Source organism: Herbaspirillum sp. 1173, from assembly GCF_031455335.1.
GTDB lineage: Bacteria > Pseudomonadota > Gammaproteobacteria > Burkholderiales > Burkholderiaceae_D > Herbaspirillum > Herbaspirillum huttiense.
The window spans coordinates 1-56,991 of the sequence record NZ_JAVDSP010000009.1; the positions used below are offsets into that span (position 1 = coordinate 1).

At 63.1% G+C, this 56,991-nt stretch carries 52 protein-coding genes and 1 riboswitch (1 of these 53 only partly in view); of the genes, 30 read left to right on the forward strand and 22 right to left on the reverse strand.

Features of this window, described 5'->3' with window-relative positions:
* Nucleotides 1–194 precede the first annotated feature (194 nt).
* Nucleotides 195–1,439, reverse strand: coding sequence for a urate hydroxylase PuuD (locus tag J2X56_RS22225; RefSeq protein WP_121040603.1), 1,245 nt, complete (start codon nt 1,437–1,439; stop codon nt 195–197).
* A gap of 719 nt (nt 1,440–2,158) precedes the next feature.
* Between J2X56_RS22225 and J2X56_RS22230 the strand changes: the two genes are divergently transcribed.
* From J2X56_RS22230 to prmC, 16 genes are all read left to right on the forward strand, one after another.
* The gene (locus J2X56_RS22230) at nt 2,159–3,241 is read left to right on the forward strand and encodes a porin (RefSeq protein ID WP_121040605.1); all 1,083 of its coding nucleotides are present in this window, start codon (nt 2,159–2,161) and stop codon (nt 3,239–3,241) included.
* Between the two features lie 300 nt (nt 3,242–3,541).
* Nucleotides 3,542–4,576 (forward strand): ABC transporter substrate-binding protein, encoded by a 1,035-nt coding sequence (locus tag J2X56_RS22235; RefSeq protein WP_121040606.1) that lies wholly within the window; start codon nt 3,542–3,544, stop codon nt 4,574–4,576.
* 44 nt (nt 4,577–4,620) lie between these two features.
* The gene (locus J2X56_RS22240; protein WP_088755050.1) at nt 4,621–5,406 is read left to right on the forward strand and encodes an ABC transporter ATP-binding protein; all 786 of its coding nucleotides are present in this window, start codon (nt 4,621–4,623) and stop codon (nt 5,404–5,406) included.
* Between the two features lie 28 nt (nt 5,407–5,434).
* On the forward strand, nt 5,435–6,214 hold the full coding sequence (locus tag J2X56_RS22245; protein ID WP_051057499.1) for an ABC transporter permease: 780 nt from the start codon (nt 5,435–5,437) through the stop codon (nt 6,212–6,214).
* A gap of 179 nt (nt 6,215–6,393) precedes the next feature.
* On the forward strand, nt 6,394–7,944 hold the full coding sequence (locus J2X56_RS22250; RefSeq protein WP_310162756.1) for an ABC transporter ATP-binding protein: 1,551 nt from the start codon (nt 6,394–6,396) through the stop codon (nt 7,942–7,944).
* A complete protein-coding gene (locus J2X56_RS22255) occupies nt 7,937–9,031 on the forward strand; it encodes an ABC transporter permease (protein ID WP_034332725.1) in 1,095 nt (364 codons plus the stop codon). The genes J2X56_RS22250 and J2X56_RS22255 overlap by 8 nt, the downstream gene beginning before the upstream one ends.
* A gap of 16 nt (nt 9,032–9,047) precedes the next feature.
* Complete coding sequence (locus tag J2X56_RS22260; RefSeq protein ID WP_034332726.1) at nt 9,048–9,968, forward strand: ABC transporter permease; 921 nt, start codon at nt 9,048–9,050, stop codon at nt 9,966–9,968.
* Nucleotides 9,969–10,057: 89 nt separating this feature from the next.
* Nucleotides 10,058–11,197, forward strand: a complete 1,140-nt coding sequence (locus J2X56_RS22265) for a BMP family ABC transporter substrate-binding protein (protein WP_034332727.1) — start codon at nt 10,058–10,060, stop codon at nt 11,195–11,197.
* A 310-nt stretch (nt 11,198–11,507) separates the two neighbouring features.
* On the forward strand, nt 11,508–12,305 hold the full coding sequence (gene minC, locus J2X56_RS22270) for a septum site-determining protein MinC (RefSeq protein ID WP_310162761.1): 798 nt from the start codon (nt 11,508–11,510) through the stop codon (nt 12,303–12,305).
* Nucleotides 12,306–12,377: 72 nt separating this feature from the next.
* Nucleotides 12,378–13,193 carry a septum site-determining protein MinD gene (gene minD / locus J2X56_RS22275; protein WP_039783678.1) on the forward strand — a complete coding sequence of 272 codons (816 nt, stop codon included), beginning with the start codon at nt 12,378–12,380 and terminating at the stop codon, nt 13,191–13,193.
* Nucleotide 13,194: 1 nt separating this feature from the next.
* Entirely contained in the window at nt 13,195–13,464 is a 270-nt protein-coding gene (minE, locus tag J2X56_RS22280) for a cell division topological specificity factor MinE (protein WP_006465131.1), read from the forward strand.
* Nucleotides 13,465–13,585: 121 nt separating this feature from the next.
* Nucleotides 13,586–14,287, forward strand: coding sequence for a response regulator transcription factor (locus J2X56_RS22285; protein ID WP_034340459.1), 702 nt, complete (start codon nt 13,586–13,588; stop codon nt 14,285–14,287).
* A 276-nt stretch (nt 14,288–14,563) separates the two neighbouring features.
* The gene (gene hemA / locus J2X56_RS22290) at nt 14,564–15,856 is read left to right on the forward strand and encodes a glutamyl-tRNA reductase (protein ID WP_252696523.1); all 1,293 of its coding nucleotides are present in this window, start codon (nt 14,564–14,566) and stop codon (nt 15,854–15,856) included.
* A 107-nt stretch (nt 15,857–15,963) separates the two neighbouring features.
* Nucleotides 15,964–17,043, forward strand: a complete 1,080-nt coding sequence (prfA, locus tag J2X56_RS22295) for a peptide chain release factor 1 (protein WP_034331945.1) — start codon at nt 15,964–15,966, stop codon at nt 17,041–17,043.
* Between the two features lie 185 nt (nt 17,044–17,228).
* Nucleotides 17,229–17,723: a disulfide bond formation protein B gene (locus J2X56_RS22300; RefSeq protein WP_034331943.1), complete on the forward strand. Its 495-nt coding sequence runs from the start codon at nt 17,229–17,231 to the stop codon at nt 17,721–17,723.
* Nucleotides 17,723–18,556, forward strand: a complete 834-nt coding sequence (gene prmC / locus J2X56_RS22305) for a peptide chain release factor N(5)-glutamine methyltransferase (RefSeq protein ID WP_209584406.1) — start codon at nt 17,723–17,725, stop codon at nt 18,554–18,556. The genes J2X56_RS22300 and prmC overlap by 1 nt, the downstream gene beginning before the upstream one ends.
* 34 nt (nt 18,557–18,590) lie before the next feature.
* Here prmC and J2X56_RS22310 read toward each other — a convergent pair whose 3' ends face one another.
* The 7 genes from J2X56_RS22310 to J2X56_RS22340 all read right to left on the reverse strand — a co-directional run bounded on the left by J2X56_RS22310 (nt 18,591) and on the right by J2X56_RS22340 (nt 29,531).
* Nucleotides 18,591–22,187 (reverse strand): indolepyruvate ferredoxin oxidoreductase family protein, encoded by a 3,597-nt coding sequence (locus tag J2X56_RS22310; protein WP_310162769.1) that lies wholly within the window; start codon nt 22,185–22,187, stop codon nt 18,591–18,593.
* Nucleotides 22,188–22,787: 600 nt separating this feature from the next.
* Nucleotides 22,788–23,669: a phenylalanine 4-monooxygenase gene (gene phhA, locus J2X56_RS22315; RefSeq protein ID WP_121040618.1), complete on the reverse strand. Its 882-nt coding sequence runs from the start codon at nt 23,667–23,669 to the stop codon at nt 22,788–22,790.
* Nucleotides 23,670–23,749: 80 nt separating this feature from the next.
* Complete coding sequence (locus tag J2X56_RS22320) at nt 23,750–24,487, reverse strand: GNAT family N-acetyltransferase (RefSeq protein ID WP_310162772.1); 738 nt, start codon at nt 24,485–24,487, stop codon at nt 23,750–23,752.
* A 12-nt stretch (nt 24,488–24,499) separates the two neighbouring features.
* Entirely contained in the window at nt 24,500–25,732 is a 1,233-nt protein-coding gene (locus J2X56_RS22325) for a multifunctional CCA addition/repair protein (RefSeq protein WP_310162775.1), read from the reverse strand.
* A 10-nt stretch (nt 25,733–25,742) separates the two neighbouring features.
* Nucleotides 25,743–26,444 (reverse strand): glutathione S-transferase family protein, encoded by a 702-nt coding sequence (locus tag J2X56_RS22330; protein ID WP_034331932.1) that lies wholly within the window; start codon nt 26,442–26,444, stop codon nt 25,743–25,745.
* 44 nt (nt 26,445–26,488) lie between these two features.
* Nucleotides 26,489–27,457 carry a complex I NDUFA9 subunit family protein gene (locus J2X56_RS22335; RefSeq protein ID WP_310162779.1) on the reverse strand — a complete coding sequence of 323 codons (969 nt, stop codon included), beginning with the start codon at nt 27,455–27,457 and terminating at the stop codon, nt 26,489–26,491.
* 73 nt (nt 27,458–27,530) lie between these two features.
* Nucleotides 27,531–29,531, reverse strand: coding sequence for a lytic transglycosylase domain-containing protein (locus J2X56_RS22340; RefSeq protein WP_121040622.1), 2,001 nt, complete (start codon nt 29,529–29,531; stop codon nt 27,531–27,533).
* 34 nt (nt 29,532–29,565) lie between these two features.
* Here J2X56_RS22340 and J2X56_RS22345 point away from each other — a divergent pair, with 34 nt between their 5' ends.
* Nucleotides 29,566–30,162 (forward strand): 5-formyltetrahydrofolate cyclo-ligase, encoded by a 597-nt coding sequence (locus J2X56_RS22345; RefSeq protein WP_310162785.1) that lies wholly within the window; start codon nt 29,566–29,568, stop codon nt 30,160–30,162.
* A 45-nt stretch (nt 30,163–30,207) separates the two neighbouring features.
* Here J2X56_RS22345 and metF read toward each other — a convergent pair whose 3' ends face one another.
* From metF to metK, 4 genes are all read right to left on the reverse strand, one after another.
* Nucleotides 30,208–31,050, reverse strand: coding sequence for a methylenetetrahydrofolate reductase [NAD(P)H] (gene metF / locus J2X56_RS22350; protein ID WP_310162787.1), 843 nt, complete (start codon nt 31,048–31,050; stop codon nt 30,208–30,210).
* The gene (locus J2X56_RS22355) at nt 31,047–31,400 is read right to left on the reverse strand and encodes a phage holin family protein (protein WP_008332818.1); all 354 of its coding nucleotides are present in this window, start codon (nt 31,398–31,400) and stop codon (nt 31,047–31,049) included. The genes metF and J2X56_RS22355 overlap by 4 nt, the downstream gene beginning before the upstream one ends.
* Before the next feature lie 153 nt (nt 31,401–31,553).
* Nucleotides 31,554–32,960: an adenosylhomocysteinase gene (ahcY, locus tag J2X56_RS22360; protein ID WP_121041348.1), complete on the reverse strand. Its 1,407-nt coding sequence runs from the start codon at nt 32,958–32,960 to the stop codon at nt 31,554–31,556.
* 49 nt (nt 32,961–33,009) lie between these two features.
* Nucleotides 33,010–33,099, reverse strand: a riboswitch (S-adenosyl-L-homocysteine riboswitch).
* A gap of 219 nt (nt 33,100–33,318) precedes the next feature.
* Complete coding sequence (metK, locus tag J2X56_RS22365; RefSeq protein WP_259433421.1) at nt 33,319–34,482, reverse strand: methionine adenosyltransferase; 1,164 nt, start codon at nt 34,480–34,482, stop codon at nt 33,319–33,321.
* A 189-nt stretch (nt 34,483–34,671) separates the two neighbouring features.
* Between metK and J2X56_RS22370 the strand changes: the two genes are divergently transcribed.
* Genes J2X56_RS22370 through dapF form a run of 3 tightly spaced genes read left to right on the forward strand, consistent with a single transcriptional unit; the run spans nt 34,672 to nt 37,320 of the window.
* Nucleotides 34,672–35,517: a lysophospholipid acyltransferase family protein gene (locus J2X56_RS22370; protein ID WP_121040627.1), complete on the forward strand. Its 846-nt coding sequence runs from the start codon at nt 34,672–34,674 to the stop codon at nt 35,515–35,517.
* Entirely contained in the window at nt 35,514–36,398 is an 885-nt protein-coding gene (locus tag J2X56_RS22375) for a lipid A biosynthesis acyltransferase (protein WP_034331920.1), read from the forward strand. The genes J2X56_RS22370 and J2X56_RS22375 overlap by 4 nt, the downstream gene beginning before the upstream one ends.
* Before the next feature lie 58 nt (nt 36,399–36,456).
* Nucleotides 36,457–37,320 (forward strand): diaminopimelate epimerase, encoded by an 864-nt coding sequence (gene dapF, locus J2X56_RS22380; protein ID WP_121040629.1) that lies wholly within the window; start codon nt 36,457–36,459, stop codon nt 37,318–37,320.
* Between the two features lie 104 nt (nt 37,321–37,424).
* On the opposite strand, the gene J2X56_RS22385 is transcribed toward dapF, so the two are convergent.
* Nucleotides 37,425–39,041, reverse strand: a complete 1,617-nt coding sequence (locus tag J2X56_RS22385) for a tetratricopeptide repeat protein (RefSeq protein WP_121040631.1) — start codon at nt 39,039–39,041, stop codon at nt 37,425–37,427.
* Between the two features lie 367 nt (nt 39,042–39,408).
* On the opposite strand from J2X56_RS22385, the gene J2X56_RS22390 reads away from it, so the two are divergent.
* The 4 genes from J2X56_RS22390 to J2X56_RS22405 all read left to right on the forward strand — a co-directional run bounded on the left by J2X56_RS22390 (nt 39,409) and on the right by J2X56_RS22405 (nt 43,215).
* Nucleotides 39,409–40,560, forward strand: a complete 1,152-nt coding sequence (locus tag J2X56_RS22390) for a porin (RefSeq protein WP_121040633.1) — start codon at nt 39,409–39,411, stop codon at nt 40,558–40,560.
* 251 nt (nt 40,561–40,811) lie between these two features.
* Nucleotides 40,812–41,480, forward strand: a complete 669-nt coding sequence (locus tag J2X56_RS22395; RefSeq protein ID WP_039783642.1) for a DUF484 family protein — start codon at nt 40,812–40,814, stop codon at nt 41,478–41,480.
* A gap of 34 nt (nt 41,481–41,514) precedes the next feature.
* On the forward strand, nt 41,515–42,507 hold the full coding sequence (xerC, locus tag J2X56_RS22400; protein WP_121040635.1) for a tyrosine recombinase XerC: 993 nt from the start codon (nt 41,515–41,517) through the stop codon (nt 42,505–42,507).
* 135 nt (nt 42,508–42,642) lie between these two features.
* Nucleotides 42,643–43,215 (forward strand): Fur family transcriptional regulator, encoded by a 573-nt coding sequence (locus J2X56_RS22405; RefSeq protein ID WP_121040637.1) that lies wholly within the window; start codon nt 42,643–42,645, stop codon nt 43,213–43,215.
* A 22-nt stretch (nt 43,216–43,237) separates the two neighbouring features.
* Here J2X56_RS22405 and J2X56_RS22410 read toward each other — a convergent pair whose 3' ends face one another.
* Nucleotides 43,238–43,975, reverse strand: a complete 738-nt coding sequence (locus J2X56_RS22410) for an HAD-IA family hydrolase (protein WP_121040639.1) — start codon at nt 43,973–43,975, stop codon at nt 43,238–43,240.
* Between the two features lie 95 nt (nt 43,976–44,070).
* On the opposite strand from J2X56_RS22410, the gene J2X56_RS22415 reads away from it, so the two are divergent.
* Nucleotides 44,071–44,973 carry a TraB/GumN family protein gene (locus tag J2X56_RS22415; protein WP_310162808.1) on the forward strand — a complete coding sequence of 301 codons (903 nt, stop codon included), beginning with the start codon at nt 44,071–44,073 and terminating at the stop codon, nt 44,971–44,973.
* 82 nt (nt 44,974–45,055) lie between these two features.
* Here J2X56_RS22415 and J2X56_RS22420 read toward each other — a convergent pair whose 3' ends face one another.
* The 5 genes from J2X56_RS22420 to J2X56_RS22440 form a co-directional block, all read right to left on the reverse strand.
* Nucleotides 45,056–45,580: a DUF2059 domain-containing protein gene (locus tag J2X56_RS22420; RefSeq protein ID WP_121040643.1), complete on the reverse strand. Its 525-nt coding sequence runs from the start codon at nt 45,578–45,580 to the stop codon at nt 45,056–45,058.
* A 110-nt stretch (nt 45,581–45,690) separates the two neighbouring features.
* Nucleotides 45,691–46,584: an acetylglutamate kinase gene (gene argB, locus J2X56_RS22425; RefSeq protein ID WP_121040645.1), complete on the reverse strand. Its 894-nt coding sequence runs from the start codon at nt 46,582–46,584 to the stop codon at nt 45,691–45,693.
* Between the two features lie 131 nt (nt 46,585–46,715).
* Nucleotides 46,716–47,498, reverse strand: coding sequence for a hypothetical protein (locus J2X56_RS22430; protein ID WP_034331769.1), 783 nt, complete (start codon nt 47,496–47,498; stop codon nt 46,716–46,718).
* 68 nt (nt 47,499–47,566) lie between these two features.
* Nucleotides 47,567–48,367 (reverse strand): type III pantothenate kinase, encoded by an 801-nt coding sequence (locus tag J2X56_RS22435; protein ID WP_204726975.1) that lies wholly within the window; start codon nt 48,365–48,367, stop codon nt 47,567–47,569.
* Nucleotides 48,364–49,206, reverse strand: coding sequence for a biotin--[acetyl-CoA-carboxylase] ligase (locus J2X56_RS22440; protein ID WP_121040651.1), 843 nt, complete (start codon nt 49,204–49,206; stop codon nt 48,364–48,366). The genes J2X56_RS22435 and J2X56_RS22440 overlap by 4 nt, the downstream gene beginning before the upstream one ends.
* A 112-nt stretch (nt 49,207–49,318) precedes the next feature.
* On the opposite strand from J2X56_RS22440, the gene J2X56_RS22445 reads away from it, so the two are divergent.
* The 4 genes from J2X56_RS22445 (at nt 49,319) to J2X56_RS22460 (ending at nt 53,072) form a co-directional block, all read left to right on the forward strand.
* Nucleotides 49,319–50,470, forward strand: a complete 1,152-nt coding sequence (locus J2X56_RS22445) for a VanZ family protein (RefSeq protein WP_310162814.1) — start codon at nt 49,319–49,321, stop codon at nt 50,468–50,470.
* A gap of 67 nt (nt 50,471–50,537) precedes the next feature.
* Nucleotides 50,538–50,888 carry a ferredoxin gene (locus J2X56_RS22450; protein WP_039783618.1) on the forward strand — a complete coding sequence of 117 codons (351 nt, stop codon included), beginning with the start codon at nt 50,538–50,540 and terminating at the stop codon, nt 50,886–50,888.
* Nucleotides 50,889–50,966: 78 nt separating this feature from the next.
* Nucleotides 50,967–51,629 (forward strand): alpha/beta hydrolase, encoded by a 663-nt coding sequence (locus J2X56_RS22455; RefSeq protein WP_121040655.1) that lies wholly within the window; start codon nt 50,967–50,969, stop codon nt 51,627–51,629.
* 288 nt (nt 51,630–51,917) lie between these two features.
* Nucleotides 51,918–53,072, forward strand: a complete 1,155-nt coding sequence (locus J2X56_RS22460; RefSeq protein ID WP_034331763.1) for a D-alanyl-D-alanine carboxypeptidase family protein — start codon at nt 51,918–51,920, stop codon at nt 53,070–53,072.
* A gap of 243 nt (nt 53,073–53,315) precedes the next feature.
* Here J2X56_RS22460 and ahpF read toward each other — a convergent pair whose 3' ends face one another.
* Together ahpF and ahpC are read right to left on the reverse strand one after the other, a co-directional pair.
* Nucleotides 53,316–54,917, reverse strand: coding sequence for an alkyl hydroperoxide reductase subunit F (gene ahpF, locus J2X56_RS22465; RefSeq protein WP_121040657.1), 1,602 nt, complete (start codon nt 54,915–54,917; stop codon nt 53,316–53,318).
* Nucleotides 54,918–55,089: 172 nt separating this feature from the next.
* Entirely contained in the window at nt 55,090–55,653 is a 564-nt protein-coding gene (gene ahpC / locus J2X56_RS22470) for an alkyl hydroperoxide reductase subunit C (protein ID WP_008332872.1), read from the reverse strand.
* A 358-nt stretch (nt 55,654–56,011) separates the two neighbouring features.
* On the opposite strand from ahpC, the gene J2X56_RS22475 reads away from it, so the two are divergent.
* Complete coding sequence (locus J2X56_RS22475) at nt 56,012–56,464, forward strand: thioesterase family protein (RefSeq protein ID WP_121041349.1); 453 nt, start codon at nt 56,012–56,014, stop codon at nt 56,462–56,464.
* 92 nt (nt 56,465–56,556) lie between these two features.
* On the opposite strand, the gene J2X56_RS22480 is transcribed toward J2X56_RS22475, so the two are convergent.
* Nucleotides 56,557–56,991, reverse strand: the 3' portion of a protein-coding gene (locus tag J2X56_RS22480; RefSeq protein ID WP_121040659.1) for a phosphoenolpyruvate carboxykinase (GTP). It continues 1,434 nt past the right edge of the window; 435 of the gene's 1,869 nt are visible here — the last part of the coding sequence; its start codon lies off the right edge, out of view; the stop codon is at nt 56,557–56,559.

A 56,991-nucleotide genomic window follows, 5' to 3' on the forward strand; every position in this document is an offset into this window, starting at 1 on the left:
TGGGGTCGCCTTCTTTTGCTTACTTTTCTTGGCGAGACAAGAAAAGTGAGCGGCTGCCGGGCCGCTCCCGGCGCGTTCTTCCGACCGGAGAGAGATAATAATTAAGCTAGAGCGCAGGAAAGCAATCCGTGCAGACTGCCCCAAACCTAACAACCAGAAAAGCCCGAAGCCAAGGCAACACCACACTCAAAACATCACTTAACGGGAGCGCCGCTTTCGAACCACTTCCCGATGATGGCACGTTCATCGTCGGTGATCTGAGTCATGTTCCCTAAGGGCATGGCTTTCTGCACGACAGCCTGTTGATAGATCTGCTGAGCGTGCTGGGAGATATGTTCAGGCGAATCGAGCAGCACGCCTTTGCCGGGCACAGGCATGAGGGTAGGTTTGGCGGCATGGCACTGGATGCATCGTGCCTGGATGACTTGCTGGACTTGGGCAAACGACCCTGCAGCCACAGCTTCGCCAGCAGGAGCAGGAGCAGCAGAGGAAGAAGGAGCAACAGCAGCCACCGGCTTGGACTGCATGGCAGGGCTCATCCACAAGATCACCGCCAGCAGCAGTGCAACAGCAATCCCCGGATACCACCAGTTGTAAACCCCCTTGTGCCGCAACACGAAGAACTGCCGGATCAAGGCACCAGCGGCCATGATGCACAACAAGACAATCCAGTTATGCGGCGCGCTGTAAGTCATGCTGTAGTGATTGGACAGCATGGCAAACAGCACCGGCAAGGTGAAGTAAGTATTGTGGACGCTACGCTGCTTGCCGCGCTTGCCATGAATCGGATCGGGTGCTTGCCCGGCGCGCATGGAGGCCACCATCTTGCGCTGCCCCGGAATGATCCACACCAGCACGTTCGCGCTCATGATGGTGGCAAGGGAAGCCCCGCTGATGAGGAACGCCGCCCGCCCCGAAAACAGATGGCAGGCTGCCCAAACCGAAACGATCACCTGCAACCCGACCAGAATATTGACCAGCCGATCCGCCCCCGGCCGATCCCCGATGGTGCTGCAGATCGCGTCATAGATCAGCCAGTTGAAGACCAGGAAGGCAATCGCCGTCCCGCCCGCCATCGACGCCGACATGTCGAACACATTGCGATCCACCAAAAAGACGTTCGCATTGAAGAGATACAACAGCGAAAACAAGGCAAAGCCCGACAGCCAGGTACTGTAGGACTCCCAATAAAACCAGTGCAGATGCTCCGGCAACACCTTGGGTGCAAGAAGATACTTTTGCGGATTGTAGAAACCGCCGCCATGCACCGCCCACAGCTCCCCGCCGACGCCCTTCTCCTTGAGCTCAGGATCGGTCGGTGCCACCAGACTGTTGTCCAGCCAGACGAAATAGAACGAAGACCCGATCCAGGCAATCGCCGTGATCACGTGCAGCCAGCGCAGCAGAAGATTGAGCCAATCGAGAAGGTAGGCTTCCATGTCAGAAATGCGTCCTCATGTAGTAGTAAGGCTGGAGGGCGAAAATGCCCCAGCCAAAGGTTCAAGCATAAATGGTGCCGGGATGAGAAAAACACCGACGTCCGCTTGCGAACAAGTCTGCATCCCGATTGCCAACAGGCTTAATCCCACCGAGCAACCCAAACCAACAGCAGCCCAGCTGACGCTTGGAGAATCCAAGCGCAGATTGTGCACAATAGCAATATTTTTTGTTCACAATATGTGGCGATCTTTATAGCCCAAAGTGCTTTTTGCAGATAAGCGTCAACCCGCTCCCAGGCGATACCTCCACGATCAGATCAAGGCCATCGCCAGCCTGCCTGGCAAGCATGTTTTTTTAGTGCATGCCGTCAAAATCAGTGCAGCGAAGGCACCAACTTGTTGCAATTGATCAGAAAACATTGTCAACAAAATGTAAGCCAACTGCCGACGCATACGACAATTGATTGTCGCACCTCACAATAACCTCAGTCAGAACCACCTCTCCCCTTGTGCAGGGGGCCGGGCTGATGAGTCCCGCCCGCCCTCCAATATCAGCGCCCGGCCCGCAATACCCGGTTGGCACGATATCTGCTAATTGGCGTTGCTGAACCCGCACGGCAGGTGGATCGGGAGAGCGGCATTACCTCCTGTCATGCGCAACACGGTGAAATCGTCGGATCAGCTTTCCGACACCCATTTTTTATCAACAGGGGAGATCAATGAAGAAAACTCGTTTGGCACTGGCTTTATCAGCCTGCCTGATGGCCGGCAGTGCAATGGCGCAATCATCCGTCACTGTCAGCGGCCTCGTCGACGCTTACGTCGGCAGCATGAAAAACAGTGGCGATACCGGAAGCAAGTCCTCGGTCGGTTCTGGCGGCATGACCACCTCCTGGATCGGCTTCAAGGGTGTTGAAGATCTGGGCGGCGGTCTCAGGGCAGAATTTGCCCTGACCTCGTTCTTCCAGACAGATACCGGTGCCTATGGCCGCTTCTCCGGAGACAACCTGTTCTCGCGCGATGCCAACATCGGCCTGTCAGGTGAGTTCGGCAAAGTCTCCCTGGGACGCGGTCTCGCACCAAGCTTCCTGCCAACCGTGCTGTTCAACCCGTTTGGCGACTCCTTTACCTTCTCACCGCTGGTACTGCACGTCTACACCCCGTCGGGAAGTTTCGGTGCGCGCACCTGGCCCCAAGCAAACGCAGCTGACAGCGGTTGGAGCAACGAAGTCATCTATACCACTCCGAAGTTCGGTGGCCTGCAAGCCAACCTGCACTATCAGTTCGGTGAAGTGGCTGGCGATAACGGCAAAAAGAACATCGGTGTCAACGCGCTCTACTTCAACGGTGGTCTGGCACTGACCGCCTTGTACTTCGATGCGCAGGTCAGCAACCCCAATTCCGGTGCGGCTGTCGTTGACGCCACCACCCCCTTCGCTTCCATCAATCGCCAGAAAACCTGGATGCTCGGCGCGACCTATGACTTCCAGGTGATCAAGCTGTACGGCACCTACCAGACCAGCAAGGACACCACCGCTGGCGCGTCGCAAGCCAAGGACAAGGTAATGAGCGCAGGCCTGTCGATCCCGGTAGGCAATGGCTCCATCCTGGCCGCCATCGCTCGCACCAAACGCACCGGCGATCTGCTGACCACCGGCGACGTGTCGCGCAATACCACCTCAGTCGGCTACGACTACTTCCTGTCCAAGCGCACCGACGTGTACGCGATCGTCATGAACGACAAGATCTCCAGCCAAAGCAATGCAGCATCGTTCGGCCTGGGAATCCGCCATCGCTTCTAACGGCATGTCCGCATATTGAACACACCGCAATTGCGGCAAGTTCAAACTGGAGTACGCGCCACCCGTTTCCGATGGCGTGGACTCCGGTCATGCGGTGATCGTGCAGCAGGTTTTACAAGCGTCGTAGCCGTCGCGGCGACTCCTTCTAGCCGTGGCGTGATCTTGAGGCAGTACTTCGGTGGGAACCGCATTACCGGAACGCGCCGCCGGCACTCTGAACGCTATCGTTTCCACGACCAAATAGCGCGCGCGTTGCGGTTTCCATCTTCTTTTTTCAATCGCTTTTCGGGAGATTTCCCCATGCGTCATTTCCGCTTCCTCGGTTGCCTGGCGGCGCTGCTGCTCGGCCTGCTGTCGACCTCGCCCAGCTTTGCCCAGGACACCAAAATCAAATTCCAGCTGGACTGGCGCTTTGAAGGACCGGCCGCCCTGTTCCTGGTGGCCAAGTCCAAGGGCTACTTCGCGCAGGAAAAACTGGATGTCACCATCGACGCCGGCAACGGCTCCGGCAATGCGGTCAACCGCGTGGCCTCCGGCACCTATGACATGGGCTTTGCCGACATGGCCGCCCTGATGGAATTCACCGCCAACAATCCCGATGCCCCGGGCAAACCGGTGGCCGTGATGATGGTCTACAACGACACCCCGGCCGCGGTGTTCTCGCTCAAGAAATCCGGCATCAAGAAGCCCGCCGACCTGGCCGGCAAGAAGCTGGGCGCACCGGTGTTCGACGCCGGCCGCCGCGCCTATCCTATCTTCGCCAAGGCCAATGGCCTCGATGCCAGCAAGGCGCAATGGACCAGCATGGACCCGCCGCTGCGCGAAACCATGCTGGCACGCGGCGACGTGGATGCCATCACCGGTTTCTATTTCACCTCGCTCCTGAACCTGAATGCGCGCGGCATCAAGGATGAAGACATCAACGTGATGATGTACCCGGACTACGGCGTGCGCCTGTACGGCAATACCATCATCGCCTCCGAAACCATGGTCAAGCAGAAGCCGGAAGCCATCAAAGGCTTCCTGCGCGCCTTCGCCAAGGCCAGCCGCGATGTGATGGCCAATCCGGAAGCCGCCATCAAGGTCCTGAAGGAACGCGATGGCCTCATCGATGAAAAGCTGGAACTGCGCCGCCTGAAACTGGCCATCGCCAGCGCGATCGCCACGCCGCACGCCAAGGCGGAAGGCTACGGACAGGTCTACAGCCCGCGCCTGACGCTCATGGCCTCGCAAGTCTCGGACGCCTACGGCACCAAGACCCGCGTCAACGCCGACAAGATCTGGAATGGCAGCTTCCTGCCGAGCAAGGCCGAGCTGGACGTGTTCCCCAAGTAAATCATTTATATCGTTTACCAAATTCATCCTTGACTGAAGCATTCATGAGCGAACCCTTCGTCGATTTCCGCCACGTCTACCTGGCCTATGATGGCGCCGCCGAATTTGCGGTGGAAGACATCGACCTGCAGACCCGCGCCGGCGAATTCATCGCCATCGTCGGGCCGTCCGGCTGCGGCAAGTCCACCTTCATGAAGCTGGCCACCGGCTTGAAGCAGCCCAATCGCGGCAGCGTCGTCATCAATGGCCAGACGGTCACGGGGCCGCTCAAATTCGTGGGCATGGCCTTCCAGGCCCCGACCCTGTTGCCCTGGCGCACCACGCTGGAAAACGTGCTGCTGCCGCTGGAGATCGTCGAGCCCTACCGGCGCGACTTCAAGCAGAAGAAGGCCGAGTACACAGAGCGTGCGCTCAAGCTGCTCAAGACCGTGGGCCTGGATGGCTATGCCGACAAATTCCCGTGGCAACTCTCGGGCGGCATGCAGCAGCGCGCCTCGATCTGCCGCGCGCTGATTCATGAGCCCAAGATGCTGCTGCTGGATGAACCCTTCGGCGCGCTCGACGCATTCACCCGCGAAGAACTGTGGTGCGTACTGCGCGACCTGTGGGCCGAGCGCCGCTTCAACGTCATCCTGGTCACGCACGACCTGCGCGAGGCGGCCTTCCTGGCCGACACCATCTATGTGATGAGCAAGCGTCCGGGCCGCATCGTGGTGCGGCGGGAAAACCCGCTGCCGCGTCCCTGCCCGCTGGAAACCACCTATACCGACGGCTTCAACGCGCTGGTGCATGAACTGCGCGAGCACATCGGCCACGTGCGCAATACCTGACCCTCACACGGCCCGGCCAAGGAAACTCATGAAAACTCCGTTCAACGGCAAACTCAACCGCGCCGCCACCACGCTGGCGCCCTGGATCCTGCTGCTCGCCATCCTGGGCGTGTGGCAATTCATCTGCAGCGTGTGGCAGGTCTCCGACTTCATCTTTCCGAGTCCCGCTTCCATCCTGCAGGCCATGGTGGATTACGCCGGCCCGATCACCGAACATGCCCTCTCGACCTTTTGGGTCACCATGGTGGGCTTCGCCATCGCCGTGGCGGTCGGTGTGACGCTGGGCTTCGTGATCGGATCTTCACCCGTGCTGTATGCCGCCGCCTACCCGCTCATGACGGCCTTCAATGCCCTGCCCAAGGCGGCCTTCGTGCCGGTGCTGGTGGTCTGGTTCGGCATCGGCGCGGGGCCGGCCATCCTCACGGCATTCCTGATCTCCTTCTTCCCCATCATGGTCAACATCGCCACCGGCCTGGCCACGCTGGAACCGGAGCTGGAAGACGTCTTGCGCGTGCTGGGCGCGCGCCGCATGGACATCCTGCTCAAGGTCGGCCTGCCGCGTTCGATGCCGTATTTCTTTGCCTCCCTGAAGGTGGCCATCACGCTGGCCTTCGTGGGCTCGACCGTGTCGGAAATGAATGCCTCCAACCAGGGCATCGGCTACCTGCTGGTCTCGGCCGGATCGTCGATGAAGATGCCGCTGGCCTTTGCCGGACTGGTGGTGATCGGGGCCATGGCCATGGCCATGTACGAGCTGTTTGCCATCATCGAGAAACGCACCACCGGCTGGGCGCATCGGGGAAAATGAGGTAAATCGGGCCGTAACGCCGCAACAGGGGCGCAAAACCCGGCAAAAGCGGTATGCGGCGCGGCGCAATTTGTCTATGATGTCGCGCGTGCGAGCCGCAGGGGCGCTCGCGGCGGCCGCAGGCACGCGGACCGCGTTGCATTTCGACATGACCACATTCATCACCACAGGGAAATCACGTGAGCGCAGTTCCACTCCGTCTTGAAATCAGCCATGTGCGCAAGGCCTACCCGGGCGTGCTGGCCAATGACGATGTCAGCCTGGCGGTGGCGCCCGGCGAGATCCACGCCGTGCTCGGGGAGAACGGCGCGGGCAAGTCCACCCTGATGAAAATCATTTTCGGCGCGGTCAAGCCGGATGCCGGCGAACTGCGCTGGAACGGCGAGACCGTGCAGATCGCCAATCCGCAGGTGGCGCGCAAGCTGGGCATTGCGATGGTGTTCCAGCATTTCTCGCTGTTCGATACGCTGACCGTGACCGAGAACATCGCTCTGGGCCTGGATGCCAAGACCGACCTCAAGGAACTGGCCGAACGCATCACCCGCACCGGCGAAAAATACGGACTGGAACTGGAACCGCAGCGCCACGTGCATACGCTGTCGGTCGGTGAACGCCAGCGCGTGGAAATCGTGCGCGCGCTGCTGACCGAACCGCAATTGCTGATCCTGGATGAGCCGACCTCGGTGCTCACGCCCCAGGCGGTGGAAAAACTGTTCGTCACCCTGCGCCGCCTGGCCGACGAGGGTTGCAGCATCCTCTACATCAGCCACAAGCTCGACGAAATCCGCGCGCTGTGCCACAGCGCCACCGTCATGCGCGGTGGCCGCGTGACCGGCAACTGCGATCCGCGCAATGAGAGCAGCGCCAGCCTTTCACGCATGATGATCGGCGACGAACTGGTGCGCCTGCAGCGCGAACGCAATCCCGATTCGCTGCGCAATGAACGCAAGCTGCACGTCAATCGTCTCTCGCTGCCCAAGGCGCATCTGTTTGCCACCGAACTGAAAGACATCGAATGCGAAGTGCGCGCAGGTGAAATCGTCGGTATCGCCGGGGTCTCCGGCAATGGCCAGCAGGAATTGCTGGCGGCGCTCTCGGGCGAAGACCAGCGCGCTGCGCCCAACATGATCATGCTGGCCGGCAAGGCCGTCGGCGACCTCTCGCCCAATCCGCGCCGCGCGGCGGGCCTGGGCCTGGTGCCGGAAGAACGCCTGGGGCGCGGTGCCGTGCCTGGGCTTTCGCTTACGGCCAACATGCTGCTGTCGCACCAGAAAGCGCCCTACGTGAAGCGCGGCATGATCGACTTCGGTTTTACGCGCCGTGCTGCGGCCTCCATCATCGAACGCTTCAAGGTCAAGGCAGCCGGACCGGATGCCCCGGCCAAGAGCCTCTCGGGCGGCAACCTGCAGAAATTCATCGTCGGCCGCGAAATGGAACGCAAACCCGCCGTCTTCGTGGTGGCCCAGCCGACCTGGGGGGTGGACGTCGGTGCCGCCGCCCAGATCCACGGCGAAATCTTGAAACTGAAACAGGAAGGTTGTGCAGTGCTGGTGATCTCGGAAGAACTTGACGAATTGTTCGCATTATGTGATCGCCTGCACGTCATCGCCAAGGGGCGTCTGTCGCCCTCCATCCCCATCGAACAGGCTACGCGCGAACAAGTGGGCGTGTGGATGAGCGGCCTGTGGGACGAACCGGCAGCCGCTGCGGCGGAGGTGAGCCATGGCTGAACGCATGAGCTTCCCGCTGCGGCTTGAACTGCGCGGTGCGCCGTCCAAGACCATGACCTATCTGTCGCCGGTGATCGCCATCGTCGCCACCCTCTTCCTGGGGGCGCTGCTGTTCCTGGCACTGGGCAAGGATCCGCTGGCCGGCCTGAAGGTGTTCCTGGTTGACCCGTTCAATGGCAAGCGCGCCATCAGCGAGCTGCTGCTCAAATCCGTGCCGCTGATCCTGTGCGCGCTGGGGCTGGCAGTGTGCTTCCGCGCCAGCATCTGGAACATCGGTGCCGAAGGCCAGTTCACGGTCGGCGCGCTCTGCTCGGGCGCCATGCTGGTGTGGCTGGATGTGCCGGGGCACGGCATTTCCGGCGGCATGGGGCTGGTGCTCATGATCGTGGCCGGCGTCATCGGCGGTGCCTTGTGGGCGGCCATCACGGCTTACCTGCGCGACCAGTTCAATGCCAATGAAATCCTGGTCTCGCTGATGCTGACCTATGTGGCGCAGCTGCTGCTGATGTGGGCCGTCAATGGTCCGCTGAAGGATCCCAATGGCATGAACTTCCCGCAGTCGAAGGTGTTCTCCGGCGAATTCATGCTGCCCATGCTGATGTCGGGCACGCGCCTGCATATCGGCTTTGCGGTGGCCATCGTCGCGGCCATCCTGATGGCCATCTTCATGATGCGCAGCCTGCGCGGTTTCTCGCTCATGGTCGGTGGCGTGGCACCGCATGCGGCGCGCTATGCGGGCTTCTCGGCACGGTCGGCCTTGTGGGTCTCGCTGCTGATCTCGGGAGCCTTCGCCGGACTGGCCGGGGCCTTCGAGATCGCCGGTCCGATCGGGCAGCTGTTGCCGTCGGTGTCGCCGGGCTATGGTTTCGCCGCCATCATCGTGGCCTTCATCGGCCGCCTGCATCCGGTGGGTGCCATCCTGGGCGGGCTGATCATGTCGCTGCTGTACCTGGGCGGCGAGCTGGCGCAGTCGCGCCTGGGCCTGCCTTCGGCCATCACGGGCGTATTCCAGGGCATGCTGCTGTTCCTGCTGCTGGCCTGCGATACGCTCATCGATTACCGCCTGGCGTGGAAAAAGAAAGTCTAAGGAATCAGGACAGGACATGGAACAACTCGCTCCTCTCATCGCAGCCTCCATCAATGCCGGCACGCCCCTGCTGCTGGCGGCCATCGGGCTGTTGATCAATGAACGATCCGGCGTGCTCAACCTGGGTGCCGAAGGCATGATGCTGGTGGCGGCCATCGCCGGCTTTGCGGTCGGCTATGCCACCAAGAGCCCGCTGCTCGGCTTTGTTGCCGGCGCCGTCTGCGGCATGCTCATGGCCACGCTCTTCGCCTGGCTGGCGCTGCGCCTGGCCACCAACCAGGTCGCGACCGGCCTGGCGCTGTCGATCTTCGGCGCGGGCCTGTCGGCCTTCGTCGGCCAGCGTTTCGTCGGCCTGGCGCTGCCGGCGCAACCGAATTCGATTCCGCTGCTGGGTGATATTCCCTTCCTCGGCAAGGCGCTGTTCCACCAGCACTGGATGAGCTATGTGGCCTTCGCGCTGTGCCTGGCCAGCATCTGGTTCCTGTATCGCACACGGGCCGGGCTGGTCTTGCGTGCCGTGGGCGAGTCGCCGGAATCGGCGCATGCGCTGGGCTATTCGGTGCGTGGCATCCGCTATCTGGCGCTGCTGTTCGGCGGTGCTTGCTGCGGCCTGGCGGGTGCCTACATGTCGCTGGTCTATACCCCGATGTGGGTCGAAGGCCTGGTGGCCGGACGCGGCTGGATCGCGCTGGCCCTGACCGCCTTCGCCACCTGGCGTCCGGCACGGGTCTTGCTGGGTTCGCTGCTGTTCGGCGGCGTTACAATCGCGCAGTTCTACCTGCAGGGCATGGGCGTGACGGTGCCCTCGCAGATCCTGTCGATGGCCCCGTACCTGGCCACCATCGTGGTGCTGGCGCTGATCTCGCGCAACCCAGACTGGATCCGCCTGAACATGCCGGCCTCGCTGGGCAAGCCGTTCCGTCCGGGCGCCTCCTGAACTATTTATACCGTTTATATCGTTTAAATCGTTTATTCCGTTTTTGTAGCAGCACCTGCATTTATCCACTGACCTTGAGGGAGAACACAATGAAGATTTCGCGCAGGGCATCCTTGACGATGCTCGCCACCCTGGCGGCAGCAACCCTGATCGGTTGCGGCAAGAAGGAAGAACCCGCTGCCGCCGCGCCCGCTGCTGCGCCGGCTGCTGCGGCACCGGCGGCTGATCCGCTGAAGGTGGCCTTCGTCTACATCGGCCCAGTGGGCGACGCCGGCTGGACCTTTGCGCATGACAAGGGCCGCAAGGCGGTCGAAGAAAAATTCGGCGACAAGGTCAAGACCACCTTCGTGGAAAACATTCCTGAATCCGCAGCGGATGCCGAGCGCGTCTTCCGCCAGCTGGCCACCGATGGCAACAAGCTGATCTTCGGCACCACCTTCGGCTACATGGAAGCGATGCTCAAGGTCGCCAAGGAATTCCCGGATGTGAAGTTCGAACACGCCACCGGCTTCAAGACCGCCGACAACCTGGCGCAATACGACGTGCGCACCTATGAAGGCGCTTACCTGGCCGGCGTGGTCGCGGGCAAGATGAGCAAGTCCGGCAAGCTGGGCGTGGTGGCCTCGGTGCCGATTCCTGAAGTGATCCGCAACATCGACTCCTTCACCCTGGGTGCGCGTTCGGTCAATCCGAAGGCCACCACCGCCGTGGTGTGGGTCAACAAGTGGTTCGATCCGGGCAAGGAACGTGAAGCCGCCACCACCCTGATCGGCCAGGGCGTGGATGTGCTGATGCAGAACACCGACTCCGCGGCCGTGGTGCAGACCGCGCAGGAAAAGGGTGTGTATGCCTTCGGCTGGGACAGCGACATGACCAGCTTCGGCCCCAAGGCCCACCTGGCTGCTTCCATCATCAACTGGGGCGTGTATTACACGGCGCGCGTGCAAGCCGTGCTGGATGGCTCGTGGAAGAGCAGCACCAGCTGGATCGGCCTGAAGGAAAACGGCATCGACCTGGCCGCCTTCAATCCTGAACTGCCGGCCGACGTGAAGTCGCTGGTGGAAGAGCGCAAGAAGGGCATCGTCGACGGCTCGGCGCCGATCTGGAAGGGTCCGATCAAGGACAACGCCGGCAAGGAAGTGCTGGGCAAGGACGCCGTGGCCGATGACGGCTTCCTGCATGGCATCAAGTTCTACGTCGAGGGCGTGGACGGCAAGGTACCGGGCTGATTGCCGGTTTCCTCACCCGGCGCTGCTGTCAGGCGCCGGGACAAGCTTGATGAAGACCGCTGACATCGCGAGGTGCCGGCGGCTTTTTTTTGGCAAAGTGCGCTTTCGCCGGGTTACTTTTCTCTCAGAAATCTTCACGGCTGCAACTTTTGCCGAATCTCCGAACAGTCTTGGCCGCCTTACTATCGGCTCGCCGAAAACCCCCGCTCCACCGCTATCGCAGCCGCATCCAGCCTGTATAATGCACAGCCAAACCGGGTGGAAAGCCTGCATTTTCCTTCACTTTCCGCCGCATTGAACTACAGGATTTATGCAAAAAACGCGCAAACCGATCGAAATCAAAATTTCCACTGTAGTTGCCATTTCGGCAATCCTGCATGAAACCGATCCGACTTCGCTGGAAAAAGCCCTGAAGGAAATGACTGGCGGCGTCGCCGATTTCTTCGAAGACGAATTCGCGGTGCTGGACATCGGCACCCTGGATGCGGCGGCCGCTGCGGCCATCGACTGGAGCGCCGTGGTGGCCCTGTTCAAGCGCTTCCGCTTGAATACCGTGGCCGTGCGCAATGCGCCGGAAGAGTTGCACGGCGGCATCGTCGCCCAGGGCCTGGCCATCGACAACTCGGCCGTGGCCGGTGCCGGCACCGCCAATGCACGTGCGCATGAGGCGGCAGCCCAGCAAGCCGAGCCGGCACCGACACCGGCAGCCGCCCCCGCAGCACCGGCGGCTCCTGCCGCACCTGCTCCCCAGCCCGCCCCGGCCCCGGTGGCCAACACCGTGGTCATCGATACCCCGGTGCGCGCCGGCCAGCGCATCTATGCGCGCGGTGCCGACCTGGTGGTGCTGGCCGTGGTCAACAACGGTGCCGAGCTGATCGCCGATGGCTGCATCCACGTCTATGCACCGCTGCGCGGCCGTGCCCTGGCCGGTGCGTCGGGCAATACGACCGCGCGCATCTTCGCCGCTTCACTGGAAGCGGAACTGGTTTCCATTGCGGGGGTCTATCGGACCTTCGAGAACGGTCATGCGCCCGAACTCGCCGGCAAGCAGGTGCAGGTGCGCCTGCAGGGCGAACGCATCGACGTGCTGCCAATGGCGGCATCGTAAGGCTGCGGCGTAAATCATTTAAACGAATCCAGCCGGAACCGCCGGCGTACTGTTCTTCTTAAGGAGTTTTTCGTGGCAAAAATCATCGTTGTGACTTCGGGTAAGGGCGGCGTCGGCAAAACGACGTCCAGCGCCAGTTTCGCATCGGGCCTGGCCATGCGCGGCCACAAGACGGCCGTGATCGACTTCGACGTCGGTCTGCGCAACCTGGACCTGATCATGGGCTGCGAGCGCCGCGTGGTCTACGACCTGATCAACGTGATCAACAAGGAAGCCACCCTGAACCAGGCCCTGATCAAGGACAAGCACTGCGACAACCTGTTCATCCTGCCGGCCTCGCAAACCCGCGACAAGGACGCCCTGACCGAAGAAGGCGTGGAGCGTGTCCTCAACGACCTCTCCAAGATGGACTTCGAATACATCATCTGCGACTCCCCGGCCGGCATCGAGCACGGTGCGGTGATGGCACTGACCTTTGCCGACGAAGCCGTGGTGGTCTCCAACCCGGAAGTGTCGTCGGTGCGTGACTCGGACCGCATCCTCGGCATCATCCAGGCCAAGTCGCGCCGCGCCTCCTCGGGCGGCGAGCCGGTCAAGGAGCACCTGCTCATCACCCGCTACTCGCCCAAGCGCGTGGAAGACGGCGAGATGCTGTCCTATACGGATGTGCAGGAAATCCTGCGCATTCCACTGATCGGCATCATCCCCGAATCGGAAACCGTGCTGCAGGCCTCCAACCAGGGCTCCCCCGCCATCCACATGAAGGACAGCGACGTGGCCCAGGCCTACCAGGACGTGGTGTCGCGCTTCCTCGGCGAGACCGTCGAGCTGCGTTTCACCACCTACGAAAAGCCGGGCTTCCTGCAGCGCATCTTCGGAGGTAAGTGACATGTCCCTGCTTTCTTTCCTGTTCCCCAGCAAGCCCAAAAGTGCGGTGGCGGCGAAGGAGCGGCTGCAGATCATCATCGCCCGCGAGCGTTCCAACGGCCGCCAGGGCCCGGACTTCCTGCCGGCCCTGCACAAGGAACTCATCGAGGTCATCTCCAAGTACACCAAGGTCAACGCCGACGACATCAAGATCTCGCTGGACCGCCAGGGCAACCTGGAAGTGCTGGATGTGAACGTGGTGCTGCCTGACAGCGACGTACCGGCTGCCTGAGCGCACATACCGCACTCTGCATGAAAAAAGGGCAGCTTCGGCTGCCCTTTTTGCCAATACGGTCCACCACACCCGGGCCCTGCGCGTTGACTGCCTTTTACTGCTGCCCTGAACTGATGCAATGAAAATCGGGATCCTTTCCAAAGACGCCGATACCGTGACCCTGGTCACGCAGCTGGCCGATCGCCATGACTGCCAGGTCTACAGCGGCGTCGAAGGCTTTGCTGCCGCCTGTGCCGACCGCGCCAACCTGGTCGTGCTGGATCTGGACGACCTGCAGCGGCACCAGCATGCGGTCACCATGCTGGTCCAGCAGCACCGTCCGCCGGCGGCCTCCAAGGCGCGGCCGGTGGTGTTGCTGCTGTGCACGCCGGCTCATCAGCACTGGCTGCGCAACCTGCGCATGGCGGGGGCCGATGATTTCCTGGTCAAGCCGGTGGACCGCCAGGAACTGGCCCTGCGGCTGGACTTGCTGCTGCTGGCCGCGCAGCCCTACGAAGCCCCGCCCAGCGTGGTGGAAGCCGGCGGCTTCATGGTCGACCTGGCGCGCCTGCGCATCACCCATCCCGAGCGGCCCGGCCTGGATGCCACGCTCACCCGCAAGGAAGTCGAACTGGCGCTGCTGTTCATGCAGCACCTGGGACGCCCGCTGTCGCGCGCCTTCCTGCAGGAACGCATCTGGGGGGCCGAGCCGGAAACCCCGACCCGCACCATCGATACCCACGTCTCGCGCATCCGCACCAAGCTCAAGCTGCATCCCGGCAATGGCTACCAGCTGGCCACCGTCTACGGCTACGGCTACCAGCTGGAGCGGCTGGAATAACACGCCGGGAGCCTTCGCGCAGGCCAGCCGGAGAGTGTTGCATCGGCACCCCGGCCATCTGCGCCAAGCCTGATCCATGTCAGGGACATATACCGATTATCAGCGGGCGCCCCAACCCGAAAGTGGGCAAAGAGTATAATTATTCCCAAAACCGGGGCCGAATCTGTCTGATTTTGTACGAATTGCATTGTTTCGTACGCTTTTCATTCAGTTTCACAGCCATAGAAGTGCAATTTCCCAGCTCATCGGCACTGCTGCCTTATAGTCGATTCCTCCATGCATTTGCTCGCCGTCGGACTCAACCACACTACCGCGCCGGTCTCGCTGCGCGAGAAAGTGGCATTCCCCGCTGACCAGATCGGTCAGGCGGTGGCGTCCGCGCGTGCGTGGTTTGGCGGCAATGACAAGATCGTGGCCGCGGGCGAAGCCGCCATCCTTTCCACCTGCAATCGCACCGAGCTGTATGCGGCTGCGGCCGCCGGGCAAGACGGGGTGGAATTCGCCATCGACCGTACCGCGCAGTTCCTGGCCGAGTATCACCACATTCCCTACGCCGACCTGCGTCCCTACCTCTATTCGCTGCCGCAGGATAATGCCGTGCGCCATGCCTTCCGCGTCGCCTCCGGGCTGGACTCGATGGTACTGGGCGAACCGCAGATCCTGGGCCAGATGAAGGATGCAGTGCGCCAGGCCGATGCCGCCGGTGGCCTGGGCACCTATCTGCACCAGCTCTTCCAGCGCACCTTCGCGGTGGCCAAGGAAGTGCGCAGCACCACCGAAATCGGCGCGCACAGCGTCTCGATGGCCGCCGCTGCCGTGCGCCTGTCGCAGCGCATCTTCGATTCGATCTCCGGCCAGAACGTGCTCTTCATCGGCGCGGGCGAGATGATCGAACTGTGCGCCACGCACTTCGCGGCCCAGAATCCCAAGACCCTGACGGTGGCCAACCGCACCATGGAGCGCGGCGAAACCCTGGCCCATCGCTTCAGCGGCCGTGCCATCCGCCTGGCCGACCTGCCGGCGCAGCTGGCCAGCTTCGACATCGTGGTCTCCTGTACCGCCTCGCAGCTGCCCATCATCGGCCTGGGGCTGGTGGAACGGGCCGTCAAGGCACGCCGCCACAAACCCATCTTCATGGTCGACCTGGCCGTGCCGCGCGATATCGAGGCCGAAGTCGGCCGCCTGGATGACGTTTTCCTCTACACCGTGGACGACCTGGCCTCGGTGGTGCAAAGCGGCGTCGAAAACCGCCAGGCTGCGGTCGCGCAGGCCGAAGCCATCATCGAAACCCGGGTGCAATCCTTCATGCACTGGATCGACAGCCGCGCCATGGTGCCGCTGATCCAGGACCTGCACGAAACCGGCGAGGCCCTGCGCCTGGCCGAACTGGAGCGCGCACGCCGCATGCTGGCCAAGGGCGAGGATGTGGAAGCGGTGCTGGACGCCCTCTCCAAGGGCCTGACCGCCAAGTTCCTGCACGGCCCGCAACAGGCCCTGCACCACGCCCAGGGTGAACAGCGCAGCCAGTTGGTCTCGCTGCTGCCGCAACTGTTCCGCGCCAAGCGTTAGCGCCTCTCCCGCCGCGCTGGCCGCTGCCTGCGGCTGGCAACCTCGCGTCGTCGCCGACGGCTGCCGTCGTCCCCCTCATTGCTGACCGATACTGACTTCCCGACCTCATGAAACCCTCAATGCTCGCCAAACTCGACCAGCTCGCCGAACGGCTGGAAGAGCTCAACAGCCTGCTGGCCCAGGAAGATGCCACGTCCAGCATGGACAACTTCCGCAAGATGACCCGCGAACACGCCGAACTGGGCCCGCTGGTAGCGCTGTACCACGACTATGTGCAGGCCAGTGAAGATATCCGCACCGCCGGCGAGCTGCTGTCAGACCCCGACATGAAGGCTTTCGCCCAGGAAGAAATCGATGGCGCCAAGGCCCGCATGGAGGCGCTGGAGCTGGATCTGCAGAAGATGCTGCTGCCCAAGGATCCCAATGATGAACGAAACATCTTCCTGGAAATCCGCGCCGGAACCGGAGGTGACGAATCAGCCCTGTTCGCCGGCGACCTGCTGCGCATGTACACCCGCTATGCAGAACGCCAGCGCTGGCAGGTGGAGATCGTCTCGGCCTCGGAATCGGAACTGGGCGGCTACAAGGAAGTGATCGCACGCATCGCCGGCTTCGGCGCCTACTCGCGCCTGAAGTTCGAATCCGGCGGCCACCGCGTGCAACGCGTGCCGGCCACCGAGACCCAGGGCCGCATCCACACCTCCGCCTGCACGGTGGCCGTGATGCCTGAAGCCGATGAAGTCGAGGATGTGGACATCAACCCGGCCGACCTGCGCATCGACACCTATCGCGCCTCCGGGGCTGGTGGGCAGCACATCAACAAGACCGATTCGGCGGTGCGCATCACGCACTTGCCGACCGGCATCGTGGTGGAATGCCAGGACGACCGCAGCCAGCACAAGAACAAGGCGCAGGCCATGAAAGTGCTGGCAGCACGGATCAAGGACGTGCAATTGCGCGAGCAGCAATCCAAGGAAGCCGCCACCCGCAAGTCCTTGATCGGCTCGGGCGATCGCAGCGAGCGCATCCGCACCTACAACTTCCCGCAGGGGCGCATGACCGACCACCGCATCAACCTGACGCTCTACAAGCTCGATTTCATCATGGATGGCGACCTGGACGAACTGACCAATGCCCTCATCACCGAGCACCAGGCTGAACTGCTGGCCCAGCTGGGCGACGACTGAGGCCAACGGAACCAAGCCGGGGGGATCCGTTCAGAGTGCCTTTGCCTGCGCGGGCAGCATGCACGCAGGCCCGGACTTCTCTACAATCGCGTCATGGCAAAAAAACCGCCGGATCATCCGCGTGGTCCCGCCCATCGAACTGCCCCGACGCATTCCCCCATTAATGAATCTCTGAATCCTCAACCATGAAATCATCCAAAGCGGTTTTCCTGCTGGTGGCGCTGGTGTGCGCTGCCCTGCTGGGCGTTGCCATGTACCTGCAGATCGTCGAAGAAATGCAGCCCTGCCCGCTGTGCGTCATCCAGCGCTACATGTTCGTGCTGGTCGGCGCCTTCGCCCTGATCGGTGCCCTGATGCCCGAAGCCGCCCGCCGCGGCAGCGCCGGCCTGGGCCTGCTGGCCGCGCTGGCTGGCGCCGGCACCGCGATCTGGCATCTGTACGTAAAGGCGCATCCGGGTGTCTCCTGCACCACCGATCCGCTGGAAACGGCGCTCAACCAGCTGCCCACGGCCAAGCTGTGGCCGCAGATGTTCACCGCCGACGGCTTCTGCTCGGCCCCCTGGCCCCCGGTGTTCGGCCTGCAGATCCCGACCTGGTCGCTGATCTGGTTCGGCGTGCTGGCCCTGGTGCTGGCCGTGCAACTGTTCAAGCGCGCCCCGCGCACCACCATCTGGAAGTGATGGAGCCGCTCTCCAGCTATGCCGGCTGTACGCTGGCCACCGTATTGAAGACGGCGCCGCTGGAGCCGCTGGAGAACCGCATCCTGCTGTGCCACGCGCTGCGCATGACGCGCGTGCAACTGATCACGCAATCCGAACGGCGCCTCGATGCCGCTGAATCGGAGGCGCTCACGGCCCTCTACACCCGTCGTCTGCGTGGCGAGCCGATTGCCTACATCATCGGCCAGCGCGAATTCTATGGACTGGACTTGCGCGTCACGCCGGATGTGTTGATCCCCCGGCCCGATACCGAGCTGCTGGTGGAACTGGCCATGGAAAGATTGCCGCAAGGCGCGGCGCTGCTGGACATGGGGACCGGTTCGGGGGCGATTGCCATCGCCATTGCCCATACGCGGCCCGATGCGGTAGTGACGGCACTGGATGCCAGCGCTGCTGCACTGGCCATCGCACGTGAAAACGCCACCGCCAACCAGGTCCGCCTGACGCTGCTGGAAAGCGACTGGTACGCCGCCCTGCCCCAGGATCAGCGCTTTGCAGTGATCGCCTCCAACCCGCCTTATATCGTCGCAGGGGATGTGCATCTCTCCCAGGGTGACCTGCGCTTCGAACCGGTCGATGCGCTCACCGATCACGCTGATGGCCTGACCGACCTGCGCAGCATCATCGACGGCGCACCGGCGCATCTGCTGCCCGGCGGCTGGCTGCTGATGGAGCATGGTTACGACCAGGCCGCTGCGGTGCGCGGACTGCTCTCCGGCACCGGCTTCAAGGAAGTCCGGAGCTGGCGCGACCTGGCCGGTATCGAACGGGTCAGCGGCGGCCGCCTGGCCTGATCCGCTGACCGTTTCTGGCTTTCCTCCTGCTCTCTCAGGCCGCCCGCTTGCCGCCTCCTTGCGGCGAGTGCGGCTGACCGGTTGAGACGCCCTGTTCCAGTTGCGCCAGCAAGGTAGCCTGCTTTTGCATGGCCGCTTTCAGATGGCGTTCCTTCACGTGGCCATAGCCGCGAATCTCTTCCGGAATGCGGGCCACGGCGACGACCTGTTCCAGGTTCTCGGGCGTGAGCTTTGCCAGCAGGCGTGACAGGGTGGCACGGTACTCGCTGATCAGCGCCCGCTCCTGTCTGCGCTCATCGGTGTAGCCAAAAGGATCGAAGGCCGTACCCCGCAGGAAGCGCAGCTTGGCCAGCACGCCGAAGGCTGGCATCATCCAGCTGCCGAAGGCCTGCTTGCGCAGGTGTCCCTTGTCGTCGCGCTTGGCCAGCAGCGGCGGGGCCAGGTGGAAGCGCAGCTTGTAATCCCCCTCGAACATGCCGGCGATCTTGGCGCGGAAGGCCGGCTCGGTATAGAGGCGCGCGACTTCGTACTCATCCTTGTAGGCCATGAGCTTGAAGAGACTGGTCGCTACCGCACGGCTCAATTTGAAGCCGCGTGCCGCCTCACCCAGCGTGCTCTCGCGCGCACGCACTTCTTCCACGGCATCGCGATAGCTGCGCGCATAGGCGGCGTTCTGGTAATCGATGAGGAAGGCCACGCGGCGCTCCACCAGTTCATCCAGGGTCGGCGTGCGCTTGAATTCGATCACCTGCGCCGTCATGCCGTTGCGGCTCGCGGCGGCCAGCACGAAGTCCACATCATGCGCGGCTACGCGGCCCCAGGCGAAGGCCTGCTTGTTGAAATCCACCTGCAGCGCGTTGAGTTCGATGGCGCGCAACAGGGCCGCTTCCGACAACGGTACCCAGCCCTTTTGCCAGGCATAGCCGAGCATGAACATGTTGGTCGCGATCGCATCGCCCATGAGCGCCGTAGCGATACGGCCGGCATCAATGAGTGAAAGATTGTCGCGGCCGCAGGCCTTGGCGATCTCGCCTTCGCTGGAGGCAGTGGGGAATTGCCAGTCCGGATTGCGGACGAACGCGGCAGTGGGCATCTGCGTCGAATTGACCGCTGCATGGGTACGCCCCTCGCCCATGCGCGAGAGGGCATCGCGGCCTGCAGTGACGATGACGTCGCAGCCGATCACAAGGTCAGCCATGCCGGTGCCCACGCGGGTGGACTGGATGTGCGCCGGGTCCTCGGCCACGCGCACGTGCGACATCACCGGCCCGCCCTTTTGTGCCAGCCCGCTCATGTCGAGCACCGAGCAGGCGCGGCCTTCGACGTGCGCCGCCATGGCGATGATCTGGCCGATGGTGATCACGCCCGTGCCGCCTACGCCGGTGACCACGATGCCATAAGGCTGGGCCAGCCCCGGCAGGACCGGTTCCGGCAGTGTCGGCAAGGCCGGACCCGATGGCGTCTTGGCGCGTACCGGCTTCTTCAGCTGGCCACCTTCCACCGTCACGAAGCTGGGGCAGAAGCCGTTCACGCAGGAATAGTCCTTGTTGCAGGAAGACTGGTTGATCTGGCGCTTGCGGCCGAACTCGGTTTCCAGCGGCTCCACCGACAGGCAATTGGACTGCACGCTGCAATCGCCGCAGCCTTCGCACACCGCCTCGTTGATGACGGCGCGCTTGGCCGGGTCGGGATAGGCATTGCGTTTCCGACGACGGCGCTTCTCCGACGCGCAGGTCTGGTCATAGATCATGGCCGACACCCCCGGCTGTTCGCGCAGTTCGCGCTGCACGGCATCGAGTTCGCTGCGATGCCGGATGGTCACGCCCTCGGCCCATTGGGTGCCGGCCGGATACTTGTCCGGCTCATCGGTGACCACGATGATGGGACGCACGTTCTCAGCGGCCAGCTGGCGCGAGATCATGGCCGGATCGAGCGGGCCATCGAACTCCTGGCCACCGGTCATGGCCACCGCATCGTTGTACAGGATCTTGTACGTGATATTGACCTTTGCCGCGACCGAGGCGCGCACTGCCAGCAGGCCGGAATGGAAGTAGGTGCCATCACCGAGGTTGGCGAAGACATGCTTTTCCGTCGTGAACGGTGCCTGTCCCACCCAGGTCACGCCCTCGCCGCCCATGTGGGTGAAGAGGCTGGTCTCGCGGTCCATCCAGGTGACCATGTAATGGCAACCGATACCGGCCAGGCCACGGCTGCCATCGGGCAATTTGGTGGAGGTGTTGTGCGGGCAGCCCGAGCAGAAATGCGGCACGCGATCCTTGTCGGGATCGGGCTTGCTGCTGATGTTGAGGGCCGCTTCCTTGGCTTCGAGATAGGCCACGCGGGTGCGCACACGCTGCTCCACCGGATGGCCGGCGAAGTAGCGCGAGATGCGCGTGGCAATCGCGCGTGCGATCTGCGCCGGATTGAGTTCATAGGTGGCCGGCAGCAGCCAGTTGCCATGGCCTTCGCGCTGCGAACCGCTCCATTCTCCGGTGTCATCGAATTTGCCGACCACGCGGGGTCGAACATCGTCGCGCCAGTTGTAGAGTTCTTCCTTTAACTGGTATTCAAGAATCTGCCGCTTCTCCTCGACCACCAGAATCTCATCCAGACCCTGCGCGAATTCACGCACGCCTTCGGCTTCCAGCGGCCAGGTCATGCCGACCTTGTAGAGACGGATGCCGATGTCGGCGGCGACCTGTTCATCGATGCCCAGGTCTTCCAGCGCCTGGCGCGTATCGAGGTAGGACTTGCCGGCAGTGATGATGCCGATGCGCGCACGCGGACTGTCCCAGATAATGCGGTTCAACTTGTTCGCACGTGCGTAAGCGAGGGCGGCATACCATTTGTAGTTGATCATGCGCGCTTCCTGGCCCAGCACCGTATCCGGCATACGGATGTTGAGACCATCGGGCGGCAGTTCGAAGTCCGGGAACTCTATCTTCACGCGCTCCGGATCGATCATCACCGACATGCCCGATTCGACCAGGTCGGTCACGCATTTCATTGCCACCCACAAGCCGGTGTAGCGGCTCATGGCCCAGCCATGCAGGCCGTAGTCGAGATACTCCTGCACCGACGACGGATAGAGCACCGGAATGCCGCAGGCCTTGAGGATGTGCTCGCTCTGGTGTGCGGCGGTAGAGGACTTGGCGGCGTGGTCATCGCCCGCGATCACCAGCACGCCGCCGTGTTTGGAGGTGCCTGCCATGTTGGCGTGCTTGAAGACATCGCCGCAACGATCGACCCCCGGGCCCTTGCCGTACCACAGCGAGAACACGCCGTCGTATTGCGCGCCCTTGAAGAGATTGACCTGCTGCGTGCCCCACACACTGGTGGCGGCCAGGTCTTCATTCATGCCGGGATGGAATTTGACCTGTTTGGCTTCCAGGTATTTGCGCGCCTTCTCGGCGGTCTGGTCGACCGAGCCCAAGGGGGAGCCGCGATAGCCCGTGATGAAGCCGGCGGTGTTCAGGCCCGCGCGTTCATCGTACTGCCGCTGCAGCATCGGCAGGCGGATCAGCGCCTGAATGCCGGTCATGAAGACGCGGCCGCGCTCCAGTGCATATTTGTCGTCCAGGGATACATCGTCCAGCAGCAGGCGTTGCCCGGCGGGTAGGGGTGCGTTCATGTGGTCTCCGTGCCAAAAATCTTGTTTTTGCCTTGCACATGCTCCCGCCAGTCACGCCCCGCACCCTGTCGCTGTGCAGTTACGCTGATCTGTCGGGAATCGGGAACACCTCAGTCTTGTGAACCGGGTGTCTTCAAGTTGTGGGGTCAAGTTAGCACAAGGGTGACCGGCCCGCTACGCGCGCCGCAGCAGGGTTTCCGGGCTTTTTTGTCTTGCGGGAAACTGTTTCCGCAAGTCCTGCGGCATTCACTGCATTGCGGAGAAGAAAATGCCGGAAAGCGAAAAACAACAACATTTCCGGCTGAAAAAAAAGGGCTGCGGACGCCCCAAGTGTTACAAGCAAGACGTGAATGTAACAGCCCGTAAAAGCCGTTGGACCAGCTCGGCCGCTGACGTTTAATAGACCTCACTTGAACAGCGATTGATTGGTATCCGTTACTGTGCAAGGTTCCTCCCCTCTAGTGTTGAAAGCACCACTAGCTCGCGGATCCGGCCTCCCCTGTCGGATCCGCTTTTTTTATGTGCGCTTCTGCCGGGCACAAAAAAAAAGCCGGACGCATGTCCGGCTTTCCTGAGCGCTTGCTTGCAGCGATGTCATCTTCAGCGATTGGGCGGGAAATTGGTCTCGCCCGGCAGCAAGGTATTGGCCGGCAGGGCCTCCTGCTGCTTGAGCCGCTCGTAGAGCGGCGTGAAGTCCGGCGCGGTATCGTTGAAGAGCTGTTCGAAATCCTTGATCACGAAATAGGTCTCCTGATAGGTGTCGATCTTGTAGAGCGTGCGCATGATGCGCTCCACTTCAAACGGCACGCGGCGCGGCTGGTCGCTGGAGAGGCAGTACTCGACCTCGCCGCCCGAGGAGAGGATGCCGGCACCATAGATGCGCAAACCCTCCTTGCTCTGGATCAGCCCGAACTCGATGGTGTACCAGTACAGGCGCGCCAGATAGGCCAGCCCGTCGAGCTTGAGCGCCTTGAGGCCACCCTTGCCGTATTCCTGCAGGTGGTTGGCGAAGATCGGATTGAACAGCAGCGGGACATGGCCGAAGAAGTCATGGAACAGATCGGGCTCGACGATGTAATCGAACTCGTGCTCTTCACGCAGCCACACCGTGACCGGGAAGCGGCGATTGGCCAGGTGCTCGAAGAAGGTGTGGTCCGGCACCAGGCCCGGCACCGCCACCAGCTGCCAGCCGGTGGCCTTGAAGAGTGCTTCGGTGGTGCGGTCAAAGCGCGGGATGCCTTGCGAGACATCGAGCGCCTTGAGGCTGTCGATGAAGACATCACAGGCGCGACCCGGAATCAACTTGGCCTGGCGTTCATAGAGACGACGCCACAGCGCGTGCTGGGCGGGCGTGTAGCCCTCCCAGTTCTGGGCCACGACGTAGTTGGCGTCGGCCTGGCTGTAGTCGCCGCGCAAGGCTCCGCTATCGGACTTGGTGGCGACGGTGGCGAAGAAATCATCGGTGTTGGGATTGGTGCTCATGGCATACCCGTTATCAAAGTGAGGCGCATATTATGCGCTCCCGGCACGGGATGGTCATGTGCGTTCGCGCAAGCAGCGCGTCAGGCAGCAGGCGGCGGCGTGCCGTTGTCCTTCTTTTTGGCACCGATACCGGTCACGCGCGCGCCCCATTTCAGCAGTGCCTTGAAGTTGGCCTTGACGATATAGTCCAACATTGCAACTTGCTCTTCCAGCGCTTCCTGGAACACCGTGGCCGAGTTGGCAGGCTTGATCTTGAGGTAGGCATCGGCCTCGCCATAGTCGCGGTGGATTTCCATGCCGGCCTTCTTGGCGATGTGCATCATGACCTTGTTGGACGAGAGGCAGTGCATGTACAGCGTATCGACATCGGCATTGCGACAGTGCACGGAAGCGCGCATGAACAGGCGTGTGCCCACCCCGAGCCCACGCGCGGCGGCCGTCACCGAGACCCCGAACTCGGCCACCACCGGCTTGATGGTGGCACCGCTGATGCGCGTGCTCTCCTTGGGCGCGAAGGCCAGGTGGCCCACACCGAGCAATCGCAAGCGGCGGTCATAGACGCCGAAGACGGTATCGCGCTCGAAGTTGATGCCCTCCACGTAGCGCGTCACCATCTCATCGGAGAGCTTGGAACCGAAGCGCAGCAGGCGATCCTTTTCTTCCAGCGCGAGGAAATGGCGCAGCAGGTGGCGGCGCGCACGCGGCGAGAGCTCCTTGACGAAGACGTTGGGCTTGTCCTGCTTCTCCGGCTGTGCAGGCGGCAAGCCGGATTGCTGGCCACGCAAGCGCTGGAGGAGACGGGACAGGGGATGGCTCATCGTGACGTTTCCTCAAGACTGCGCCGGACGATGCTGCTCGACATAGGCCGCCACTTGCGCGGTACGTGCCGCCAGGATGGCCTCAGGAATGCGTTGCGGCTGTGCCTGCTGCTGCGCGATGGCGCCGGCATCGATGGCCTGCGCGGCCTGCAGTGCGCCTTCCAGATAAGCCGCCTGCGGGAAGGGCTGCAACTCCAGCCCGGTGCGGCCGCGATGGTCGCATTCCGAGACGCGCAGCATGTCGACGAAGCGCTGCGGTTTGCGGAAGGCATCGCACCGTGCGAAGAACTTGACCAGGGTATCGGGACGCATCTCGAAGGAGCGTCCCACATTGCCATGTTCGCGCGCCGTCATCAGCGCCAGGTCACGGCATTCGCCGGGCACCTTCAGGCGCGTGCAGACGTCTTCGGCCAAACGCTCGCTGCGCGCTTCATGGCCATGATGGCGCGGCCAGATCTCGGGTGGCGTGGTGCCTTTGCCGAGGTCGTGCAACAGCGCGGCAAATCGGATCGGCAATGAAAAATTCTGCGCGGCGGCCCAATCGACCACCAGCATCACATGAACACCGGTATCGATTTCGGGATGCCATTTCTCCGGCTGCGGTACGCCCCACAGCGCATCGAGTTCGGGCAGGATGCGCTGCAAGGCGCCGCAGGCGCGCAAGACCTCGAACATGCGAGACGGCTTGTGCTCCATCAGGCCGCGCGCCAGTTCCTGCCAGACGCGTTCAGGCACCAGCGCATCCACCTCGCCCTCTTGCACCATGCGCTGCATGAGCGCATTGGTTTCCGGGGCCACCGTGAAATCGGCGAAGCGCGCCGCAAAACGTGCTACGCGCAGGATGCGTACCGGATCTTCGACAAAGGCCTCGGAGACATGGCGAAATACGCGCGCCTCAAGATCGGCACGGCCGTGATACGGATCGACCAGGGTGCCATCCTCATCCTGCGCAATCGCATTGATGGTGAGGTCGCGGCGCGCGAGATCGTCTTCCAGCGTCACATCGGGTGCGGCATGGAAGGCGAAGCCCTTGTAGCCGGGCGCGGTCTTGCGCTCGGTGCGGGCCAGGGCATATTCCTCGTGGGTATCGGGATGGAGGAACACCGGGAAGTCCTTGCCGACCGGGCGGAAACCCAGTTCCAGCAACTGCTGCGGCGTGGCCCCCACCACCACGTGGTCGCGGTCCTTCACCGGCAGGCCCAGCAAGCCGTCGCGCACTGCGCCGCCGACGGTGTAGGTCTTCATCGGCTGCGCCTCACTGGTGGTCCGGAAGGATTTCCTTCTCGGCCAGCGCCTCGGCGATCCAGCGCGCCACCGCCGGGTGCTCGCGCACACGGTCGGCATAGGCTTGCAGGGCCGGAGCCAGCGGCACCTGGTAGCTGACGAAGCGCATCACCACCGGTGCATAGAAGGCATCGGCAATGGAGAAATCGCCGAAGAGGAATTCATGATGGCCGAATTGCGAGAGGCACTCTTCCCAGATCTCGCACACGCGCGCGATATCGGCTTGTGCGTCGGCGGTGCGCCCCTTGCCGGGGTAGCGGCCACGGATATCCATGCTCATGGCCGTGCGCAGGCCGGTGAAACCGGAGTGCATCTCGGCACAGATGCTGCGCGCGATGGCGCGGGCATCGGTGCGGGCCGGCCACAGGTGGCGGTCAGGGAATTGCTCGGCCAGGTATTCGCAGATGGACAGCGAATCCCAGATCGCGATGTCGCCATCGAGCAGCACCGGCACGCGGCCCGAGCCGGTGTAGCGGGCGATCTCGCCGGCGGTCTCGGGCTGGTCCAGCAGCACGCGCACTTCCTTGAAAGGGATATCGAAGGCCACGGCGGTGACCCACGGGCGCATCGACCACGAGGAATAATTCTTGTTGGCGATCACCAGGGTGGGCATGTGGCGTCCGGCCTTTTGCAGGGTTTCGGACAAGACCGGATCCAGTTCTGTATCTTGCATGGGAGCTCGTTTCTCGAAGATCAATGTCGCGGCGACTGAACCATTCAGCGTCGCGCGGTGCTACGGAAAAAGTCGAATTGCTGTTGCGGGCTGCGCGGCAGGAGATAGCCGGGAATGACGTCTTCCAGTGCGCGCGGCGTGAGCTGCAGCTCGGGGGCGATGGGGCCGTGCAGGACATTGTCCACCTTCATCGAGGCGACATTGTCCCGGCTCATCAGCTTGCCCGGCAGGTGTTCCAGCGCGAAAGCCTGCAGCCAGCCGGCCGCATCGGGCAAGCCGATCACCGGACGCGGATGGCCGCTGTACCAGCCCGACAGGCGCACCAGTTCACGCAGAGAATATTGCTTGGGCCCGCCCAGCTCGAACAGCTTGCCGCCCAGACGCGGCAAGGCCAGGGCATTGACGAAGGCCTGCGCCACATCACCCACGTAGACCGGCTGGAAGCGCGCATCAGGGCTGCCCAGCGGAATCACCGGGAACAGGCGGTTCAGGCCGGCGAACATGTTGATGAAATTGTCGCCCTCGCCGAACACGACCGACGGACGGAATATGGCCACATCGAGCGCCGGAGAGGCCAGCGCTTCCTGTTCGCCGGCCGCCTTGGAACGCAGGTACATCGACGGCCCCTGGGCATCGGCGCACAGCGCGCTCATGTGCAGGTAGCGCGGCACGCCCTGCTGCACGCAGGCGGCCACGATGCGGCGCGGCAGCAGCACGTGCTGGCGTTCGAAATCCGGACCATAAGGAGCACCGCCACGCGCCGGACGCGATTGCAGGATGCCGACCAGGTTGATGACCACGTCCGCCTCGGCTACCAGGCGCGCCAGCACGGCATCGTCATGGATGTTGGCCTGGACCACGCTGACCACGGGCGAGACCAGCAGATGCTTGGCGCGCTCGTAGCGGCGCGTGGGCACCATGATGCGGTAGCCGGTGGTGCTGCCCAGCAGTTCGATCAGGCGGGTGCCGATGAAGCCGGAACCGCCGATGACGAGGATCTTCTTGACTGCCATTTGTCTCTCTCCGATTTCCAGGGGGAACCGCTGGCCGCCGCGTCAACGAGGGACGGCGGCCGCGGCGATGGGATCAGGGCAGGTCGGTGGCGACGTTGGCATTGGGGGCCACCGTACCCATGCGCTGCTTCAGCGATTGCGGGCGGTTCTCGAACATGGCCGCATAGTAGGTCGCATTGGACATCACGTTCTTGACATAGCCCCGGGTTTCATTGAAAGGGATGATCTCGGCGAAGATCGCCCCTTCGACCGGACGCGGCAAGGTCGCGCGCCAGGTGCGCGGACGGCCGGGGCCGGCATTGTAGCCGGCGGTGGCCAGGGTTTCCGAGCCTTCCAGGTTGTTCAACACCATGTCCAGATAGCTGGTGCCCAGCAGCAGGTTGGTGTTGATGTCATTGACCTGGTCAGCCGTGAATTCGGTCATCCCGATCTTCTTGGCAACGAACTTGGCGGTGGCCGGCATCAGCTGCATCAGGCCGGAAGCGCCCACATGCGAACGGGCCGACTTGATGAAGCGCGACTCCTGGCGGATCAGGCCATAGACCCAGGCGTTCTCCATGCCCAGCGGTCGCGTGGCCGCATTCATCTCGGGCAGGTGCGGTGCCGGGAAGCGCTGGGTGAAATCGAACTCGGTCTTGGTGCGGTCGGAGGTGTTGACCATGCGGTCCAGCACATCATTCTGGCGTGCGTATTCAGCGGCGGCCAGCAACTGGCGGTCGGTCATGTTGCGCAGTTCCCAGTTCCATTCGCGGATGGCTTCGAAGCGCAGGTTCAGCTGATAGAACTTGAGCGAACGCTTGAAGCCGGCGTTCTGCGAATACAGCGCCACTTCACCGGCACCCGGCGGGGTCGGGCCGGGCGGAATGGTGATCTGCTGGCCCAGCTCTTCCAGCGCCAGCTGGCCATAGAAGCTGAAGTTGGGCGCGATCGATTCGAACAGGCGGCGTGCGGCCTCGTTCTGGCCTTCGGCCTTCAGGGCACGGCCGAGCCAGTAGACCCAGGCGGTGTCGCTGCGCAGCGGGGCCGGCATGGCTTCGATGGTCTTGCGCACGGTCTTCCAGTCGCCGTCGCGCAGGGCCATGCGGACCTTCCATTGCATCGCATCCTGGGTCAGCGGCGCGTCCTTGGCTTTGCGCCAGTAGTCCGAGGCTTCCGGTGCCAGCTTGTAGGATGCGGCCAGGGCGATCTGTGCCCAAGCCTGTGCGACTTCCTGCGAGCTCATGTTGCGGCCGGCATCGTTGAGATAGGTCGCGGCCTGGGACGGATTGGTCTTGGCGATGCGGCCCAGCGCGATGATGTAGAGCTGGTGGTTCACCGGGCCACGGCCCGGTCCCTTGGCCAGCATCAGCGCCGGACGATCCATCACCTGGGTCACGCTGACATCGCCGCTGTCGACCAGCACCGCCGCACGGCGGGCCACGGTGGCATTGCCGTTCTCGGCGGCCTGGCGGATCTGGAACCAGACATCGGCATCGCTGAACTGGCCGTTCTGCGCCAGGGTCGCGATCAGGTCGCTGCAGCCCTGGCCGTAGTCCTTGGGATTGCTCAGCAGCGCACGCGCCTCCTCGGCCACATTGGCCCCCTTGAGCGCGCGCGAGTTCAGGGCGAAGCACTTGACCTGGGTATCATCATTGAGCACGAACTTGGGGTACTGCTCATCGAAGACGGCCCAGTTGCCGGTCTTGCCCAGGGCCAGCAGCCAGTCGTTGCGCAGGCGATCAACGATGGCCTGGCCGTCCCAGCGTGCCAGGAAATCGCGGATCTCCTGCTCGCTGGCGCTGTAGTCGCGCACGCGCGGCTTGAGCCGGTAGTAATCGACATAGGACGCCAGCTCATAGCCCGACAGCCGCGAGGCCAGGTCTTGCGCCAGCGCGGCGTTGTCGCTGGCGGCCGCCTGGCGCAGGGCCAGGAAAATATCGTCAGGAGCGGCGTCCGGGGCCACGCGCTTCTGGGCGTGGGCGGCGGGCGCAGCGGTGAGCATGGCGCCGGTCGCCAGCGCCAGGGGGAGCGCCACGGAGGCGGCCAGCGCGCGCAGGCGCTGGTTGAACGGATGATTCTTCGGACGCATACTCATGCAAGCTTCTTCATGCAGATTGTTGGAACAAATAATGAACCCAAGCATAGCACGCGATACGCCCCCTCCACCGACGGAACAGGAGGCGGCCGCCCTTCACAAACAGCGCCTGCGCGCAGAGCTGCTGGCGCGCCGCAAGGCCCTGCTTGACGAGGACAAGATCGCAGCCGATGCCATCATCGGGCAGCGGGTACTGGACTGGTGCGCCACGTACGCCATCCACAGCCTGGCGGTTTACCAGCCGATCCGGCGCGAACCGGATCTGTCTGCGGCCTATAACGCGCTGGCCGCGCGCGGGGTGCACCTGTGCCTGCCGGTGGTGGTCGATAAAGATTCGGCGCTGGAATTTCGCGCCTGGCAGCCTGGCGATCCTCTGGAAAAGGATGGGATGGGCACACTCGTGCCACCGGCCGGGACCACCATCGTGCAGCCGCAGGCCTTGCTGATTCCTTGCCTGGGTGTCAATGCGGCAGGATGCCGTCTGGGCTATGGCGGCGGCTTCTACGACCGCACGTTGGCGGCCAGTCCGCGGCCGCTGGCGGTGGGGGTCTGCCACGGCTTCGGACGGGTCGAATTCGAAGGGCAGGCGCACGACATCGCGCTGGATAGCGTCATTTTCGACGATATATGAAGAAAAAAGCCGGACCCAGGTCCGGCTTGGAAAGGCAATCTCCGCCTACTTCACCAGTTGTTGCCAGATCGCCTCGGTCGGCCCTGCCTGGTTCAGTGAATAAAAATGCAAACCGGGCGCACCGCCAGCCAGCAGGCGCTGGCACAGCTGGATCACCACGTCCTGGCCGAAGGCGCGGATCGATTCGGTATCGTCGCCGTAGCTGGCCAGCTTGAGACGGATCCAGCGCGGGATCTCGGTACCGCACATGTCCGAGAAGCGCATCAGCTGGGTGTAGTTGGTGATGGGCATGATGCCGGCAATCACCGGAACGGTCGCGCCCAGTCTGGCGGCCTCGTCCACGAAGCGGAAGTAGGCGTCGGCATTGTAGAAATACTGGGTGATGGCCGAATTGGCACCGGCCTTCACTTTGCGTGCGAAGTTCTGCACATCGTCCTGCGGCGAGCGCGCTTGCGGGTGCATCTCGGGATAGGCGGCCACTTCGATGTGGAACCAGTCGCCGGTTTCGGCGCGCACGAACTCGACCAGTTCGTTGGCATGGCGGAATTCGCTGGAAGCCTGATCCATCGCCCCATAGCCGCTGGGCAGGTCGCCGCGCAGAGCCACCAGGCGCTTGATGCCTTGGGAGCGGTAATCTTCGAGAATGGCGCGCAGGCTGGCGCGCGAGCTGCCGATGCAGGACAGGTGCGGTGCGGCCTCGTGGCCTTCACCGATGATTTCCAGCACGGTATCGCGTGTACCTTGTTGCGTCGAACCGCCGGCACCGAAGGTCACCGAGAAATACTTCGGAGCCAGCGCCGCCAGCCGGGCGCGGGTAGCGCGCAGCTTTTCCGCCCCTTCGGCAGTCTTGGGCGGGAAAAATTCGATACTGAAATTATGTGTACTCATTGATTCGAACCCGATTTCAGCAACAGTGTGGACAGGGCCCAGGACACGATGCTGTAGAGCAGTGCGCCGCCGACCGCAGACCAGAAGCCGGCCACGTGGAAGCCGCCGACCAGTTGCGCCACAACCCAGAACATGAGGCCATTGATGACCAGGATGAACAGGCCCAGGGTGAGCATGGTCACCGGCAGGGTCAGCACCACCAGCACCGGGCGCACGATGGTATTGACGAACCCCAGGATCAGCGCGGCCAGCAGGGCCGAGCCGAAGCTGTCGACCTGCACCGAGTGCATCAGGTAAGGAACGGCCAGCAAGGCCAATGCGTTGATGAGCCAGGTCAGCAGCAGGCGCATGAAAAAACCTTTCGATCCCGTCGGGGGAGTGATGAAGACACCCGTGAAGCTTGCATCACCTCAAGAGGGGATGCAAGGTCCGCAGGCGGGAGATGATACTGAGACTGCAGGGCCGGCCCCTCAAATCAAGAGAAGGCCGGCGCCAGGCAGGAATCAGTAGCGGTAGTGCTCAGGCTTGTAGGGGCCTTCGACCTTCACGCCAATGTAGGCGGCCTGTTCGGCGGTCAGTTCGCTCAACTGCGCATTGAGTTTCTTCAATTGCAGACGGGCGACCTTTTCGTCCAGGTGCTTGGGCAGCGTGTAGACGCCGACCGGATAGTCCTTGGTGTTGACGAACAGTTCGATCTGGGCAATGGTCTGGTTGGCGAAGGACGAGCTCATCACGTAGGACGGGTGGCCGGTGGCACAACCCAGGTTCACCAGGCGGCCTTCGGCCAGCAGGATGATGCGCTTGCCATCGGGGAAGATCACGTGGTCGACCTGCGGCTTGATGTTTTCCCAGGTGTACTGCTTCAGGGCGGCAACTTCGATTTCATTGTCGAAGTGGCCGATGTTGCAGACGATGGCCTGGTCCTTCATCTTCTTCATGTGCTCGTGGGTGATCACATGGTAGTTGCCGGTGGCGGTGACGAAGATGTCGCCGTGTTCGGCGGCGTAGTCCATGGTCACCACGCGATAGCCTTCCATGGCGGCCTGCAGGGCACAGATCGGATCGATCTCGGTGACCCACACTTGCGCCGACAGCGCGCGCAGGGCCTGAGCCGAACCCTTGCCGACGTCACCGTAACCGGCCACGATGGCGACCTTGCCGGCGATCATCACGTCGGTGGCGCGCTTGATGCCGTCCACCAGCGATTCGCGGCAGCCGTACAGATTGTCGAACTTGGACTTGGTGACCGAGTCGTTGACGTTGATGGCCGGGAAAGCCAGCTTGCCTTCCTTGAACATCTGGTACAGGCGGTGCACGCCGGTGGTGGTCTCTTCGGTGACGCCCTTGATTTCCTTGATGCGCTTGGAATACCACTGCGGGTCCTTGGCCAGGGTGCGCTTGATGGCGTTGAAGAGGCACACGGCTTCTTCCGAATCCGGCTTGTCCAGCACCGAAATGTCCGCCTCGGCACGGGTGCCCAGGTGCAGCAGCACGGTGGCGTCGCCGCCATCGTCCAGGATCATGTTGGAATAGCCACCGTCGGTCCATTCGAAGATGCGGTGGGTGTAATCCCAGTATTCATCCAGGGTTTCGCCCTTGACGGCGAACACCGGGGTGCCGTTGGCCGCGATGGCCGCAGCAGCGTGATCCTGGGTCGAGTAGATGTTGCAGGAAGCCCAACGCACCTTGGCGCCCAGTGCTTCCAGGGTCTGGATCAGCACGGCGGTCTGGATGGTCATGTGCAGCGAACCGGTGATGCGCGCGCCCTTCAGGGGCTGGGAGGCAGCGAATTCCTCGCGGATCGCCATCAGGCCCGGCATTTCGGTTTCGGCGATCTTGATTTCCTTGTGGCCCCAGTCGGCCAGCTTGATGTCTGCGACGATGTAGTCTTGGGTAGGATTGGTGGTCATGGCAATGGCGCTGTTCACGCCCTCCTTTCATGAAAAAGCCAGAAAAAAAGTAACGTGAGCGCGGTTGCCAGGCGACTTGCGCCTGTTCACCGCTTCAAGCCTGGCAGGGAATGTCCCTGTCGCAACGCTCCTTGCAGCGGTGAGGCATTGTGAGATTTGGCGTTCCGGACGCAATGCCAACATCGGAACAGTGCGCGAATCTTCATTCGCGGGAACAGCATTGTAGCGCGGGTCAGGCGTTAGTCAATCCTCGGAACAGGCGTGTGAATCACTATTCACACGCCTTTCCAGCAGGTTTGCAGATGCATTGGCGCTTCATTGTGCATACTGCAAGCCGGCTCGTGCCGGATGGACTGGCTTACAGGCCGGCCGAGGCACGCAGGGCGGCGACCTTGTCGGTGCGCTCCCAGGTGAATTCCGGCTCTTCGCGGCCGAAGTGGCCGTAAGCGGCGGTCTTGGCGTAGATCGGACGCAGCAGATCCAGCATCTGGACGATGCCCTTGGGACGCAGGTCGAAGTGCTCTTGCACCAGTTGGGCCAGCTTTTCATCGCTGATCTTGCCTGTGCCGAAGGTGGTCACCATGACCGAAGTCGGCTTGGCGATACCGATGGCATAGGACACCTGGATCTGGCAACGCTCGGCCAGGCCGGCTGCGACGATGTTCTTGGCCACGTAGCGGCCGGCATAGGCAGCCGAACGGTCGACCTTGGACGGGTCCTTGCCGGAGAAAGCACCGCCACCGTGGGGCGCCGCGCCACCATAGGTATCGACGATGATCTTGCGGCCGGTCAGGCCGCAGTCGCCCTGCGGGCCGCCGATGACGAAACGGCCGGTCGGGTTGATCAGGTAGCGGGTGTTCTTGAGCCACTCGGCCGGCAGCACCGGCTTGATGATTTCCTCGATGGCGGCTTCGTGGATGTCCTTCTGCTCCATCTCGGGCGCGTGCTGGGTCGACAGCACCACGGTATCGATGGCGACCGGCTTGCCATCCACATACTTCAGCGTGACCTGCGACTTGGCATCCGGACGCAGCCAGGGCAGGCGGCCATCCTTGCGCAGTTGCGACTGGCGCTCGACGATGCGGTGGGCGTAATAGATTGCGGCAGGCATCAGTTCCGGGGTTTCATTGCAGGCGTAGCCGAACATCAGGCCCTGATCGCCGGCACCTTGCTCCAGATCAACGCCACGGCCTTCGTCCACGCCCTGAGCGATGTCGGGAGATTGCTTGTCGTAGGCCACCAGCACGGCGCAGCTCTTGTAGTCGATGCCGAAGTCGGCGTTGTCGTAGCCGATGCGCTTGATGGTTTCGCGGGCCACATCGATGTAGTCGACGTTGGCGCGGGTGGTGATTTCACCGGCGAGGACCACCAGACCGGTGTTGCACAGGGTTTCGGCGGCGACGCGGGATTGAGGATCCTGGGTGAAAATGGCATCCAGGATGGCGTCCGAAATCTGGTCGGCAACCTTGTCGGGATGGCCTTCGGAGACGGATTCGGAAGTGAAGAGATATTCGTTGGACATGCAAGCCTCTGACTGAAAACGATTTACCAATGTCGCGGCCCATCGTTAGTCGTGCCTGCGACGCTTTAGCGATATTTGTACCCCGTCTCGCAAGTTGTCATTAACTCGACGGCTTGTGCTATTTTACGCGTCTTGCATTTTTCTGCAATTTGACGGCGGAGCAACTCCGCCTTTTTGTTATCGGCAAGTATGCTCGTTTCTTTATTCCGCCTGCTCTCTTTCCTGCCGCTGCCGGCCTTGCATGCCCTCGGCGTGGTGGTGGGCTGGCTGGTTTTCCTGCTCTCCCCCGCCTATCGCCGCCGCCTGACTGACAACATCACCCTGGCCGGCCATCGCGGCAGCCTGTGGAAATCGGTCGGGGAAGCCGGCAAGGGCATGTTCGAGCTACCCTTCATCTGGTGCGCCCGCCCGGAACGGGTGTTGCGCACGGCGCGCATCGTCAACTGGGATCTGGTCCAGCAGGCACTGGACGCCAAGGCCGGCATCGTCTTCCTCACTCCGCACCTGGGCTGTTTCGAGATTTCGGCGCAGTCGGTGGCGCGCCATCACAGCCTGAGCGTGCTGTACCGCCCACCGCGCAAGGCCGCACTCAAGCCGCTCATCGAGGGTGCCCGCGCCCGCGCCAACCTGCACCTGGCACCGGCCAACCTGTCCGGCGTGCGTATCCTGCTCAAGGCCTTGAAGAATGGCCAGGCCATCGGCCTGCTGCCGGACCAGGTGCCGCAGAATGGCGAAGGCGTGTGGGCCAATTTCTTCGGCAAGCCGGCCTATACCATGACCCTGCCAGCCAAGCTGCAACAGATGAGCGGCGCGCCCATCATCCTGGCCTATGCCGAGCGCCTGTCCTGGGGACGCGGCTACGCCATCCATTTCGTGGCCTTTGAAGGTGAACTGGGCGAAACGCCCGAGCAACAGGCTCGTGCCATCAACGCCGCCATGGAAAAGCTGATCGCCCGCTGCCCGGCGCAATACATCTGGAGCTACAACCGCTACAAGACGCCCCCGGGTGTAACCCCGCCGGGAGCCGCTCAATGAGAGCCCTGATCGGGCTGATGTGGCTGCTGCACTGGTTGCCGCTGCCCATTCTGGGACGGCTGGGCGAGGCGCTGGGCTGGCTGCTCTATATCTATATGCGCCCGCGCCGCCGGATCACCCTGATCAACCTGCGGCTGTGCTTTCCCGAGAAATCGGAAGAGGAACGCCGCCTCATCGCCCGCCGCCACTTCCAGGCCTACGCCCGCAGCGCCCTGGAGCGCGGCATCCTGTGGTGGGCCCCGGAGTCCCGCCTGAAGCGCCTGATCCAGGTCGAGCCCGGCATTCCCTTCGAGACGCTCGACAAGGGTCCGACCATCCTGCTGTGCCCGCATTTCGTCTGCCTGGAGATTCCCGGCATCGCGCTGGTGCTCAACTCGGACTACTCGGTCTGCACCATCTATTCCCGCCAGCAGAACGAAGTGGTGGACCAGGCCCTGCTCAAGGGACGCTCGCGCTTCCGCCCGGTGACCCTGCTGGCGCGCGAGAAAGGGGTCAAACCCATCATTCGCGCCATGCGCGAGGGCCTGCCCTTCATCATGCTGCCGGATATGGATTTCGGCACCCGCGATGCCGAGTTCGTCCCCTTCTTCGGCGTGCCGGCCGCTACGCTCACCGCCACCGCCCGCATCGCGGCGGCCACCGGCGCGTCGGTGGTGCCGGTGATCACCACCTTCCTGCCCGGCTATCGCGGCTGGAAGACCACTTTCTATCCGGCCTGGGAAAACTATCCGGGCGACGATATCGTGGCCGCCACCCGCCGCATGAATGCCTTCATCGAAGAACGCGTGCTGGAAGCCCCGGCCGAATATTTCTGGGCGCACAAGCGTTTCAAGAACCGGCCCCCGGGCGAGCCCGACGTCTACCGCAAGGGCCAGCACTAGGCCCTGATCTCCCTCCCTGCGCCCTGTGAATCGGGCGCGGCGTACTTATAATGATGTGATGAAAATCAAATTTACCAAGATGCATGGTGCCGGCAACGACTTCGTCGTGCTTGATGCCGTGAACCAGGCCATTTCGCTCACCCCAGCCCAGTGGCAGTTCATCGCCGACCGCCGCTTCGGCATCGGGGCCGACCAGATGCTGGTGGTGGAAAAGGCGCAAGCCCCTGGCGTCGATTTCCGTTATCGCATCTACAACGCCGATGGCGGCGAGGTGGAGCAATGCGGCAACGGCGCGCGCGCCTTCGTGCGTTTCGTTACCGAAAAGGGCCTGACCGACAAGCGGGCGATCCGGGTGGAAACCATGTCCGGCGTAATCGAACCGCGCCTGGAAGCAGACGGCCAGATCACCGTGGACATGGGCGCGCCCATCCTCACGCCGGCCGACGTCCCCTTCGACAGCCGCGGCCTGCAACACCGCACCGAAGCCGAGGACACGCTGTGGCCGCTGGACGTGGCCGGCAAGACCACCTGGATCTCGGTGGTGTCGATGGGCAACCCGCATGCGGTGCAAGTGGTGGAGGACAGCGAAGCGGCCCCGGTCTTGGTGGACGGACCGCTGATCGAGCACCATGAACGTTTTCCCAGGCGCGTCAACGCGGGCTTCATGCAGGTGGCGGATCGCCATCACATCAATCTGCGCGTCTACGAACGCGGTGCAGGAGAAACCCTGGCCTGCGGCACCGGCGCCTGCGCCGCGGTCGTCGCGGGTATCCGCCGTGGCCTGCTGGATTCGCCGGTAGCGGTCCAGACGCACGGCGGCGTGCTCAACATCGCCTGGGCCGGCCCGGGCGAACCGGTGATGATGACTGGCCCCGCGGTGACGGTGTTTGAAGGCGAAATCGAACTGCCTGATTCTCTTTGATCCCGGACCGACAGCAGATATAACAAAGCGGCTTGCTGAGGCATCAGCAAGCCGCTTTTCATTTGCGCTGCAAGGCTTGCGCTGAACAGTGACTTCAGGTTCAGTCAGGCCGCCAGATCCTGGGTCTCGGTTTCCTCGTCTTCCTGCGACTGGGGCAGCACGGTCTTCAGACGGTACAGACGCTGGCGGTAATTGCCTTCCGGCCCGCTGGGACCGCAGTCCATGTCTTCGAAGAGCCGTCCGATACGGTTGAGCGTACCACGCTGCTCGCCGGTCTCCACCATGATGAGCCGCCGCTTGCTGCGCGCGTACTGGCTGCGGATGTCGATCATCAGGCAATGTCCGCAATCCGCCTGCTTCAGGTCGATCAACAGGGCTTCGGGCCGGGTCAGGCCAAACAGCATGGCCAGCTCGATGCGGGCGGCCAGGAAGGGATGGGCATTGACCTGCTCGCGGCTCATCTGTGCGCGGGCCTGCACGGCCCAGGCGGCAGATTGCGGACGATCCGCCACCTTGTCGAGCAAGGCTTGCGCCTGTTGCGCACCCTGGCTTGCCGCCTTTTGCAACCAGTACAGCGCACGCACGTCATTGGCGGGATCGTCACGCCGGTTGCGCCACGCGCCCACGCCGCATTCCAGCTGCGCCTCCACATGACCCATCTCGGCGGCACGCTCCAAATAATGCTGCACATCGGCAAGGTTGCGCTGTGAAAATTCCGGCTTCAAATAGATACGGGAAAGAACAAACCAGGCCGCTGCCATCCCCTGCTCGCCCGCCAAGGTCAGCCAGCGGATGGCCTTCTTGTAATTGGCCGAGCCTTGTCCGGCAAATCGGCGCTCACCCGAGGCATCTACCCGCCCATACAACAGGCCCAGGGCCAGTTGCGCATCCCGGTCGCAGGCCAGGGCCGCCAGTTCCAGCAGTTGCTGGGCCTGCAGGAGATCAGGGCGCTTGTCGGACTGGTGCACTTCGGCCAGGCGGCGCAGCAACTGGATGTTCTGCGCACCGAGCGCTGCAGCCAGCGCCTCTGAAGGAGCATTGAGCTGCGCCACTTGCTGTTCATGCTGGCGCAACAGGGCATCGGCCAGGGGCTGGGCGCGCTGGCGGAAGGCCACAAAGTCGGACTGCTGCCAGGCGCTGTCGGCCAGCGCATGCTGGGCTTGCTCGATGCCGGCATCGGCGGCTTTCTGCGTCCACTGCTGCAATTGCTCGGGCCTGACCGTCGCGGCCGCCGCTGGCGCCACATCGGCTGCGGCCTCTGACGATACTGCTGTCGGGACCAGCATGCGTTCACCCTGACGCGCCAGCAGCCACTGGGCATCCGGATCGCCCTCCGCTGCCACCGTTTCCAGCGCGCGCAGCGCGCGGCTCTTCTGCTCGGGACTGGCCGCCGCCACGCCGGCAGGATGTTCCAGGAGCAGGCGCGCCAAGGTCAGACCAGCGCGCGTGGCCCCCGCCTCGAAGGCGCGCTCGTACCATTGCGCAGCTTCGTGCGGCTTGCCCAGCTGGCTCACAACTTCATAGGGAATATGCCGGGCAATGAGCATCCAGGCATCGGCCAAGCCCTGGCGGGCAGCCCGCTCCAGCCAGTGCCATGCGGTGCCCGGACTTTGCGGCAAACCATTGCCGCCAAACAGGTAGCGCTGGCCCAGGTTCAGTTGCGCCTGGGCATCTCCGGCACGTGCTGCCCGGATGATTGCTAGATCTTCGCGATTGGCCATCCAGCCTCCACATCAGGTCAGAAAGCCAAAATTATGCCGCACAATCGACATTTTTTTAAAATTCCCTGGAAAAGTATCCAAATGTATCGTTTTAACAACAAACGTGTTGACGAGACGGGGCGGATCAAGTTTTGCGCGGCCATGCCGTTAATGAGTGACACGCTGCAAGCCAAAATTTGCCTGTCATGCATTGACGGGCAGGAAAGCGTTTGAAAAAAACAACACTCCATCCGTGGATTGACGCTTTCAACCAAAATTCCTCCCTCCACGCGACCAATCTGCGGCCACGCCAAATGAGAACCCTTAATGTCTCACCATCCGACCAGAAGTACGGATCCTCAAGACTATTTTTATAGAAGGATGTCAAATGAAAAAATCTCTGCTGGCACTGGCCGTCCTCGGCGCGTTCGCAGGTGCTGCTCAAGCACAAAGCTCCGTTACTATCTACGGTATCGTTGATACCGGTCTGGTTTACACCAGCAAGGCTGTCAACACTGGCAACGCCAGCACCGGCAGCAAGTTCGGTCTGAACTCCGGCATCATCCAAGGTTCGCGTATCGGCTTCAAGGGCGTTGAAGATCTGGGCGGCGGCCTGTCGGCTGTGTTCCAACTGGAAACCGGCTTCAACAACGACAACGGCGCTCTGAACGGCCAAGATCCGAACACCACCAACCTGTTCCGTCGCAAGTCGGTCGTTGGTCTGTCGGGTGGCTTCGGCACCGTGCTGGTTGGCCGTCAAACCGACTTCGCTGACACCATCTCCGCTTACACCTCCGTGAACGATTTCGGTGGCGTGACCGGCGCTGTTGGCCACAACCTGAACCGCCTGGAAGGTACCCGTACCAACAACTCCATCAGCTACACCACCGCCAACCTGAGCGGCTTCACTGGTAACCTGATGTACGGCTTCGGCGAAACCGCTGGCCAAACCTCCGCTGGCCAATCCTTCGGCATCGGCGGCAAGTACGACAACGGTCCTCTGGGTCTGGGCATCAACTACTACCAGTCCAAGCAAGGCGCAACTCCTTCGGACACCAGCCTGCTGTCGACCGCTACCGCTACCCAAGCCGGTAACAGCGCCTACAAGGGCCTGAACGTCGTGGCTTCGTACCAGTTCGGTCCGGCCCGCGTGTACGGTAACTACTCGCGCGTCAAGCAAGACCTGAACACCGGTTCGCCGACCGCCGTTGCTGCCAAGACTCTGGGTGCTGCCAACAAGGCCGACATCTATGAACTGGGTACCGCTTACTCCCTGAGCCCGTCCCTGAAGCTGCTGGGCGCAGTGACCCACACCCGTGCTGACTTCAACTCGTCCTCCAAGGGCAAGCTGACCCAAATCAGCCTGGGCACCGACTACTGGCTGTCCAAGCGTACCGACCTGTACGCATTCGTGGCTAACATCCGCGCAACCGACATGGCCAACACCGGCGTGTTCGGCGATGCAACCGGTACCGCCGCCATTGGCAACGCCAGCGACAGCCAAACCGCTGTTGCAGTTGGTATCCGTCACAAGTTCTAATTCAAGGACCTGAAGCCGGTGTGAACACATCGGTTTCAACCTGAATTGAACCTGAGTCGTACCGAAAGAGGCCTGCATGAGCAATCATGCAGGCCTCTTTCTTTTTGCCCTCATCCGCTGCCATCGCCCCGTCCAACTCCCCGAACGGCGCCGATGATTGTCAGTGTGTCCGATAGCGAGGATAATCTCGCGATACTTCCGGTGCGCCCCTCCCCGCGCGCCACCGGCACTCCAACACAGACCCCGCGACGATGACCACCGAACTGGATTCCAGCCTGATTGCCGACTACCTGCTCGACCACCCTCATTTCTTCGAGGAGCACGCCGAACTGCTTTCGACGGTCAAGCTCACCAGCCCGGTCATGGGCCGCGCCGTGTCGCTGCAGGAACGCCAGATGGAAATCCTGCGCGAGAAGATCCGCGTACAGGAACTGCGCATGGCCGATCTCATGCGTATCGCCCAGGAAAACGACGAGATCACCAGCAAGTTCCAGGCATGGAGCCGCGCTCTGCTGCTCACGCGCGATGCCGACGACCTGCCGCGCGTGCTGGTGGACCGCCTGCAGGAGATCTTCCACGTGCCGCAAGTCACCGTCCGCCTGTGGAATCTGGGCCCGGCCCACGCCGGCAACTGGGCCACGCAGGAAGTCTCGGACGACGCCCGCATCTTCGCCAATGGCCTGTCGGCCCCGTTCTGCGGCCCCAACAAGGATTTCGAAGCCGCGACCTGGCTGGACGATGCCGCCTCCGTGAAGTCGGTCGCCATGCTGCCGCTGCGCGTCGGTGCGGCACCGGAAGCCTTCGGCTTGCTGGTGCTGGGATCGCCCGATCCGAATCGCTTCACTGCCGACATGGGCACCGATTTCCTGACCCGCATCGGCGAAACCGGCAGCGCCGCCCTGGCCTGCCTGCTGCGCTGAGCGCGGCCGAGCGCGTCCCACCGGGAGTCATGCCATGGATGGCCCAACCTCCCCGGCTTCTTCCCTGATCGGACAGTATCTTTCCTTCCTGCGCAGCCAGCGCAAGCTGTCGCCGCACACGCTGGACAGCTATGCGCGCGACCTGCAGGAGCTGCGCGCCCTGCTGGCCCCCGCCGATCAACCGCAAGAGGCCGAACCCGCGCTGCAGCGCGTGACCCAGGCCCAGATCCGCAAATGCGCTGCGCGCCTGCATGCGCGCGGGCTGAATGCACGCTCCATCTCGCGCAAGCTGTCGGCCTGGCGCGGCCTGTTTGCCTGGCTGGCCGTGGAACAGGCGATGCCTGCCAACCCGGTCGACGGCGTCAAGCCACCCAAGAAAAGCAAACCCCTGCCCAAGGCCCTGCCGGCCGACGAAGCCATCCGCCTGGTCTCCCAGGCCGATCCGGCGCGCGACCCCGATTCCACCCTGGCGGCCTGCAACCGGGCCATGTTCGAACTGCTGTATTCGAGTGGGCTGCGGGTCTCTGAACTGGCCGGCATTGATGTGAAAGACGTACGCGACGGCCCTTACGAATCAGCAGGCTGGATCGATCTGGAAGAAGCGGAAGTCACCGTGACCGGCAAGGGCGGCAAGAAGCGCAAGGTCCCGGTCGGGCAGGCCGCGCTGCAGGCGATCCGCGACTGGCTGCCCCTGCGCGCCAGTCTGGTCAAGGCCGATGGCGGCATGGATGGCCATGCGCTGTTTCTCAACGAACGTGGAGCGCGCATGTCGCCCCGGGTCACGCAGCTGCGCCTGAAAGCGCATGGCAAGAGTGTGGAGATGCCGGCCGACGTCCATCCGCACATGCTGCGGCATTCCTTCGCCTCGCATGTACTGCAGAGTTCGGGGGACTTGCGGGCGGTACAGGAAATGCTGGGCCACGCTTCCATCACCGCCACCCAGGTCTACACCGCACTGGACTTCCAGCGCCTGGCCCAGGTCTACGACCAGGCCCATCCGCGCGCCCGCAAGGGCGGCGGGAAATAGTCAATGACGAGCCACAGTCCGGCCGCCGGCCGCGCCGCCGCGAGCGCCGGGCCGTGATCGGCTAAAATGGAGGCTTCCGCACGCCACGTGCTACCGAATCCTTTCGCCAGTCCTGCTGGCCCAGCACACTCGCCCATGCCGACCATGAAAGCCAAAGCCGCCGACTCCTCTCCCGCCAGCACCGCCGCCCAGGCTGCGACGGTGATCGCGCTGGCCGAGGCGCAGCTGCGCGAGGCCGGCGTGCGCGTGACGCAAGCCCGGGTCAACGTGCTGGGCGCGCTGCTGGAAACCCGCAGCGCCGCCTCCCATCAGGATATCCAGGATCGCTTTGCCGACATGGACCGGGTCACCCTCTACCGTGCCCTGGATTGCCTGACCGAAGCCGGCCTGGCACACAAGATCTCCAGCGACGACCGCATCTTCCGCTACAGCGCTGGTGCCGATCACGCTGAACACGGGCTGCACGACCATGCGCAGGGCAAGCAGCACCAGCACGGCCACTTCAAGTGCACCCGCTGCAACCGCGTGTTCTGCCTGGATGCCAGCGATGGCACCGACTTCCTGGCCACCGTGCTGCCCGATGCCGACCGTCACCGCTCCACCGCCGCGCAACTGCAGTCGGCCTTGCGCAAGACCCTGGGCAAGGGCTTCCAGAGTCACGAAGTGGAACTGACCATCAAAGGCTGGTGCGCCGACTGCGCCGACTGACTTTTTGACACATCCCTTCAGGTCAGCGCGCAGCACCCAGCGCCGCGAGCCGTCGCGGCAGCTGCTGCACTGAACGAACCTTCACATCGACAAAACCCGGCAGGCGACTGAGCGCACGCTGGCCTCCCATGTGCCCGAGCAGGGCCTGGCTGCCGCGCAGGTACTGGGTGACCCATGCCGTGCGCACGCCCAACTCGCGGGCGCTCTTGAGGTTATCCACCGTATCCTCGACCAGGATGCAGCGCCGTGGGGCCACCTTGTGGCGCGCCAACAGCTTGCGCAGCATGATGCGCGAAGGCTTGGGGCGCAGCTGGCGATGCACGTGCATGGATTCGATGGAAATGTGATGCGAAAAATGGCGATGCAGCCCCAGGTGCCGCACCAGCTCGCGCGAATAGCGGCGCGGCGCATTGGTGAGCAGGATCTTCTGCCCCGGCAACTGCGAGAGCCAGCGGCCGATGCCGCGCTCGGCGCGCACCATGCCCGGGAGGTCGTCGAACAGATGCGCTTCATGCAGGAATTCATCCACCCCCAGTCCATGATGCCGCACCAGCCCCAGCAGGGTTGCGCCGTAGAGCTTCCAGTAATGCCGCCGCAGGTAATTGACCGCGGCTTCGTCGCTGGGCTGGCCATCGTTGTCCAGCACGCGCTTGATGATGCGGTTCATGTTGGTGTTGATGGCGGGGAAGATCGCGTGCGAGGCGTTGTGCAGGGTATTGTCGAGATCGAACAGCCAGAGCGGTGTAGTATTGGACGCCATAAAAAGACCGGCGCGCCGCCGTCGCCGGGGCGCACCTTCAGCAAGCTAGGAAAGAAAGGCCAGCAGTGACCGGATTGATGCAACGCTTGATTATAGTGAGTTTGACCTGGCTGTCCTGCCTGAACTTGCTCTCCCCGGCCCGCGCCGCGACGCCAGCCGATGCAGCTCCGGCCGCCCCGCCGCGCGGCGCGCTCTACCAGGTCTCCGATGGCCGCCATACGCTGCTGCTGTTTGGCACCATCCACGTCGGCGCACCCGATTTCTATCCGCTGGAACCGAAACTTCAGCAAGCCCTGGCCGCCGCCCCCACGCTGGCGCTGGAACTGGATCCGCAGAACACCGCCGCCATGCAGAGCTCCGTGCAACGCTATGCGGTCTATCCTGCCGGTCAACAACTGCTGGACCAACTCGACCCGGCGCTGCGCGAACGGACCCGGACCACGCTGCAGCGTTTCGGCATGACGCCGGACAACGTACAGCAACTTCGTCCCTGGATGCTGGCCATGGCCCTGACCGTGCAGGAATATGTGCGCCACGGCTATCGCACCGACCTGGCCGTCGACAGCCACCTGGCTGAGAGCGTGCGCGCACATGGTGGCAGGGTGATCGAACTGGAAAGCGCCGACCGCCAGCTGGGCCTGTTCAGCAAGCTGACGCCGGCGCAGCAGGCGCAATTCCTGTCCGATACCCTGCAGGAGCTGGACGATGCCGACCTTGCCCGCAAGCTCGATCGCCTGGTGGCGGCCTGGCGCAGGGCCGACAGTGCCGACTTCGGTGCCGCCTTGCAGGAGATGCAGCAGGATGACAGTTTCGCCAGCCGCTTTGCCGTGCAAACCCTGCTGCGTGAGCGCAATCCTGGCCTGGCGGCGGGCATTGCCGGACTGCTGCGCCAACAGGACAAGGCCGTGGCGGCTATCGGGATCCTGCATCTGGTCGGGCCGGACAGCGTGCCGGTGCTGCTGGGCAAGCAAGGCCTGCAGGTCAGACAGCTCTATTGACCCGGTCGGTCCACGATATCCGGAAACAAAACAGGGATGAGCACACTCATCCCCGTCCATCTCACCAGCGTCAGAAAGCGGCTTACTTCGCCGCCTTGATTTCCGCCATGAAGTCCTGCTGGATCTGCTGCATCCTGGGCTGCATCGCGATGAGCGATTGCTGCATCAGGTCCATGTTCCGCTGCATCAACACTGGCAACTTGTGGATCATGGCCTGTCCGGCCGGGGTCCGGTAGAAGTCGAGCATACCCTGCACCTCTTCCTCCGTGAAGGTCTCACGGTAGAGGCGTATATAGGCCGGCTCCATCTTCTCCCAGTTGATGCTCTCCCTGATGAGGTTGAGCATGCGGAATTTCATCTTGTCCATCGCCTGCTGCTGAGCCGGGGTGGGCTTGTGCCCCGCGAGCACCGCCGTCATGACCTGATCCATGCGCGCTGCCTGCTGGTCCATGATGCCGTCAACGAGCTGACGCGATTGGGTCACTTCCAATATCTGGCGAACGGTGTCCTCGCTGGCGGGTGCCGCCAGCGCAGGTGCCGAGACGGCAGACAGGGCAGCCAAGGCCGACAACGCGACGGCCAGCAGGATACGGCGGTGATGCATCATGGTTTCTCCAGTCGATGAGGAAGGCAAACAAAAAAGGATGGGGGCACCATCCTTTGGGGGTTCATGGCGATCTGCGCCGCCTTGATGTTGAAACTTGAATCGCGTGTGGATCAGTGCGAACGGATCATGGTCCCGAAGGCCTGCTCGGTCAGCACTTCCAGCAGCAGCGAGTGTTCAATACGGCCATCGATGATGTGCACCGTGTTCACGCCCGACTTGGCCGCATCCAGCGCCGAGGAAATCTTGGGCAGCATGCCGCCGGAGATGGTGCCGTCGGCGAACATCTCGTCGATCTCGCGCGCCGACAGGTCGGTCAGCAGGTTGCCGGCCTTGTCCTGGACACCGGCGATGTTGGTCATCATGATCAGCTTTTCGGCGTGCAGGATCTCGGCGATCTTGCCGGCCACCACGTCGGCATTGATGTTGTAGGCCTGGCCGTCGTCGCCGAAACCGATCGGCGAGATGATGGGGATGAAGGCATCATCCTGCAGCGCCTTGACCACCGCCGGGTTGATCGCGTCGATCTCACCCACGTAGCCGATGTCGAGGAATTGACCCGGATGCTCCTTGTCCGGCATCTGCATCTTGCGCGCGCGGATCAGGCCGCCGTCCTTGCCGGTCAGACCCACCGCCTGGCCGCCGTAGTGATTGATCAGCATCACGATGTCCTGCTGCACCTCACCGCCCAGCACCCATTCCACCACTTCCATGGTTTCTTCATCGGTAATGCGCATGCCCTGCACGAAGGTCCCCTGCTTGCCGATCTTCTTGAGCGCCGCATCGATCTGCGGGCCGCCGCCGTGGACCACCACCGGGTTCATGCCGACCAGCTTCAACAGGATCACGTCGCGCGCGAAGCCGTGCTTCAGGCTCTCTTCGGTCATCGCGTTGCCGCCGTACTTGACCACGATGGTCTTGCCGTGGAATTTGCGGATATACGGCAGCGCCTCGGCCAGGATTTCGGCTTTGATCTGCGGGGCTACGTGGGTGAGGTCGGTGGTCATGGCAATGTCCTGTCGATGCGATGAGGAAAAAGTGATGGGGTGATGCGGTTAGGGACGCGATTTTACATGGAAAGCCGCTTGCCTTCGCACTGCAACATGCGGCGTGTCCTATCCAGACAACGCCGCCGCGCTCAGGCGCTGCAGGCGCGGATTTCCTGATCCGGGAAGGCGCTCTTGATGTTCTCCAGTGCGGTGCGGGCTTCCGGGCTCAGGTCGCGCAGCTGGAATACCTGTTTGCCGGCCCCCGAGCGGCGCGCAATGATGCGGGCGCTGCGCACGCCCCGCGAGATCAACTGGCCCACATAGGCCTTGGCCGCCTCCTCGGTACGGAAGATGCCCAGCGAGACGCCCGAACGCAGTGCCGGATTGGGGAAACTGTCTGGAATGACGTAGAAATCGCCGATACCCAGCCGGCGCAGTTCGGCGATGCGGCGGTCCGCGCCCTCGCGGCCATCCTGGGGCGGGATGTAGACCATGTGGCTGGTGACGTCCTGGGTCAGCTTCTGGACCACCTTGTCGCCCAGCTTGAGGCTGGCCAGCTGGTCCGAGAAGCGGCGGGCGTCGGCGGCGGTAAAGTTGCCGACTTCGGTACAGGAAGGCGTGACCGTGGCGACCTGCGGGACCGCTGGCTGGGCCGGGGCTGCCGTGGCGGGGGTGGCCGCAGGGGCAGGCGCTGCGGCCGCCGTCCCAGTGTCGGCAGCGGCGGCCTGCGCGATCGCTGGCTGCGCGCGCAGTTGCGACGCGAGTTTGTCGCTATTGGCGGGCAGCACGCTGAGCAGTTCCGGGCGCAACTGCTCAGCCAGGCGCTGCGGCTCGCGCCGTTCGGACGCGTTGGCACCGAAATAGCCGCGCGACATCCCGAACAGGACCACGTTACCTACCAGCAACAGCCAAAAAAGCAGTTTCAGCTTCATCCGCGCCCAGTCTTCCTTGCCCTCATTGATTTGCCTGTCTGCATGGACAAGCGCTCAGCGTCCATGGTTCATACCCGCATGGTGGCCATATGAAGGCCTATGAGCACCAGATTATCCACTTTTTCCAGCGGCGTATCGCCCGATGCGAGATACGGCGCCAGCAACAAGCCGGCGCCCCCGGCCAGCAGGCAGCGCAGCGGAACGTTCGGACGCAGGCGCCGCCGCTCGGCCAGCGCATGCTCGATGGCTCCGACCTGGGCCGCGATGCAGCCGGCGACGATGGCCTCGACGGTATTGTCCGCAAACAGGCGTTCGGGCGGTGCGGCGCCATCGATGCGCGGCAGCTGGGCGGTATTCAAGGCCAGCGAGGTGGCCATGGTACCGAATCCCGGCAGGATCATGCCGCCCTCGAAGCACCCGTCGGCACTGACCACGTCGATGGTGGTGGCCGTGCCGCAGGTCGCCACCAGCAACTCCTGGTCCGGAAACAGGGCCCGCGCGCCAATGGCCGCCGCAAAGCGGTCGCAGCCCAACTGGCCGGGATGGCGGTAGCCATTGCGCACGCCAGCCCGCTCGGCTGTGGAAGCGAACCATTCGACGATCACACGCGGTCCGAAGACACCGTGCAGAAGGGCCTGCAGGCTGTCGCGCAGGGCCGGGCCGGCGACGTTGGACACACAGATCTGCAACGCCTCCTCAGGAGCAGCCTGTCTGGCCAGTGCCCCCCAGTCCCGTGCCAGCCTCTCCACCTGGGCGCGTTCCACCGCGCCTTGTTGTTGCCAGCGCGGCAGCGGCAGCGTGGTCCGTTCCGCATCGGCCACGACCGCCCACTTGATGCGGGTGTTGCCGGCGTCGACCAGCAGCCTCATGCGTCTTGCAACCGCAAGGAGACATCCCCGGCCAGGATCTCGACCTGCCCGGCCTCGGTGTCCATGAGGAATCGGCCCATCATGTCCACGCCCACGGCCGTGCCTTCCTGCAGCACGCGGCCATTCTCGACGATCTTGACGGCCTGGCCGGCATAGGCGTGGAAGGCTTCCCAGCGCTTGACGAAGGCCCCGAAGCCGCGCGCCTCGAACTCTTCCAATACGCCTGCCAGCGCGCTGGCGATGATGGCCAGCACGGTTTCGCGCGGCGGCTTCTGCAGTTCGGGGGCCGCACCGATGGCGCGCTGCAGTTCATCTTCCAGCCCCGGCGGAACCGCCAGATTCAGTCCGATGCCGATCACGGCCCAGGTGGCATTGCCCTGGCGGCCATCCGCGGCGGTCTCGATCAGGACACCGGCCAGCTTGGCGCCATCGCGCAAGACGTCATTGGGCCACTTCAGTTGCGGCCGGATGCCGAACACTTCCAGCGCCTCGGCCAGCGCCACGCCCACAGCCAGCGGCAGACCCAGCAGCGCGTGCATGGGACGCTGCAGGCGCCAGGCCAGCGAAAAGGTCAGGGAATCTTCCGGTGCGGCGCGCCACGGACGGCCCGCGCGGCCACGGCCGGCGGTCTGGCGGTCGGCCACCAGCAGCAGCGGACGCTGCAGGGACGACAGGCGCTGCATCAGGTCGACATTGGTGGAACCGGTCTCGGCCACGGCTTCGACATCGATGCGTTGCTGCCCCTGGGGATCGGAACCGGCCAGGAGCATGCCGATGCGCTCGGGACGCACCAGCGGTGCCGATTCAGACTCGGCGGGCATGGGAAAAGTCAGTGTCATGCGGGCATTGTAACGGCAGAGCGCACCTGCGCGGGGGGGCCGGGCACGCTGCAATGGTAAAGACGGCAGCCGGCCGGCGCTGCCTGGCCCGAAATCGGTTACCCTCTGGCCCATGCCCGTTCCACCCGATTCCCGCTCCGAGCCTCCCGCTACCCCGGCCAGTGCACCGGCAGCCTCGTCGTTCGCGCGCGTGAGCCTGCTGGTCTATACCCTGCTGATCGTCTATGCCAGCTGGTATCCCTTCTCCGGCTGGCGCGACATGGGAATCAAACCCTTCGATTACCTGGGCGCGCGCCTGCCCTACTACTGGACCGTGTTCGACGTCTGGACCAACGTGGCCGGCTACATCCCGCTGGGCCTGCTGCTGGTGCTGGCCCTACACCCGCATCTGCGCCCCTGGTGGGCGATATGGCCGGCCACGGTGGCCGGTGTGCTGCTGTCGGCCTGCATGGAGGCGGTGCAGACCTACCTGCCCACGCGCGTGCCCTCCAATCTCGACCTGCTGACCAATTCGCTGGGCGTGGCGCTGGGGGCCGTGCTGGGCGCAGCTTGCAGTCGTTATTTCCTGGAGGATAGCCGCTTCCTGATGCTGCGCCGCCGCTGGTTCTCGGGCGCGGCCAGCCGCGGGCTGGTGGTAGCGTGGCTGTGGCCGCTGGCGCTGATTTATCCACAGAATCACCTGTTCGGCCTGGGACATCTGGTGCCGCCGTTGTCTGCATTCTTTTCCGACCTGTTCGATACCCCCATCGACCTCGCCACCACCTGGCTCAACAGCGCGCAACCGAGCGCCGAGCAATACTGGCTGGCCGACGTCATCGTCACCGCCTGCGGCCTGACCGGCGCGGCCCTGCTGGTGCTGCTGCTGATGCGCCGCCAGGCCCCGCGCCGGCGGCTGGTAACGCTTTACCTGCTGGCCTGCATCGCGGCCAAGTCGCTGGCCTGCGCGCTGTTCTTCGCGCCGCAGAATGCCTTCGTCTGGATTTCTCCCAGTGCCGTGGGCGGTATCATGCTGGGGACGCTGATGATCGTCGGCCTGGCCTGGGCCCCGCCTACGGCGCAGCGGCGCGTGGCAGCGCTGGCACTGATCCTGAGCCTGGTGGTGACCAACGCAGTCCCGGCCAATCCCTATTACCTCTCCACGCTGGAGACCTGGGTCCAGGGCAAATTCCTCAACTTCGACGGGGCCGCGCAGTTCCTGTCGGTGCTGTGGCCCTTCCTGGCGATCTGGTTCCTGTTGCACCCGGTGCACCGCAGGCCGGGCTGAGCGGGGTGTATCATTGACGCTTTGCCGGCCCGCGCCGGCACTGCCGTCACTCTCCACAGGGCATTCCATGAGCGATCAAGAGCAACCGCAAGAGCAAGAGCAAGAGCAACCCTATTACGAACATCACGTCTTCTTCTGCCTGAACCAGCGCAAGCCGGGCGAGCGTACCTGCTGTGCCGACAAGGGCGCGCAGGCCGCGCAGGAACACGCCAAGAAGCGCATCAAGCAACTGGGCCTGTCCGCGCCCGGCAAGGTCCGCATCAACAAGGCCGGCTGCCTGGAGCGCTGCGAAGAAGGCCCGGTGGTGGTGATCTACCCGCAAGGCACCTGGTACACCTACGTCGACAATGAAGACATCGACGAAATCATCGACAGCCACATCGTCGGCGGCAAGGTCGTGGACCGCCTGAAAATCTGACGATATGAAAGTTTGATCATGCTGCCGCCCTGAATGCCGGGCGCAGCAAGCTTCCCCTCATCCGTTTCCCCGCACGCCATGAACGTACATACCCAAAACTTCCAGATCGCCGGTGCCGTCGGCCAGCTCGAATGCGCACTCGACCTGCCGGATCCCGAGCAATTCGCCGCGCCCGTCGGCCTGGCCTTGGTGGCCCATCCGCATCCTCTGTATGGCGGCACGATGGACAACAAGGTTGCACAAACCCTGGCCCGCACCTTCCTGGCGCTGGGCTACGTGGCGGTGCGCATGAATTTCCGCGGCGTGGGCAAGTCCGAAGGGGTGCACGACCACGGTGCCGGCGAGACCGACGACATGGCCCTGCTTCTGCAGCACATGCGCGCGCAATATCCTGACCTGCCGCTGGCACTGGGCGGTTTCTCCTTCGGTACCTTCGTTCAGGCGCAATTGCAGCAGCGCCTGCTGCAACAGGAGGCGGCCAGCGCCGCCGAACGCCTGGTGCTGGTCGGCACCGCCGCCGGCAAGTGGCCCATGCCGCCGGCCCCGGCCAATACCATCCTGATCCACGGCGAGCAGGACGACACCATTCCCCTGTCCGCCGTCCTGGACTGGGCGCGCCCGCAGGAGCTGCCGGTGGTGGTGATTCCGGGCTCGGATCACTTTTTTCACCGCAAGCTGCAACATATCAAGAACGTCGTGGTCGAAAGCTGGCATCGCCGCCCGGCGCAGCTTCCGGCCTGAAGGTTTCCGGCACGTCCGGCGTTCATCCGGAAGCATGGCGGCGCTGTACGAGGCCAGAGCCAGGGTGCATGCCGGTATCGTGAGGGGATTTTCGGGGATGAAGATCCATTCAATTGGGAACGATGCCACATGACGTTTTATAATTCAGTGCGACCAGCCAGACCGGCGCAGCGCGCGCCATTGCGGTTGTTCGCATCGATTGAACCAGACTGATCCGTCCTGCCTCACCCTCTTTTCAAACCAACAGCTACGATGTTCCCCCGTGCTGGCAATTTTTCTTAGGCACCGATGAAAAAGCTTCTCGCGGCATTTGCCGCAACCGTCCTTTCCCTTTCCGCCCTGACCGCCTCCGCCCAAAGCCTGCCGCCGCCGACCGTGGCGGCCAAGAGCTGGCTGCTGCTGGATGCCTCGGCCAACCAGGTGATCGCCTCCAGCGACGCCGACACCCGCGTGGAACCGGCCTCGCTGACCAAGCTGATGACCGCCTACCTGGCCTTCGCCGCCCTGCGTGACAAGCGCCTGAGCCTGGAGCAGGAAGTGAACGTTTCAGTCAACGCCTGGAAGGTCGATCCGAGCAGCTCCAAGATGTTCATCGAGCCCAACAAGCCAGTCTCGATCGACAACCTGCTGTATGGCCTGATCTCGGTCTCCGGCAATGACGCCGCCGTGGCCGTGGCCGAAGCGGTCTCCGGTACGGAAGATGCCTTCGTGCAGCTGATGAACCGTGAAGCGCAGCGCCAGGGCCTGACCAACACCCACTTCAGCAACCCGCACGGCCTGCCCAGCGCCGACACGTACACGACCGCGCGCGACCTGTCCATTCTGTGCCGCAACCTGATCAACGACTTCCCTGACTATTACAAGCGCTATTACTCGGTCAAGAAGTTCACCTACAACAACATCACCCAACCCAACCGCAACCGCCTGCTGTGGCTGGATCCGACGGTCGATGGCATGAAGACCGGCCACACCTCCAGCGCCGGCTATTCGCTGATCACCTCGGCCCATCGCCCGGTGCCCAACGGCGAGCGTCGCCTGATCTCGGTGGTGATCGGTACGGTTTCCGACCAGGTCCGCACCCAGGAAAGCCAGAAGCTGCTGAACTGGGGCTTCCAGAACTTCGACGCCGTGAAGCTGTATGCCAAGGGCCAGGCCGTGGATACGCCTGACGTGTGGAAGGGTTCGCAGAGCAAGATCAAGGTCGGCTTCAAGAACGACGTCTACATCACCATCCCCAAGGGCACGGCTGACAAGGTCAAGACCAAGCTGGAACGCAATGATCCGCTGATCGCCCCGATCTCGGAAAACGCCAAGGTCGGCACCCTGAAGGTAACCATCGATGACAAGACCGTGGCCGAACTGCCGGTGATCGCGCTGGAATCGGTGGGCCCGGCTGGCTTCATCGGCCGCGCCTGGGACTCGCTGCGCCTGATGTTCAAGTAATCCTCAGGCGGTTCTGCCGCCACGGCGGCAGATGAGCAAGATGAGCAAGTCAAGAAAACGCCATCGGTCACCCGATGGCGTTTTTTCATGTGCGCTGCCAAGGCCACGCATTGCATGCCGATACGTATACGCAAACCCTTGGATGCATCGGATCACATACCCCAAGCCAGAAACAAAAACGCCACCGGCGAACCGGTGGCGTTTCTTTTACTGCTTTACTGGCTGGCTGAAATCAAACAGCAATCAGGCCGCGACCGCTTCCTTGGCTACTGCCGGTGCCACATCATCCGCCGACGAACGGATCAGGTGATCGAAGGCCGACAGGCCAGCCGTTGCACCTGCACCCACGGCGATGACGATCTGCTTGTACGGCACCGTGGTGACGTCACCGGCCGCGAAGACGCCCGGAATCGAAGTCTGGCCCTTGGCGTCGATCTCGATCTCGCCGTGCTTGGACAAGGCCAGGGTACCCTTGAGCCATTCGGTGTTGGGCACCAGGCCGATCTGGACGAACACGCCTTCCAGTTCCACGTGCTTGACCTCACCGGTTTCACGTTCCTTGTAGCTGATGCCGTTGACGCGCTGGCCGTCACCGGTGATCTCGGTAGTCTGCGCCGAGGTCACGATGGTCACATTGGGCAGGCTCTTGAGCTTGCGCACCAGCACCGCATCGGCCTTCAGTTCGGCTGCGAACTCGATCAGGGTCACATGGGCGACGATACCGGCCAGGTCGATGGCTGCTTCCACACCGGAGTTGCCGCCACCGATCACCGACACGCGCTTGCCCTTGAACAGCGGACCATCGCAGTGCGGGCAATAGGCCACGCCCTTGTTCTTGTATTCCTGCTCGCCCGGCACGTTGACGTTGCGCCAGCGGGCACCGGTGGACAGGATCACGGTCTTGCCCTTCAGCACGCCGCCATTGGCCAGCTTCACTTCGATCAGCTTGTCGCCCGGCACCAGCGCTTCAGCGCGCTGCACGTTCATGATGTCGACGTCATAGGCCCGCACGTGCTGTTCCAGCGCGGTGGCGAATTGCGGGCCTTCGGTTTCCTGCACCGAGATGAAGTTCTCGATGGCCAGGGTATCGAGCACCTGGCCGCCGAAACGCTCGGCCACCACGCCGGTACGGATACCCTTGCGCGCTGCATAGATCGCAGCCGCTGCACCGGCGGGGCCACCGCCGACGATGAGCACGTCATACGGCTCCTTGGCGCTCAGTTCTTCACCCTTGCGGGCAGCGGCACCGGTGTCGAGCTTGGCGAGGATCTCTTCCACGCCGGTACGGCCCTGACCGAAGACTTCACCGTTCATGTAGACGGTCGGCACGGCCATGATCTGGCGTTGCTCGACTTCACCCTGGAACAGCGCGCCGTCGATGGTCACCGACTGGATGCGCGGATTGATGATGGACATCACGTTCAGCGCCTGCACGACTTCCGGGCAGTTCTGGCAAGTCAGCGAGACATAGGTCTCGAAGCGATAATCGCCGTCCAGGTTCTTGATCTGCTCGATGACCTTGTCGTCGAGCTTGACCGGGTGCCCGCCGACTTGCAGCAGCGCCAGCACCAAGGAGGTAAATTCGTGGCCCATCGGGATCGCGGCGAATTCGACGCTGATATGGGTCCCGGGGCGGTTCAGTCTGAAGGACGGGGTACGTCCCTGGGCATCGGCACCGCGTTGCTCGACCAGCTTGATGCGGTCCGACAGCAGCACGATGTCTTGCAGGAGTTCCTGCATCTCACGGGACTTGGCGCCATCATCGAGCGACGCGACGATCTCGATCGGGTGGCTGACCTTTTCCAGATAGGCCTTCAATTGGGTCTTGAGATTGGCATCAAGCATGATGATTACTTCCTCGTTGAGAGATTCTAGGGTCGCCCTGACCACGGCCTCGCCCTTGTGGGGGTCGGCCGCTTGCCCGGGGGGAGCGGGCCAGGACGGATACTGCAGGGATGTTCAGTGCAGCGCCAGCCGGAGAACAGCGCTTGGCTGGCGCGATACGGCGGGGTGTTGCTTAGATCTTGCCGACCAGGTCCAGCGAAGGCTTCAGGGTGGCAGCGCCTTCTTCCCACTTGGCGGGGCAGACTTCACCCGGGTGCGAGGCCACGTACTGGGCAGCCTTGACCTTGCGCAGCAGTTCCGAAGCGTCACGGCCGATGCCGTTGTCATGCACTTCCATGACCTTGATTTCGCCTTCCGGATTGATCACGAAGGTGCCGCGCAGTGCCAGGCCTTCTTCTTCGATCAGCACTTCGAAGTTGCGTGCCAGGGTTGCAGTCGGGTCGCCCACCAGCGGGTACTGGACCTTCTTGATGGCTTCCGAGGTGTCGTGCCATGCCTTGTGAGCGAAGTGGGTGTCGGTGGACACGCCGTAGATTTCAACGCCCAGCTTCTTGAATTCAGCGTAGTTGTCGGCCAGATCTTCCAGCTCGGTCGGGCACACGAAAGTGAAGTCGGCCGGGTAGAACACGAACACGGACCACTTGCCCTTCAGGGTGGCTTCGGTGATGTCGACGAACTTGCCATCGTGGTAAGCGGTTGCCTTGAACGGCTTGATAGTGGTGTTGATCAGGGACATTGTCGATTTCCTTTTAAAGGGGGGTTGAGTGAAGCGATGGGTTGAATAGTAGAACGCCAAACAAAATAGATCAATTTTATTTAATCAATACTTTTGATTGGATTTAACTATCAGTCTTGAGGATCAGGCTATCGGCAGCGCCGGCGCCCGCAAAACGACGCGGTCACCGGAAACACATGGCATCGGCCTGCGCAGATGCAAGCGCGACACTGGCCAATCTCTGACCGTGATCGCTTAAGATGGAACACTTCCGGCCGCGCCAAGGAGCGGGTGCGAGCGGAAGTGGGAGCAATGTTACTGCAAGCACGCCGTTCTTGTGCAGGTGCACAAGCTGACCAATCCTGACCCTGATGAACCGATGAGCGAGCACCGTCCCCAACCCGGCCGCCGCGCCGATTTCCTGCACTTCCACGCGATTGCGACACGCTGGATGGACAACGATGTCTATGGCCACGTCAACAATGTCGTCTACTACAGCTGGTTCGATACCGCCGTGAACCACTACCTGGTGCAGCGGGGCGTGCTGGATATCGAACGGGGGGATGTGATCGGGCTGGTCATCGAAACGCAGTGCAACTATTTCGCTTCCGTGGCCTTTCCGGACCTGATTGAAGTGGGCGTGCGCGTGGCGCATCTGGGCCGCAGCAGCGTGCGTTACGAGCTGGGCATCTTCAAGGCGGGGGAAGAGACTGCCGCTGCGCAAGGCCACTTCGTGCATGTGTACGTGGATCGCGCCAGCCGCAGACCGGTGGCGTTGCCGGAGGCATTGCGGTCGGCGCTCATGCCGCTGACCTTGCTGATGCCGGGCTGAAAAAACGCTTCCGCCAGATCCGCCACCCCAAAAAGAAAACGCCCGCCGCATCGCTGCGGCAGGCGCTTCCTGTCTTCTCCGAACCGGTCAGCTTAGGCTGCCAGCTTCTTCTCCAGCTTGTCCTTCACGCCTTGCAGTTCGGCTGGCAGCTTGTGCTTGAGCTTGTCGAACAGTTCGGCATGCAGCTCCAGTTCCTTGACCCAGGCGGCCTTGTCGATGGAGGTGATGGTGGCGAACTGTTCGGCGCTGAAGTCCAGGCCTTCCCACTGCAGGTCATCGAAGCGCGGGGTCACGCCGAACAGGTGTTCGACGCCGCCGGTCTTGACGCCCTGCGGATCCTCGATGCGGTCCAGCATCCACTTCAGCACGCGCATGTTGTCGCCGAAGCCGGGCCAGACGAACTTGCCGTCGGCATCGGTACGGAACCAGTTCACGCAGTAGATCTTCGGCAGCTCGGCGGGCGAGGCGGCGATCTTCTTGCCGATGTCCAGCCAGTGCTGGAAGTATTCGCTCATGTTGTAGCCGGC

Bases quoted from the DNA above. Each gene is read 5' to 3' on its own strand.
- J2X56_RS22225 (WP_121040603.1), bottom strand. From the start codon at position 1,439: ATGGAAGCCTACCTTCTCGATTGGCTCAATCTTCTGCTGCGCTGGCTG.
- J2X56_RS22230 (WP_121040605.1), top strand. From the start codon at position 2,159: ATGAAGAAAACTCGTTTGGCACTGGCTTTATCAGCCTGCCTGATGGCC.
- J2X56_RS22235 (WP_121040606.1), top strand. From the start codon at position 3,542: ATGCGTCATTTCCGCTTCCTCGGTTGCCTGGCGGCGCTGCTGCTCGGC.
- J2X56_RS22240 (WP_088755050.1), top strand. From the start codon at position 4,621: ATGAGCGAACCCTTCGTCGATTTCCGCCACGTCTACCTGGCCTATGAT.
- J2X56_RS22245 (WP_051057499.1), top strand. From the start codon at position 5,435: ATGAAAACTCCGTTCAACGGCAAACTCAACCGCGCCGCCACCACGCTG.
- J2X56_RS22255 (WP_034332725.1), top strand. From the start codon at position 7,937: ATGGCTGAACGCATGAGCTTCCCGCTGCGGCTTGAACTGCGCGGTGCG.
- J2X56_RS22260 (WP_034332726.1), top strand. From the start codon at position 9,048: ATGGAACAACTCGCTCCTCTCATCGCAGCCTCCATCAATGCCGGCACG.
- J2X56_RS22265 (WP_034332727.1), top strand. From the start codon at position 10,058: ATGAAGATTTCGCGCAGGGCATCCTTGACGATGCTCGCCACCCTGGCG.
- minC (WP_310162761.1), top strand. From the start codon at position 11,508: ATGCAAAAAACGCGCAAACCGATCGAAATCAAAATTTCCACTGTAGTT.
- minE (WP_006465131.1), top strand. From the start codon at position 13,195: ATGTCCCTGCTTTCTTTCCTGTTCCCCAGCAAGCCCAAAAGTGCGGTG.
- J2X56_RS22285 (WP_034340459.1), top strand. From the start codon at position 13,586: ATGAAAATCGGGATCCTTTCCAAAGACGCCGATACCGTGACCCTGGTC.
- hemA (WP_252696523.1), top strand. From the start codon at position 14,564: ATGCATTTGCTCGCCGTCGGACTCAACCACACTACCGCGCCGGTCTCG.
- prfA (WP_034331945.1), top strand. From the start codon at position 15,964: ATGAAACCCTCAATGCTCGCCAAACTCGACCAGCTCGCCGAACGGCTG.
- J2X56_RS22300 (WP_034331943.1), top strand. From the start codon at position 17,229: ATGAAATCATCCAAAGCGGTTTTCCTGCTGGTGGCGCTGGTGTGCGCT.
- prmC (WP_209584406.1), top strand. From the start codon at position 17,723: ATGGAGCCGCTCTCCAGCTATGCCGGCTGTACGCTGGCCACCGTATTG.
- J2X56_RS22310 (WP_310162769.1), bottom strand. From the start codon at position 22,187: ATGAACGCACCCCTACCCGCCGGGCAACGCCTGCTGCTGGACGATGTA.
- phhA (WP_121040618.1), bottom strand. From the start codon at position 23,669: ATGAGCACCAATCCCAACACCGATGATTTCTTCGCCACCGTCGCCACC.
- J2X56_RS22320 (WP_310162772.1), bottom strand. From the start codon at position 24,487: ATGAGCCATCCCCTGTCCCGTCTCCTCCAGCGCTTGCGTGGCCAGCAA.
- J2X56_RS22325 (WP_310162775.1), bottom strand. From the start codon at position 25,732: ATGAAGACCTACACCGTCGGCGGCGCAGTGCGCGACGGCTTGCTGGGC.
- J2X56_RS22330 (WP_034331932.1), bottom strand. From the start codon at position 26,444: ATGCAAGATACAGAACTGGATCCGGTCTTGTCCGAAACCCTGCAAAAG.
- J2X56_RS22335 (WP_310162779.1), bottom strand. From the start codon at position 27,457: ATGGCAGTCAAGAAGATCCTCGTCATCGGCGGTTCCGGCTTCATCGGC.
- J2X56_RS22340 (WP_121040622.1), bottom strand. From the start codon at position 29,531: ATGAGTATGCGTCCGAAGAATCATCCGTTCAACCAGCGCCTGCGCGCG.
- J2X56_RS22345 (WP_310162785.1), top strand. From the start codon at position 29,566: ATGAACCCAAGCATAGCACGCGATACGCCCCCTCCACCGACGGAACAG.
- metF (WP_310162787.1), bottom strand. From the start codon at position 31,050: ATGAGTACACATAATTTCAGTATCGAATTTTTCCCGCCCAAGACTGCC.
- J2X56_RS22355 (WP_008332818.1), bottom strand. From the start codon at position 31,400: ATGCGCCTGCTGCTGACCTGGCTCATCAACGCATTGGCCTTGCTGGCC.
- ahcY (WP_121041348.1), bottom strand. From the start codon at position 32,960: ATGACCACCAATCCTACCCAAGACTACATCGTCGCAGACATCAAGCTG.
- metK (WP_259433421.1), bottom strand. From the start codon at position 34,482: ATGTCCAACGAATATCTCTTCACTTCCGAATCCGTCTCCGAAGGCCAT.
- J2X56_RS22370 (WP_121040627.1), top strand. From the start codon at position 34,672: ATGCTCGTTTCTTTATTCCGCCTGCTCTCTTTCCTGCCGCTGCCGGCC.
- J2X56_RS22375 (WP_034331920.1), top strand. From the start codon at position 35,514: ATGAGAGCCCTGATCGGGCTGATGTGGCTGCTGCACTGGTTGCCGCTG.
- dapF (WP_121040629.1), top strand. From the start codon at position 36,457: ATGAAAATCAAATTTACCAAGATGCATGGTGCCGGCAACGACTTCGTC.
- J2X56_RS22385 (WP_121040631.1), bottom strand. From the start codon at position 39,041: ATGGCCAATCGCGAAGATCTAGCAATCATCCGGGCAGCACGTGCCGGA.
- J2X56_RS22390 (WP_121040633.1), top strand. From the start codon at position 39,409: ATGAAAAAATCTCTGCTGGCACTGGCCGTCCTCGGCGCGTTCGCAGGT.
- J2X56_RS22395 (WP_039783642.1), top strand. From the start codon at position 40,812: ATGACCACCGAACTGGATTCCAGCCTGATTGCCGACTACCTGCTCGAC.
- xerC (WP_121040635.1), top strand. From the start codon at position 41,515: ATGGATGGCCCAACCTCCCCGGCTTCTTCCCTGATCGGACAGTATCTT.
- J2X56_RS22405 (WP_121040637.1), top strand. From the start codon at position 42,643: ATGCCGACCATGAAAGCCAAAGCCGCCGACTCCTCTCCCGCCAGCACC.
- J2X56_RS22410 (WP_121040639.1), bottom strand. From the start codon at position 43,975: ATGGCGTCCAATACTACACCGCTCTGGCTGTTCGATCTCGACAATACC.
- J2X56_RS22420 (WP_121040643.1), bottom strand. From the start codon at position 45,580: ATGATGCATCACCGCCGTATCCTGCTGGCCGTCGCGTTGTCGGCCTTG.
- argB (WP_121040645.1), bottom strand. From the start codon at position 46,584: ATGACCACCGACCTCACCCACGTAGCCCCGCAGATCAAAGCCGAAATC.
- J2X56_RS22430 (WP_034331769.1), bottom strand. From the start codon at position 47,498: ATGAAGCTGAAACTGCTTTTTTGGCTGTTGCTGGTAGGTAACGTGGTC.
- J2X56_RS22435 (WP_204726975.1), bottom strand. From the start codon at position 48,367: ATGAGGCTGCTGGTCGACGCCGGCAACACCCGCATCAAGTGGGCGGTC.
- J2X56_RS22440 (WP_121040651.1), bottom strand. From the start codon at position 49,206: ATGACACTGACTTTTCCCATGCCCGCCGAGTCTGAATCGGCACCGCTG.
- J2X56_RS22445 (WP_310162814.1), top strand. From the start codon at position 49,319: ATGCCCGTTCCACCCGATTCCCGCTCCGAGCCTCCCGCTACCCCGGCC.
- J2X56_RS22450 (WP_039783618.1), top strand. From the start codon at position 50,538: ATGAGCGATCAAGAGCAACCGCAAGAGCAAGAGCAAGAGCAACCCTAT.
- J2X56_RS22455 (WP_121040655.1), top strand. From the start codon at position 50,967: ATGAACGTACATACCCAAAACTTCCAGATCGCCGGTGCCGTCGGCCAG.
- J2X56_RS22460 (WP_034331763.1), top strand. From the start codon at position 51,918: ATGAAAAAGCTTCTCGCGGCATTTGCCGCAACCGTCCTTTCCCTTTCC.
- ahpF (WP_121040657.1), bottom strand. From the start codon at position 54,917: ATGCTTGATGCCAATCTCAAGACCCAATTGAAGGCCTATCTGGAAAAG.
- ahpC (WP_008332872.1), bottom strand. From the start codon at position 55,653: ATGTCCCTGATCAACACCACTATCAAGCCGTTCAAGGCAACCGCTTAC.
- J2X56_RS22475 (WP_121041349.1), top strand. From the start codon at position 56,012: ATGAGCGAGCACCGTCCCCAACCCGGCCGCCGCGCCGATTTCCTGCAC.